We start from the raw sequence: 54,306 nt of genomic DNA, 5'->3' as shown, positions 1-54,306 counted from the left end.
CAGTAAGACGTCGTCTGGTTGCTAAAGCCCTGGACCTGCCCACGCAAGAATCTCCGTATCGGCACCCGAGAACAGCCGCGTAGCTTAATACCGCTGTCACGTGCGACGACTTAGCCCGCGATCCAGCAAGATCTGACGCATAGAAGTTCATCCATTTTCGCGGCGGCGAAGACAACAAGTCATCTTGATGGCCAACGAAATACGGAAGTGCCCAAGCCTAGCTATTGCTGGGCTTGGGCAGTAGAAGAGGCGTGGTTTTTGCGCTCGGGATTAGGAGATGAAATTGAACATTCTTAAAGTAGCCGCCATTACGACCTTGCTGATTTCTACCTCTGTTGGAGCGGTCGGTAAACAGGCTCCGACCCCTACCTTTGATCTAACACAAGCTTGCCCTATCTATCTGAGCGGATCGTTGAGCACAGAAGCAGAGGACAAACTTAGGCAAATGGGCGTTGACCTCCCCGTCGCATGCAAAGGACTCAGCTCAGACCGCAGTAAAGATTGGGTGTTGATCCTCACCCCGACGAATCAGTCCGCCACGTATGTGCCTGGCTTTAATTCAGAAGTGGCTTGCACTCAAGCCGTAAATATCTGGCAAGGCCGAGATCGCAATGCGGGTGATCAACCAGGGCATGCCGTTTGCGTTGCGCGATAGGAAATTCGTATCAGGAACGCAAAAGCCTCGCAATGAAATATGGGGCAAACATGATTGTTCATCACAGCCTTGATGATTGGGCTATAAGGCGTGACTGACCTGTTTTACCTGTACGAAATCAAAAACAACGGCTCGTTCTACGAAGCCGAATAATCATGGAAATCCATAAATGAGTACGTACCACTTTTACGCAGAAATTTATTGGAACGGACGTAAGGCTGATGGGATCTTCAAATTCGGAAGTGGCGTAATAGAGACGTCCCGTGAATCCCAAGAAGCGGGTTGGTATGACGAGGTTAGAAAGCGCATCGCAAGCTCTCTTGGTGCTTCCTCTTCAAGCCCCAAGGATGTAATCGTGATGTCACTTACGAGAGTTTAGTAAATCCGCCAAGTCTGCCGAGCAAGATGCCGCCGTCCGTGACCTTCTGGAATTACGCACTGATGGACGAATTCGTACTTTTCGTGCAGATCGAAGACCAGTAGACCAGTAGAAAATGTCGCTCATCTGCACCAAAGCCCCGGCCAGAGTCCGGGGCAGAGGCGGCATTTTTCAAGGTAGTTGTCGCGTCAACCGTCTAACTATGCCGCCATTTTCTCGTTCTGTTGCTCTCGATCCGGGTTCAACAACACGGTGCCGATCGGTTCCCAGTTACGCGTCCGGCCTGACCACCGCTCCGGTTTGTTTTCCTTGGCTCGTTCGTACAACTCATGTCGCCGGGCCAAGACCTGATGGTCCAGCCCTCGATGCCGCTCAGCCGGTGTGACGAACCGGATGCGGCTATGTCGGTGCTCGTTGTTGTACCACCGCATAAAATTCCTCACCCAAGCCCGAGCAGCATCCAGACTGGCAAAACCATCCAGCGGCCATTGCGGGCAGTATTTCAGCGTTCTAAACAGCGACTCCGAGTAGGGATTGTCGTTGCTCACACGCGGTCGGCCCCGCGAAGGCGTGATGCCCAGGTCGTACATCTTGCTCAGCAGCGTCACCGATTTCATCGGCGCTCCGTTGTCCGAGTGCAGCACCAGCGGTTCGTGTAAACACTGCTCACCGATCACGCTGCGTTGCAGCAGCGCGGCGGCTTTTTCACCGCTTTCCGCGTCGTAGACCTCCCAGCCCACGGCCTTGCGGCTGTAAATATCCTCGATCAGATAGAGGTAGTAATACTTTCCGCGTATCGGCGAGGGCAGATACGTGATGTCCCACGACCACACCTGATTGGGCGCTTTGGCCGCATGCGTTGTCGGTGCTGCGTGCCTTCTGGGCCGCTGGCTGCGGCCTCGATGTTGTTGTTGGCCTGCCGCACGTAGAACGCGATAAAACGTCGCCTCCGACGCCACATAACGCCCTTGATCGGCCAGCCGCGGCACGATCTGGCTCGGCGGCAAGTGGGCGTACTCCGGGCTGTTACACAGCGTCACAATGGTCTGACGCTCGACTTCGCTCAGTGCATTTCGCGGTGTTGGCCGTGTGACAATCGTTCGGGCATCGGCCTGGATAACCTCTGTTTCAGTCCAACGTTGCAAAGTCCGCAGCGATAGACCGATTTCCTGGCACGCCCTGATTTTTCTGGCTCCTGCCGCCACCGCGCTACCCAGCCAGGCAACGATTAACTGGCGCTCTGGCAAAGATGTTAGTTGTCCTCGTTGTCGTTCGTCCCCCAGTAGTCGTTGAGCTTTTTTCGCAGCACCAACAACGCGGCTGTTTCAGCGAGCGCCTTGTCTTTGCGGCGCAGTTCGCGCTCAAGTTCCTGGATGCGTTTCTTGTCCTTGCGAGATTGCTCGCGATCTTCTTTTTGCTGAGCCTTTGTCGATTTCTGGCCGGTGATAAAAGCTTGTCGCCAAGCCGTGATTTGTTCGGGGTAAAGACCTTTGCGGCGGCAATACTCGCCGAGGTCGATCTCGGACAAACCGGCGGCTTCAAGCACGACAGCAAACTTGGTTTCGGCTGACCAGTTCTCGGTCAACGGCTTGTTTTCGGACACTGCATTTCCTTCAGAACTGAGCTGCTTGCGCCAGTTGGACAAAGACATTTCGCTGACCCCTTCGCGCCGGGAAACCTCGGCCATCGACAGGTTCAGCGGGGGAAGCAGCATTTTAAGTAATGCGGCTCTGCGTTCAGGTGAATAGTACGGCACGACCAGTCTCTTTCCGCCCCCGATATGCTTTTTTAGGAAAAATCGGAGAGGCGACAACTATCCTGACACCGGGGGGAGGCCGTAGAAAGATGCCTTTTTGGCGTCTACCAAATATAAGGACTGATACATGCCGCTACCGAAACCCAAAAACATGACCCTTCGCCAACGTGAAGTAGCCGCCAAGGTTCAGTGCTACGACTGGAACTCCGAGCACCAGGAAGGTGTAAACGTGACCTACGAAGAGCGCCTTGGCTCGGGTGAGACCATCCAGACCAAAACCTGCGGCAAGGCATTCGTCATGTGCTGCGAGCCGGTCATCATGGTGGAGGATGTTTCGGGTGCTGTTTCACTGGATCACTGCTCCGTCGTAGCTGAACACGCGGCTGCGTGAATAGACGGGAGCACATGTGCCGAGTAGCAGCATGCTGTTCTCGATACTGCTAAAGGATTCAACCAATGAAATTAGTTTATGCAGCAGCGCTTTCGATCATCGCAGGTGCTGCCCAGGCGGCTGAAAGCGTGCCAAGCCTAAATGTGCCAACCGGCGCGGTGATTGACTGCTTGCCAGTCCCAAGCATTGAAACCCTCAACAAGGGGATCGTGTACGCGAGTGGTAAGCCTGTGTCGCCAGCGAGAGTGACCTGCACTGTCAGCAAAGGGCAATCGATCCCCCAACAGTCGCAATTCGTAGGTCGCCAAGTAGCTGGTCCTGATGCCAACTCGTACACATTCGTTTGGGAGTTGATGTTACTACCAGGCGGTTACTCGGTACGTTCGGATAACGTAGGCAGTGCCATGTTCTCAACTGCACAAGGCGACACGGGCCACCTTCGAGTCACCTTTGACAAGAGCCTCTCCGCTACTTTGCCGTGATCGCGATTGCGGCCTGCCTGACTAAAGAGGAGAAGCAGCATGGGTCACATAGAGAGCTATTATTTTGTCGACCCTCGTGAGGGCGAATACGGCGTCGAGTACCACCGTCCGACTCGCGAGGAAGCTGAGGAACTGGCGGTATTTGTTGGTTGGGCGGGTGAAGTCCTGATTCAAATAAGAGCTTACCCACCTAAACCAACCGCTGCTGTCCTCGCCCATAACATTTGCTGTTCCGAGCAGGTAATCCCGTTTTAATGGAAAAGATCGCGTCACAGCACCAATATGAACACGAACAATTCGCATAATTGATCGAAGATAGTTGTTTCAGGTGCACCCAAGCCCCGGCCTAAGAAACCGGGGCCGGTTACGTAGAACGGATGTCGACTCAGCGTCTACCACCACATCGCAGGATTGAAATCGTGAATAACAAACCCAACCCCCAGCCCGCCCTGGAACGTCTGACCACCCCGCTAACCTTGACTCTGTCTGGTAGCGATCTAGAGCACCTCAACAACTACCGAGAAGCGGTCTTTGCACTCACGCTAAAGAACTGGCCTGAGAGCGCCAAGCGAGGTGATGCGCCGAAAAAATACGAGAAACATTACGAGATGCAGCGAGACTCAGCGGCGGCTTCCTTGGCGCGCATCTTCAGCGACGCAGCGGTCGCGGCGTCTCATTGCGCTGTCCAGGAGCCGTAGTAAAGGTCATTGACCAATCAGCATTTGAACATGCCCTTCAGAAAATCAAAGTTAAGAGAACCTAATAATGAATGACGATAAGAGTGAAGTCTGGGTTAGGGAAGAGCAGATTACGGACCATTTCAGTGACTTTGGTACACCAACAACAGCTCGTGGGAAGACTGAATTCTTCGAAGAACTCACCAAGCAGCTTGCCGTAAGACAATCTGGATTGAGCTGGAAGGACGCTTGGACGCTTCGTCTTAGAGACTTGGGTAAAAAGAACCGTCTTCCACGTGGCTTCAATGCCAAAACACTAATGTCCAACTCCTCGTCCGACCAAGACTTGCCCTATGGATTTAGCACGCTATGCGATCAAACGGATGAACAAGCTGACCACGCTTACAACATGGGTGTTGCAGCAGGGCTCATTAAAGTTCGTAATCCAACCGGGCCGCTCGACGAGCGGATTTTTGACCTCATTGGTAACCCTCCCGCAAAGAACTGAGCTATTCAAGGACAGTCACTTGGGCATCTGGATTGAGTACCGCTCACTGACCCTGAATTGGTCGGGATGGTAGCGGGCAATTTGGTACAACTCCCGAGCTGCTAGGAGAACTAGCACCAGGTACACCAAGAACCTTTAGTTACGGAAGCTCAAGAAATGAACAAAAGTCAGGTCAGCGCCATACGACAGCTTGAGGCAGCGCTGAAGCTTTGTAAGCAATCCGGGCTGGCCTTGGTTGGAATTGACAGCGATCTCTTCGCTACGGTCTCAGACAGCGCGTTTAAAAGTGAGTGTAGGGCTCAGTCGAGTTGCGAGGCGATGCTAAGCAGATCCAATAGAGATCATGCAGGTACTGTGATGCTCGACACGAGCAAGGTTTACCTCGATAGCGGTGCGACTTAGGAGATTCGCCCCAATCAGCTTGGCATGCCGCTAAAACTCAAAAATCTATTAACTCGGAAAAAAGATGGCCAACAGACGCTGTGCGGAAAGTCCTATCAATGCGGAATTCTCGTTGTGCGGCATTGCCTTTGATGCATACCACGAAGATGCAGATGCAGCATACGACGTAGCCAGTCCCACCGATTCAATCACTTGCCCTCGATGCTGCCAAATAATCAGCACGGTCAAAGCCATGCGAAACCGGCTCCGTCCCCGAAAGGGTGATGATGGCTACAGCGTTGAATGTTGAAGGAGCCGCCCAATGACCAACACTCCAACCATCACCTCCAAACAACTTGCTTGGTTCAAGGCTTTTCGAGCCAGTACCGGCACTGACCCGTTGGGGCAGGATCATTGGGAAGACGGCTCCATGTCATTCGCGAATGCCGCACAATATAGCCTCAAGTGTTTTGTGACCGAAGCTGAAGAAATGGCCCAAGGATTGGAGCGCACCCTCCAGCCGCTGATAGCGAGCGAGTAGCTCGCGTGTGTACAGAGCAATTGGAATAGCAGATTCCACCCTCAGCCCGAAATGTATCGGGCATGAGCTGTACCAGGTTCGCCTCTTGTTTCTGATCAGGAAACGTCTTTATTTTGAGCCCTGAGATTCAGCATGATAAAAGCTGAGTAACCAACTCCCTCCTTACTCAAACAAGAGAAACCACCGTGCCACGCGATTTACTGTCCCGCGTAGAAGAAGTGCGCTCTTCGCGCCTGCTTGGAATCAGCCGAAAAAAAAATCTTCAGTTCGAAATGGCACCGCCTACAAAAGTTATGGGCTACTACTGGATCTACACTGACTACTCCATCGAGGAGCTTCAAACCTGCACGTCCTCATCGTTGAAAGGGTCAATCAACCTCTCACTCATGGCTAGACTGCATAGTGATCTGCCAAATATTTGCAGTCTTAAAAAAGACGGATTCAGCCTAGTTTACAATGGCATTGCGGGTTCAACGGGTGTACGCGAACGTCTCGGGCAACACTTTGGCGATGGCAAAGGCACGGGCGCATTGCACATCAAAGGTTCCAGCCTCAACGACGTCGCTCGTTGGCGCTATTCCTATGCAACCATTAGCCGCAAGGAAGCGACCAGACGCCACAAGGAGCCGACTGCACCTGATGTTGAGAGCGACTACGCTCACGCCAAACACGTAGAGCGCATCTGGAGACTCACACACGGCTGGCCACTGCTTTGTACCCAGTAACGATCAACGCACCAAGTGGCGACGCGTTGCGTCGGAGCGGGCAAAGCTGTTGGCCTATGAGAGGTCGCTGATGCGGGTCTCTGCCAGGCGCCCTCTAACCCCAGAGTTCTTGGGGCCTGTGCAGTGGTTCAAAGCCGGGGCGAAAAAAAACCCGATGCGTGAGCACCGGGTTTAAAAGCAAAAATTAGAAGTTAGAAATCGCAAAGGACGATTGATAACGTCTGCAGTGTATTAGAATCAATGCTGCTAAGCATAGTCCTAATTACATAAATTTATAGGTGTAGGAAACGATGGCTCGGTTCTCATCTTGGCTACGAGTGTTTGGGAGGTCCGTGCGCCACATGGCGTTTTTCCAAGTGAAACCCAAGCCTTTAAGCGTCCCTTCTTGCAAGACATAGGCAACGCTCAAATCGCGCTCCCACTCGGATCTGTCACCGCTTGTGGTGTCGATGTCATTACCCTTGAGGTAGACGGCATTCACGGTCAAGCCAGGCAGGCCCAGCGCCGCGAAGTCATAACCGTATCGCACTTGCCAAGTACGCTCGCCAGCACGGGCAAACTTCTGGATCTGCGAGTCGGTGATGGTGCTGTTTGACGATCCGTCACCTTGGTTCAACCATGGGAAGTCGCTATCGCCATTGGAGACTTGGTAGCCACCGCCAAAGGTGTGACCTGCCACGGAGTAGAGCGCCAGGTAGCTGTAAAGATCGTTGTCGACTTTACCCTTCGTGGTGTTTCCACCGTAGTAACCAGGACTGAAGTAAGCAGGGTCATGGCTGTTGGCGCCATTGTCGCGGCTGCGGTAGTAGCGCAGGTCACTTTTCAGCACACCAGGACCAATAGCCCAGTTGTGCACAAGGCCCAAGAAGTTTTGCGAGTAGAACTCTTTCAGCTCCCCGTAATAATACGACGCTGTGAGGTCTTTGTTGATTTTGTAGTCAGCGCCACCGTAATAGAACTTGTTGCTGAATTTACCGGTATCGTAGTTCGAACCACCGTTGGCGTTGGCAATCGACAAGCCTTCGTTGTTCGTAGAGTTACGACCCTTGGCGTGCTCAAGCTTACCGACAGTCAAGGTCAGGTCTTTGATCTCATTGGACTTGATCTCCCCGCCCTGAAATGTCTGAGGCAGCAGTCGACCGTCATTGGTTTTCACAACCGGGTTATTCGGTTGAAGAGTACCAATGCGCAGCACTGTTTCAGAGATTTTCATCTTGCCAGTCACGCCCAGGCTGGCGAACTGACCGACTGCCTCATTGCCGTCACTTGGGAATACCGAACCACCAGCAGCTTTGCCGTTCAGGTTGCCGTGCTTGGCAGAGCTGGAGTCGAGTCGAATACCGTATAGGCCAATCGCATCAACACCAAAACCTACGGTGCCTTGGGTGAAACCAGAAGCGAAGTTAAGAATGAAGCCTTGGCCCCACTCCTCAACTTTAGAAGGCTTGGCCGCGCCGTCGCGGTTGTCGTTATTGATGTAGAAGTTACGCGCAGTAAGCGTCGCAGTACTATCTTCGATGAAGCCGTGCTGCGCAGTGTCAGCGTGAGCACCGAGGGAGAGGCTTGCGAGACCGATGGCGGTTGCCAGCGAGATTTTGTTAGACATTACGGCTCCTTGAGTGCTTTTTTTTTATGAACAGCTTTTGGTGCATGGCACTAGGCCTGAATGCAGGACGGAGCATACATTGGATGAAAAATGTTACACAATGGATTTATCAATGTTTTAAATAAATTTATTTAAACAGTTTGCGCTGATACCATCCGGCATTGATTGAACTGTAGAAGGACCTGAATTTTGAGTAACACACTGATCTCAAACAAAGTTCCAACCCTCACTCCAGAGCAGCTGATTAGGCTCAAGCTCGATCTACAGAGCGGGATCAGCGGCAATACATGGGCCATCGTTGAGGCTGTCTGCGTGCGGGGGCTATCTAAGGCTGAAGCAGCTAGAGAGCTGGGGACGAGCCCACAGAACGTGTCGGGTGCTATTAATCGAATCACTGCACATTTGAATGGATTTCCACCTGACTGGACACTGGTTCAGGAGTGGATGCCAAAGGACATGGCAGCAAGCCTAAGAAAAGAGCTTAAGCGCTTGAAAGCTGAACTGGCGGAAGCAAATAAACAACTTAATAAATAAATTTGTTTATAGTGTTTACATTGCCGATTGGTATGGATACTATGGGGCCATCAGCGAGAAACAAGGCGCTGACCCAATCTCAAGGAGCTACACCATGAAAGCTTTGAAATCGCTGTTCGCTGCTGCCCTCTTGTCTGCCGTTGCTTTGTCCGCTACTGGCTGCGCGGCTTTGCAAGATCTGAACGCTCACGGTCAAGAGCTGCGCGCCAAAGATCCCGCTGCCTACTCCAAGTTGTCCGGCGACGAGGAGTACTTCTCTCAGAATCCTCAGTATTCGGTACACGGGTCGTAACAACCCGCTGTACCCTCCCCGCCCAGCATCACAAAGCCATTAGGCGCACTCTTTATTTGCAAGGAGCTACACCATGAAAGTTCTGAAATCTCTGTTTGCCGCTGCTCTCGTTTCTGCCGCTGCTCTGTCCGTTACAGGCTGTGCTGGTCTGCAAGACCTGAACGCCCACGGCCAAGAGCTGCGCGCCAAAGATCCTGCTGCTTACTCCAAGTTGTCCGGCGACGACGGCTACTTCTCGCAAAACCCGCAGTTCAACGTTCATGGGTCTTAAGGCGATTTAAGGGGGCTTTATGTTTAAGGTACGCCGAGAGCTTGCCTCACCCCTTCTCCTTCTTGCAGTGCTAGCCGTTACAGGCTGCGCTGCAATGTCCAGCGGACTGACGCACATCCAAGATCTCAGGGAGTGCCAGCCGAGCCCACAAGGGCCTGCTCTGCTTACAGAACATGGGGGTTGGGATCATCGCTCCGTTGATGAGGTGCGATGCACCAATGAAGAATTGAAGGCTGTGAAAATTGCTAGAGAATTACGAGAAGCAAATTCGCTTGTGCAGTAGGTCTGCCAGGCACCATAAAAAGCCCCGCCGAAGCGGGGCTTTTTGTTAGTTCTGTTTTAGGCAAAGTTCATCATTTGCAGATGGTAAATATCTGTAAACCGAAGTAGGTGAAACGCCTAATCGCATGGCCACTTCTTTCCTACTAAGGCCGCTATCTAAAAGACTTTGCGCCTGCACACACATCTCGTCGGTCATGATGCGCTTTCTGCCTCCAATACGGCCCGCCGTGCGAGCCACAGCCAGTCCGGCCAAGGTACGCTCGACGTTCCGTTCAAGCTCGTAAACAGCCGTAGCTGCTTTGATGTTGAACAGAAACCTGCCATTAGGCGTGCTCGTATCAATCTGTTCGATCAGGAACTGAAGGTTCACCCGTTTATGATTCAGTAAGTAAGACAGGTCTATCAAACCTTTCATCGTGCGCCCCAGCCTATCTAAGCTCCAGGCAATCAGGGTGTCTCCTTGTGACAAAGCTCGAATGGCCTTTTTGAGGCCGGGATTTTTATGGGACTTACCGCTGGCCTTATCCGTATATATTTTCTGGCATCCTGCCTTCTCTAATGCAGCAATCTGAAGATCCAGATTCTGCTCTGTTGTCGAAACTCTGGCATACCCAATAAACATGTAAAGCACCTTGCAACCATACAGATAAAGCGGTTTAGTCTACCCTAAACGACCGTTTCTGATGATGCCTCTACTGAGGTGACTTTCGCAAACCTAAAACCTACTATCATAAGTTTTACGTCATCCTGCAACCTAGGTAAATTCGGCACTTTCAAGAATACAGTATGCTTGGATAACTCAGGAAATAGAAACGGGAAGGAGAATACAGTCTACTGGTCAGCTATTAATGCTGCTAGGTACACTCTTTATGGCACCGATAACTATGTGTTCTATTCTGGGCCTAACACTGAAGCAAACCTGGTTGGAAAAATAAATCACTATATATCAGCATTTACTTTAAGGGCTTATTCTAATAACTCCCCTGACTCCCCATTTATCGATATAAAATACGTTCCTAAAATCATGGATACTACACCTTCTGAACCTTCTGGATAAAAGTACATCCAGGCTCAAGCCTAGCTAGGATGCTAGCTAGGCTTCCCCATTAACAAATCAGCCTGTTTGGCAATAGCACGCGCCATCCAATACCCTGATATTTAGTTTGGCCTCACTATATTGGCCACCATTATAAGATCGAAGGGTCCATGTGAATGTGCCTTCAATTCTTGCACCACCTGGAAACCAGTCACTTTGATTGAAATACATCCATTGGTTTAATACATAGCTGGTTCCTGAACCCTGATACCATACTTTGCCATTGGGTGCTATTAGTTCATACCTGTCTGCGCCGGAAGCGGTCCAACTAAATATATTGTTCCCTACATAACGTAGACTTTCACCATCAACAAGTAGAACGCTCGCTCCACCCAGATAACGATTATCACTGTACTCTGAGAATGAATTTATGATGGGTTTCGAGTTTGCGAAAGTCACCTCAGTAGAGGCGTTACCAGAAACGGTCGTTTTTGAACACCCCCTAATCAGTCTTTTCTCGCCCGATAAGCGCCTCAAGGGCATTCTGAAGCGCTATTCTTGCTTGAGATCCGCGATGTAGTTCCCCGCGCTGCTCGTCTACACGGGAGTGCAGCTCTGCTATGCGTTCCTGATGTAGCTTTTCTCTGCCTTCCAGCTCGGCACAGCGCAGCTTGGTTCTGTTCAACTCATCTGTTACCGCATCGGTAACTACTTGGCAGTGATGAAGCTTAGCGGTTAGCGCTTCTTCACTTAGCTGAGCCGCTGCAAGGAGCTTGAGCGCGGCCACAAGTTGCTCACTGAGTGCGGCGCCATCTTTGCGTGCAAAAAGGCCCTGAACTTCCTCTTGGCCCTCTTCAGGCGCTCTGGAACTCACCTTATCTGTGACAGCGCCAGCACGGCTAGTTACAGAGGCTTCGTGCCACACTTTCAGCAAGCGGGCTGGATTGCCCGAACCAATTCGTGTGCGTAGAGAAGATCCAGTAACTCTTTTGCCGTTTTCCTCCAGATGACTACCTGCCTGGATGATTTGCTCAATAGTGACTTCGGGTGGACGCATAAATCTTCTTCGCCATAAACGGTTAGGGTCAGTCAGGTTTATTTTTCCGTGCGGGGTTTACGTCTAAAGTCCCAAGGAGCTTCAGGGTAAGGGTCAGCCCACAGACCGGTTCTCTGAACGCGTGCTTCCTTCTCAATGCTCGGTAATTTTGGGTCCTGATTGTAGCGGCTGTACACCCATGCGAGCCCAGCCCGAACCTGTTCAACATTGGCTTCTCTGCCATTAACCAACACCCTGCCTATGCTTCTACCGTATTGATCGCGTCCCGTCAGTACGATTTCAACTGATTTCCCCGCTACGAGTTTCAGCAAATTCTGCTTCGACTTTTGCCCGAAAGGTTGTCCTTTTTCTGGGGCATCAATATTTGCAAGCCTGACGCGCTGGCGTTGACTTGCACCCGAAAGAACATCAATGGTGTCGCCATCTAATACGCGCACCACCTGCCCTTCATACCGAGTGTCAGCCCAACAGGCGCTGGCGCCCATCATCAAGCTCATGAGCAAGCCAAAGGTCAAGCGACTAACCATGTCCAAATTTCCTGTGGTCGTACCGTAATTTTTCACGCCCCGCAGGCCAGGGGCAGCCTCAAGGTGCGAGCGTTTTGCGCCATGACAAGGTGCAATATAATCATACGTTGTTATTCTAATGCAGATGGTTTGTTTCAGGCCTAGGAAATGCTGCCCACAGGACGGTGGGTGCCCCAAGGCCTGCGTTTCACCTTTGACAGATGACTGGCCTTAAATTTAATGGATCTACAACATGAAAATACGTCACAGACTCGGAAGAGGTGCCCAAATTGGGGCGCTGCTTCTTTGCTTTAGCGGGGGGGTTCTTGCTGCCCAGCTCAAGGAAAATAGTGCTGACATCCTGCAGGCTATAAATGTGCCAGGGATGTCAATTGACATTAACCCCGGCAACCCCGGTTGCGATGTGGCCAAGCATGAAAAATGGGAGCCCACCGAAAATGGCTGCTCCAACACCGAGTGGGCAAAGAAAACCGCCCGTGTTGTCAGTGTGATTGCGACACCACCTGAAATCGCGGCAAACAATGTCGCCACAAGCACCTTGGTGGCCACGGTCAAGGATACGGATGGGAACCTAGTGGGCGGCGGTATACCCACTACCTGGTCGACAACAAGAGGAACCCTATCCTCAACCAGTTCGGTTACCAATGCCACAGGCCAATCGGTGGTGACTCTGCGCGGCACTGTCGCTGGCTTGGCGAGTGTTACCGCCTCTGCCGTTGCGGGATCATCGAGCGGGAACGTGAGCCTTCTAGCTGATGCCTCGACTTCGCGGGTGGTCAGTCTGACGTCCAATCCTTCAACGGTTGCTGCCGACGGGACCAAGGCCAGCCTCTTTGCAACTGTCAGAGATGCTTACAACAACATCCTGCCAGCAGGTCAGGCTGTGTACTGGTCCGCTACGTTAAACACACTCAGCGGTGGGATGTCGTACACGGACGCTGCAGGGGTGGCAACCGCAACGATTGCGGGCGCTACGACTGGGGTTTCGACGATTTTCGCAAAAACGACCGTTTCTGAAGCCGCCCAAACTGCGGTGACATTTGAGAACCAAAAACCAAAAATAATTAGCCTCAAGGTAACATGCTTCATACCAGGCAAATATGGTGGTTACAAACAAAACACAATATGTGATTACGGTGGCCACATGTATAGTCCTGCTGCTCTAAATACTATTAGTTGGCAGGCGGAAAACGCAGACCGCTATGAGTTGTGGAACGGCGTTAAATTTTTGTACAACGGGACTAACACTCAATGGATTCCACCTGATGGTACTTATGGTTATTTTTATCCTTTCGTCCTTAAAGCGTTCAAAGGAACCACTATGACAACCATTTCAGTTAATCCTGATGCGTTCGACGCAGACCCTTGCGGGGGATATAACTGTAATGGCGGTTAATTAGCTATAAAGAAAAGCCCGTAACCGGGCTTTTCTCAATTAAGACTTAGGAGTTTCTAGCGTAAAACTAATTCTGCTGCCTCAGAATCGCTTCTTTTTCAATTTCCAACCATCCTGATCCGCGTTGTTTTTCCATTATAATAGCCACACCGCTAAGAGCAGCAAGCTCAACCTTTGCAAGATTGTGCCCCATATCCCCTGCCAAACTAAAAAGCGCATACGCCTTAGCTTCATCATTTGTGCCATGCCTGACAAGCATAAGTGCACTAGCCTGTTGATAATACGATTCACTGTTCGTTGGCTCAGGCACACCAAGGTTTGGCCCGAGAGATTTTAATAATCTTTGTGCGGCAACATCGTTATTTCCACTCGCGAATTCTAAAGGTGTAACAGCTTCAGCCGTCCTCCCTTGCTGTATAAAAAGTTTACCTAAGGCTAGCGCTGCTGGGGTATCACCAGATTTAAATGCCTGTTCCAGGTAAAGCTCGCCTTTGGCAGGATCATTCAATTTGTAGTCACTGTACAAGTTTGCATAAAGCGAACCGAGTTCGCGTTGAGTCCGAATGCTCTGCTCAGCGAACATTTCCATTACAGCCACGCCACCCATAAGATTCTGCTCGTAGCCACCCTGCCCCTTTATCATTTGCCAGCCAACAACGCGGGATGCTTCCGGATCATCCAAGCTTACGGCTGCAAGGAGATGCTCCTGCGCCAGCTGTAAATTGCGAGGACGGTCCACGCCTTCGGTGAATACCTTGGCAAGCTCATAGTGCGCCTGTCCGCTACCGTACGAGGCAGCAGTCTCCAGATACTCAAGTCGCGCAATACGATCTGTCGAATTCATGGCGAGTGCCAGGTTTTGCCGCGCCTGCTCCGCCAGCGGATCTGGGCCAGTTGGGAGGATTGGTAGCCAGTCACTGTCGTTGGTCTCGATAGGCGCCAACTCTTGGGCTGAAGGATCAGTTGGGTTTGGTTGAGAGGTATAAACCGTCTCTTCAGATGCCTGCCCCTCTACTTGCTGTAGGAAAAGAGGAAGTTGCCGAGGGGGTTGAGGTTGGTTAACGCACCCTGAGAGAGCTACGTTGGCCAGAATGATTGCAAGAGCTGCAAGGCGGGGACTCATGAAGGCACCAGGGTATGACTATCACCCACCGGTCTGTCGCAGCGGGCTCAAACCGTTAATGGAAAGCGAGCGCATGCATAGGCAGCGCTATCAGTGAATTCCACTATATAGAATGTTCTTAAACATTGCCAAAGCATCAGGGACGGATACCAATTGCTGATCAAAGCGATCAGCATGGCTGATTAATCGCGATATTTGGTATCAGTTCCGAATCTGAAACAAGCGTCAAATCTGCAGCTTTAAGGCCAGCAATGTTGTATTCACGACCCAAATGGTTGTAGGTGCTCACCAGAATCGTGTGGACCTTGGAGTAAAGATCAACGCTGGTTTCGGCGATAGACAATTCCGGATTCAGCTTCTTGTGCTGATAGGTAGCAACACGCAGATAGGCTCGAAGCTTGTTAGTTTTGGTATCAATCTGGGTAACCCCTGAAATGTACACAGCAAGCCCCAGGGCATCGCACCGAAGCTCAACAGCATTACGGGTGAACTGGCGCACACTGCGCATTTCGTCGATCACAGCCCCGCAGGCATGGGTTACGGTGCCATCTTGAGCGCGATAGGTCAGCTCGTTATACGCACCGTAAGAGATACCTTTGGGTTTAATTTCGCCCTCATCCACCCAGTACCCACCAATGTCCTCTCTAAGGATTTTGGTGAAGCTGGTTTGGATGGCGTTGATTGCACTTTGCGCTCCAGGTGTCCGGCGTTGACCATTCTTGGCTGCAGGTGCTGGCATCCCTACGACGTTGTTTTTTGAACTGCTCATGGCGTCGGCCTCCAGGCCAAGTTATTTGGTAGCCGCACATGGCGCTAAGCAATGTGCGATCATAATGTGATGGCACTATAGGATTGCGCTAGCGAATAAATCAAGTACCTGGCATATTTTGAGTCATGGAAAACCACATGGTTTAATAATACTCTACGTGACACACGTGATCAGGGCAGCCAACAATGCAGGGTTATTTCGTTAAAAACATAGGTACCAATCGAGGTAAACCCCGAATCTGGCTTGAAAATCTGGATGTCTCTTCGGCTGGCATGAAGGTAGGTGACCGCTTTGACGTCAAGTTGAAGGGTGGGGTGGTTACCCTTCAGGCAAATCCTGACGGCTCACGCGTTGTTAGCAGGAGCAAGAGAACAACACGCTCAGGCGAAGAGATACCTTTAATTGACATTAATAGTAAAGAGTTGCTGGCGCTCTTCTCTGGTATGGACGCCGTCCGACTGGTCCAGCGCCAGGGTCAGATTTTTCTGATGCCCTTAGCCAGCGAGGTTAGAAAAAAGGAACGCCTCAACCGTCTTAATCACAAGCTACAGCACAACATTCCGTTGCAGATTGGCAGCCTTTCACATGGCGGCGGCCTTCTCTCTAAAGCTGTCCATGAGGGCTTTCATCAGGCGGGTATCCGCACCGAAAAAGGAATCGTTAACGAGATCCGTCATAATTTGATCGAGCACGCTTCGGAAGCGCCTGAATGGACGAGCAGCACCATACCGATTGCTGCGCCTATGCAAGAGCTAGCATTTGATGACGCATCAATGCGAATCCTGCCAAAACAGGATGGTCTGGAAATGGGGTTGCCCTGCAGCGGGGCCAGTGTAAGTGGTCGGGCGAAGCGCGGGACCGCCAAAGCTGAAGACCACCCGGATGTAGGGCACCTCGTAGTCGCCGCCCTGATGATTCTGGCCAAGACCAATCCAGCATTCATTCTGTTCGAGAACGTTGTCCCGTACAGCAGCACTGCGAGCGCTTCTATTTTGCGCAATCAACTGCGTGACTTGGGTTACGAGACGCACGAAACAGTCTTGAAGGGTGAAGACTTTAACGCCATGGAGCCTCGCAAGCGCTGGTGCATGGTAGCAGTGACTAAAGGAATGCACTTCGACTGGGAAATGTTACAGAAGCCCGAAAAAAAGGACCTGACCTTCTCTGAAATTATGGATGACATCGCGCTCGACGACCCCATGTGGAGCGTAATGCAGGGCCTTAAAGATAAAGAAATCCGCGATAAAGAAAACGGAAAAAGCTTCAAGATGCAGGTTTTTAACGAAGAATCGCCGAAGTTAGCGACACTTACGAAGGGATATACAAAAAACAGATCGACAGATCCTAAGGTTCAGCATCCCACTGATCCTGACCTCCTGCGCATGCTCACCGTCGCCGAAGCAGCAAGAGCAATGCAGTGGCCTCCCAATGTAGTCGACGGGCTTGCCAAAACTGTGGCGTTCGAGATGTTGGGCCAAGGAGTACAGCGAGACCCTTTTGTCGCGGCAGCAAAGTTACTTGGTGAGTCCGTGCTGGACTATCACCACAACGGCAGGTTCGGGGCTCGTGAGCTTGTTCAGCTAGTCACTGACACCATGCTGGATTCTGCATCTACGGTTGTCAGCGAAATTCGGGCGCCTCAAGTGGGGGTCATTTATGAAGGGCCCGTCACTGTAAACGACGTCGGAATGATCATTCAGGATATTGGCGGCGGGATTGGAATCTTGCACAAGGCCAGTGCTATGGACGAGATCAAGCTGGGGGAATCACTTCAAGTTCGATACCCCGGAAAGTCGGCTCTACCTGAAGTTGTTCACCTTGATACCCCTGCTCCACGCTTTACCCCTGAGCTGGTAGCGGCTCAACAAGATGCTGCACGCGAGTACGCTGAAAAGCGCGAAGACAACACAAACCAACTGTCTATGTTCGGTCAACAAGAACCCGAGCCTGAGCCTGAACAACTGCGGCCAAGCTTTGGCATGCGCATGTGAACCACTTAAAGGATTTTTGAATGCACGCATCAACTACATCGTCCGATACCAACAGCGCCAAAGCAGTCGCTCTGTGCCCACGGCTTGAAGCCATTAATGCATTCGTCAAAACGTCGAGCGCAAATCCGGCACTCATCGACGCCACTCTCAAAATGGGAATGGCTTATGCAATCTTCCTCACCGAGGTCGTCGAGGGCACCACCTCGCTGGCGCAAGACCAGGTGACCCAAATGCTAGAGCGCACAGAGCAGCACTGCGCCCTTTATGAGTCTGAATTTCCTGAAGTGGTGAGCGCATGAAGAACCAAGAGCTATCGTTTCTACAGAAGGTTGGCGACAACTTTACCAAGTTCGCCAAGGACCTTGTAAACACACCAGGTAATGCTGCGGCGTTGGCCGCAAGTCCTTTGCTTGCTGCTGGCGCGGCGTGCGGGATCATGACCATTGCAGCGGCCATCACTGGTGATCCGGACGCGACTGCTGCTCTCTACTTCGGAATTAAAAACCCGGATAGCTCGATGCTACTCACAGCAATGAAGGGCGACCTCCCGTTCGAGATGGCCAACAAAACCTACCAACTTTTTGCAGGAAGTTTGGGGGTAGGTCTCGCGGCGGCGGGTCTGGCCAAGGTTGTTCAAAAATTCAATAGCCTCTCTGACGAAGCGGATTATCTGAAGCGCGAGAATGCGATGCTGAAGTCGAATTTCGCCAACGAACATGCGGTGCAAAGCGGGATCGCTCAACCCTCTGAACCACTGAGCAGCAAGTTCAGCAGAGGCATTGCTAATGTGAGCGCCAAGACCGAACCTCGCCAAGAGCACGAGCAGGCTACTCGGATCAACCATGGTCCTACTTTGCGCTAATCACCTGCAGGGCTTTTTTCAGGTCATGATTGTGCCCAGCTCCAATCACTTTGACGTTTTGCCAATGAGAGTTTTACAGCTTGTATAAGCCAGAAGATTTAAACATCGTCCTCGCACCGTTGATGCTCATCCCCTTTGCATTGATTGCTTGGTTTGTGGCGGGCATTTTCAAGAGGCCTGAGTGGTTTGCATGGGCATCAATCGCCCAGGTTTCTATCACCATCGCCTGCATAGCTTTTTACTTTTTTGGCACAGTGCAGAACAGCTACAGCAGTGGAATCACAGCGGGCCTGATTTCCGGACTATTGATTTTCTACGCCGGTATCGCGCTCTTTAAACGCGCACGTAAAGCGTAAACAAACTCATCGATCATGGAGTAACACGTGAATAAATCAGAACTGATTCAAGCGCTCGTGGAGAAATCCGGTGTTAACAAGGTAACTGCCAGCGCAATGCTTGATGCCTTTCAAGAGATCGTAACCGACGAATTGAAAGCTAAGGGCAGTATCGCGCTGCTTGGATTTGGCACCTTCCAGGTAAAGGAGAAACCGGCAAGAGTTGGCCGTAATCCAAGTACAGGTGAAGCACTCAACATTGCGGCAAAAACTGTCCCTGTTTTCAAGCCGGGATCTGTGCTGAGTAAAGCTGTTCAGTAACCAGTACCGCCCGAGAATAAAATACCCGCCTAGTGCGGGTTTTTTTCTGGGGCAGAACTCGCAGAGCCAAAATCAGAGAAGATAAAGCAGCCTGCGGCTGGGGAGCGGGAGTAGCTGGCGGTTTACTGGTCGACTCCAAGTGCGGGCTGAAATTGCTTACGAGTGCGACAATCGCTCAAAGCAGCTCAAGTCAATGACTGGCGGCCAATACGATGCCCTGGCAAATCCCATGTACGGCCCTCCCCGAGAGCCCCGCAAACCGTGCAGGATGGCGCGTTCCTGTTGACGGTATACACCAGGCAGAAGCGGTATGTGTAACCGGCGCTACGCGGGCGACAGTGAGCCATGCGATGAAGTGCTATGACGATGCCGACGTGCTCATACGCGGCGTTTGTTTTGTTCCAAAAAAGGAGGCCTAAGAGCTTGCTTGTATACCTCTAGAGATATACAATATCTTCATTGAAGCGACTCACTGAGGATGGCGAAAATGATCATGCACCCTGATATAGGCGTTCTGAATAGCGGTAAATGTTACGTCTTTCTTGAAGGCTATGGTTTGAATCGCGAGCCTATGTTTGGCTCCTATGAGGAATGCCTAAACGCCATCGAAACGCGTGGCGGTGTTGACGCTCCCATCCCTACTGATGGTAATCACACCATGGCGGACTACAAGGCCGCACTAACTGCCATGAAGCCTATGGTGGTGGCCGTTGTTGTCGAAGTTCCACAGGCAACATCCCAAAAAGGGCGTGCAATTCGAGAATTCGTTTTGACCTTCACCGCCAAGGAACCGGCGTACTGCAATGGCCGTATGTGGGATGTCTGCACAGAGAATGTTTTCGCTTACGATCACGATGATGCCAAGCGCCAGGGTCGAGCCATGATCCGCGAGAGTGAGGGGCCTTACGGCAGAAAGGTTTCAATCACTGCTCGCCTTGCGGGCTAACCAGGAGGCCCCGATTCGTCGGGGCTACAAGGACATGGAACCGCGCACCGGCATGCACCATGCACATGAGCCGTATCCCGCTCGTTGGATTGGCGGAATAAAAGAATTAAAACCAGCTTACGGAGAACAAAAAATGGATATTCAGAACGCGCTTTGGAAGCTCAATGCATTGGCCGATTGCTCAGTGCTGGATCAAGGGTCACGCGAAGCCGCCAAGCTCGCAGCGGAAGTGCTGAACACCGTTCGTAACCTAATTGATATGGGCTCGGGCGAAGATCTTGCTGCCATTTCGACAGAGGTTCGCAACCTCGCGGATCAGGCGGCATCGGCGGAAGACAAGGCCATGCAGATAAACACGCTGGAACATGACAATGCACGTCGTGCGCAGTTGTTGGCCGAACTCCTAACGCATGTCGAAAAGCAGGACATCGAGTTGAACCCGGCAGGTGTCGACTTCGACGAACCGGCCCTTTACGGACTGGCCCGCGAATGGGCAAATCCCGTAGATCACGCAACTGCTACAGCGGCCTAGGAAAATCACATGCAATCAATTAGCGAAAAAGAAAAAAGCTTGAGAGACAATGTGGCTATGCCCCTAGCCAGTGATTGGCAGTTGATCAGCGAAAACCCATCGGTGCTTATCGAACTGAACACTGTTCTGATTCATGCGCTGCACTTCGCCAAATCCAAGGCAGACATAACTTTTGGCGAAATTGCAGAGCAGATTTTTCCAGCGTTGGCAGTTATCGATAACAAGTACCCAGGAAACGGAGTAACCGACTCAGAGGGCTACCTGACTGTCGCTCGATTCTTCGCGATCAACTATTCGCCTGCGATCTACGATTATCTGCGGTATTACGGAGCTGAGACATGACTCCAGTTTTATAGGAAATTCCGTTGTACTTTCAAGCCCGCCGCCGTGCGGGCTCAGCCCGTAAGGAAGGCGTGGTTTTCGCGCCCCATTGTCGTGAAGGATAGGGGATGGATAGCTTCGAGTATTTTAAGACGATGAAGCCACTCGCTCCAGGTTCTGAGCCTGAGATTCGGAGTGTTCCAGTGTCCTTGATAACCGTCCCTGCTGGAGCCGTGAACCGGGTAATGATTGAGCAGTTAGTCGCACAGTTCAGGGCGAATGGCCCGTCCAATGAGTTTCTCCCAGAGGTAGAGTGGGACGGGGCAAATTTTTTGCTGAGACGAGGCAAGTCACGCATCCTCGCAGCGCGCCTCGCTGGCTTGGATAGCATCCCCTGCATGGTCAAGGTGCCGCCACTCAAGTAGCAAAAATTAGTAACCCTTATTGTCTTTCTCCACAGTTGTGAAGGGAGCGAAAGGCCCGAGGTGTCGATGCTCGGCATCTTATATTCCGCCAAATGGCTATACCGGTTACAGCCCGGAAAGATTAAGGAAAATGATGAATAACACTCAAGCAATGACTGTGACTCTGGACGTCAACGCTGTTGCAGCACTGACCCGTTACCGTCAGGCACTGTCGGCATTCCAAGCGGTTGGTCATGGTGCTGACGAAGGTGCAGATCTGTTCCTGGCAGCGGAACGCGCCGCCGAGGAACTGGGCAAGCAAATTGCGGCCCTTGCGCCTGACACCACTGACAACCTCTGACCTCACGGAAATTCCCAGTACTCTCAAACCCGCCGCCGTGCGGGCTAAGCCCGTATGGGAGGCGTGGTTCTCGCGCCCCACTGTCGTGAAGGATAGGGTTTTGGGTATTCCCGTTATTGACATATTCGCAACCTATAGCTTTGCAAAAGCCCATCCCTACTGGACGGCTTTTGAAATTGTAGTGTTGGTTGCGCTGGTGTGGTTCGTGGTGTGGTTTTCGCGCAAGTTTCCAATCCACATGGGCAAGCTTCGCTTGGGAATGTTTGCAGTCTACCTCGCTGTAGCTCTGCCAATGCTTTGGGTGACATTCAAAACGGAGCCATCCCAAATGTCTCTACTCATGGATGCCGCTCACCAGGCCGAGCTAAAGCATGCCCTGGATCAGGCTTTGCCGAAGACTCCGGCCAACTAGGAAATTCGTTCAACTGCACCCCAAGCCCCGCCGTTAAACGCGGGGCCGTGGCCGTAGAAGGACGCTCATTTTCGCGTCTGAGAATCGAGGGAGTGAACATGCAATCCACTGTAGACCAGAGCCCACCGCTGAATTGGAAACCCTGCTCCCCGGAATTGCTGCAATCCGGGGTGAATTGCGTTACCGCACCTCGTTGGTCTGCTGGTCCGGTTGGACAGCATTACCATCCTCCAATTGGAGTTACTACATTGGTCGCGTACAAGGTCGGTGACTACGACATTGTGGCCGCGTTTGACCCCCAAAGCGCGATTGCTGTCCTGTGTGAGCAGACTGGCCAAGACCACAGCGAATTCGAGCTGTCGGAGGTCGAGCTGGTCAGCGACAAGCACCTCGACTCGCTTGAGGTTTTCGACCAGAGCGAGGGTAAAACCGAACGACTGGATACGTCTTTGCGGCAGGACATTGCCAAACTGACCGTGCCTACCTACCTGTACGGCTGGGAATAAGGGACAAAGACCGCGACACTACATCTGGTGTCGCCGACCAGCTGATAGAACACAACATATGGTGTTTACGCCATAAGAGGTGAAGAAGGAGACATAGCCGAAATGTTCATCGACTTCACCCAGGAAGCGGACTAGCAGGAAAAGAGCATGGCCAAGGTTGTCTATGAAGTTGCATATCGTGATCACAAGTACCTTTGGGCCTTAGGGCCTGCGCACGACATGACCGGAGGCTACGAGGATCAGGGTGATCTAGCCCTAATGTTGAAGACACCGACGAAAGCAATGGCCACCAAATGCTTGATCGGCCAAATCAAATACTGGTTCCAAATGGGCACCGAGAATGGCGGCAGGCAGCAGGTCGTTGAGCTACTTGAAACAGACCCTATGGTTCGGGCCATTTTCGAGCGACATGTAGGCATGCTCGATGACACTGATGACGAATGATAGGAAAGCAATGACCTACAAAGGCTTTCGTATCGAAAATACCCCTGCTTACATCTGGCGTATCTACTGTTGGGGTTCGCACGCTGGGCACAATCATGTGGCGTGCTGGTATGTGTTCGATACGGAAGGTAAGCGTGTCACTGGTGGCTTTACGTCGGGTAATAATACGCGCAGCGGTACGGTTGACCTCGCTCGGCGCAAGGATGCAAAGGCGTGGGTAGACGGCTATTGCGCTTACCGCGACGAGCCAGAAAACCGGCAGGTTTGTGGTAATGGCGAGGCCGTGTATGCACCAACTTACGGCCATCACTCCTGCGACACGGAACTTAAGGCGTCTTTTGATGCTGGCTACTGGGTAGCCCAAAGGTGAGCCCAGCGAGCTGCAAAAAGCGCCTATAACAAACCAGCTCCGCTCGTTGGGGCATCAAGGATAAATGGCCAGCAACGCCCAAGCCCAGTCATCGCACTGGGCTAAGGACGTATAGGGACGCCAATTCTGCGTCTGAGAAAAACGAGGGATTTATGAAGTGTATTTTCGCCGCTGCGATGGTCTTGCTCGCTACATCCGCTCAAGCGACTGAAGTTGCCAAGGTGGCTCCGCTGGTCATTGACACCATTGCTCCAAAGATGACCTCGGATAACGCTACGTGGCGAGTGAAGGTAACTGCGGGCTACATCGTGAAGCCGGGAGTAAGCGCCGACGTCGAAATAATGAATTTCGATATTCCTTCGGGGGAATGCCGATCTGGCGTGACGAAAATCGTTGCGATGAAAGGTTTCGACGCGAAGGTCACCCAGAAGTTGTGCGCGGGCGATGTCTTAGGTCAGAGCGTTATCCTCGGTTGGATGGTTGCCGACAAAGTAGACCAGGAACCGATGTCGAATATCGACTTGGTAAGCCTCAATTACGGGGAGCGGATGTACTTTAGATTCGATGGCTCCGAGCTAACCGCTGAAGCTTCGATTTACCGCATTGAAGCCAAGAAGCTCTGAAAAGTAGGACGTGTTGGTATGCAATTTTTAATGAACGCTGTTGTTTGCGCATCAATGGCCATCGGCGCCCCATGCCACACCGCCACCCCAAAAGCGGGTACCCAGTACCCTACACGCGAAGCCTGTGAAGATATGGCCTACCTCTACAACAACCAGGTGTTTCAGTTGAAGGCTGAAAAGCTCGATGCCGATGGCCAGCCTAAGAAGGTTTGGACTTACTACTGCCGAGCAGTTACGGATCAACCGTTATAGGAAACTTAGATGCTACGTCAGTTTGCTTTGGCGCTCAGGCGGTTTTTTTTGTGGATCTTAATGTCATGCGTAGCGTGCTGCGGGACGTGGGTAGGGATCTACTACTTGCTCCAAGCTGGTTCTGGATTAGCCATTTTTGGAGCAGTGGTCATTGGGCTTTTCAACCTTTTCGGGCTGATACACACGTTCAATGATTACGTGCTGGATAGATAGGAAAGGACCGAGATACTGCATCTGGTATCACGGATCAGCTGGCCGAACAACATTAGCGATGGAGCGAAATATGAGCAGCGAAAAACAAGGCAATCGAATAGCAACATCTTTGGCGGCAGCAATTATGTTGGTGATGCCTATAACAATTGGCTACTACCTTATGCTTGCCGGTTTTGGCGGGTTGGATTTGTCGCCAATCTTCATAATTTTTGGCGGTTGCTTCATCGCTATGGGAGGCAGTGCACTGCTCGCATGGGGTGCCTATAAGCTGTTTTACCAATCCGCTCCGAGTAAAGATGGCCAGCGCGGTTAGGAGAAGGCCGTGAGCAACCAACGTAAGAAGCGTAAGGTGCAGATGGCGTCGGAGCGTTTGGCAGTCGCCAACAGATGGTATTGGCGCTGGCTACCCAACCGTAGTTGGCAGGCGATCATGTTCGTGGGCCTTGGTACGGCAGCCATGATATTTTTTGTCAGTTGCGTGCGAGGTTTACCGTCTGACTTGAACATGCGGGCAGCGGTAGTGGCTTCTGTTTGGTTACTCTTTACAGCATTGGTTTACGCCAGAGACAGAGCATTGGCCCAGTTCTCCAGCCGCAGCGCTAGATCCAAGTGAGCATGTTCGCCAGAGGTTAAAAATGCATTGCAGGGTGTCTGAAAGCCTCCTAATGAACTGGCCGAGACAGATGTTGCCATGCACATTCTGCCAGGCGGACTATCCGGCTCGGCCTGACTTATGGGACTGGATCGATGTCGGCCCGTCATCACCGTGCATACCTGACATGTGTGGCAGTTGCGAGGCAGATCCGCGTCAATGGCGCGACTATGACGACCAGGACAATTAAAAGCACTCAGTTAGCAAGGAACCGTAAGCAGTGACTGCCAAGCTCAGTAAGCAGATTCAAAGGGTTCTGATAAAGCTGGGCAAGGCCGGGGCGGATAAAACACCACGCCCTGCCAATGAATAAAATCCGCTGCACCTAACTTCCCGCCCTTGCGGGATATGCCAGTAGCAGACTGGCGATTTTCGTGTCCGCATAAAGGAATGGAAAGATGATTTTCAGAGCGTTTGTTGATACCCCAAGGTCTGGCTGGCATAACTCAGCGTCCCAATGTGTTGTCTTCGTTGAAGGGTCCAATAAACAGCAAGCCGCCGAAAACTTGCGTCTGTTGCTCGCCTGTCTGTGGCAAGTAGAGGCAGACAGCATTGACTGGGAGAATCTGCAATCTGAGGACGACCTGATTTCTAATCCTCTCGCTGCGGAAGTAGACGCCGATCACAGATTGTTTGTGTCGGGTTGGCACAAAAAGCCACTTTTCGAAAACGGTGAACGAACCGTTGGGAGCCCTGTATTTCTGCTGTCGACGCAGTTGGATCGTGTGATGAAGGCGTACCTCACATTGCCTCGCGAGCATGGCTAGGGAAGACCGTATGACTCCGCAAAGTTATGTTCGAGCAACAATTCGCCATGTCGAGAACTTCGAGCCCTGCGATGACCCCGCTGACTTCTACAACGGACCGGAATTCGACAGCTTCACTGTGACAGTGGATCACGGTCCAACCGATGCCTTTTTGTCATGGTTTCACCACACAAACGAGTACGGGCTTTGCCGTATTGGCGGCACAACCGATTTTATAGACTTCGGTTCTTCCGCTTCGCTGGTCCAAGACAAGTTGATCGAACTTACCTTCGATCAATTTTTCCCTCTCTGGCTGGAGCACGCGGCAAACCTTGCGAAAGCCGACATAGCAGAGATTGCAAATACCGCCCTCGCGGGAATCTAGCAGCAAAGGGAAATCCCGCCGTACACCACCCCCTTTGATTGAGGCTACGAGCAGCACAGCGTCATCACTGATGGTGCGGGCAATCGAGTTAGTCACCTGCACTGAAGATCTCGGCGCAGGCCTGACAAAGCACCAGGTCATATCCCTGCTCAGACGGTGATCAGCTCACTATAGAGATTGATCCTGAGTGATCACCTGCTTACCAGTTGCATCATCACTGTCGCCAACAATGCTGTAACCAGCGATGGGCCATAGGGGCACGGCGCTGACTTGCCTCGTAGGAAGTAATACACGCCGCCTACCAGGACACCAAGGGGGGCTCCGATCATGAAAAAGTTAAGCAACTGTTCGAGACCAACCCACGCCCCTGCCACTGCACACAGCTTGGCATCCCCCTGCCCTACTGGAAGCCACCTGAGGGATGCGTAGCCAGCTGCTGCGCCCAAGATATGCCATTGGAGCTGATCAGGCGCTGTGAGGGCGTAGAAGAGGATTCCAGCCCACAGCAAGGGCATGGTGATGAGATCTGGGATGTACATCGTCTCGAAGTCAATTACAGCGATGATGATGAGCGCGAAGAACAAGACCAAATAAACCACAGTCTCAAATGAAAGCCCGAGGCTAACAAACAGCAGAGCACCAACGAATGCACAGAGGACCTCGATGATGAGAAACCTGAGGCTCTTGAGGTCGCGCAACTGATTCTTAAACTCTACCGAAGGACTGGGCTCATAGGGCAACTCCAAAAACTCGTGTGCATCGATCCGCCATTGGCGCTGCAGTGACAGTGGGAGCCACTTACTGACCGAGGCAACAATGGCCCCCGCCAGAACACCAACGACCATACCAATGCCCACAAGGCCAAAAACCGTCATAAAAGATTGACCACTCAGAGGTGACACTATCGGAAAGGGGGCAGCGCGCAACTGGGCAGCATATGCCTAAGGTTGCTGGGCTAGAGCAGCATTAACCTTCTCTGCATAGATTTTCTGGTTCTTAGGCGTTGGGGAGTTGTACGCCCCCACTGCCCGCCAGGTTAGGCCATGCGTTTTGATCGAGTGGGCCAAGATCCAGGCACCGACGTAAGCAGAAGTACAGGCGTCAAGTAGGTCGCTCTTCTTGATTCCGTATTTTGAAAGCGTGGGTAACCACCAATCATTGATTTGCATGAGCCCGGTATCACTTGAGCCATTCTTGTTCGTGGCTTCAGCTCGGGGGTTCATGCCTGACTCAACCTTGGCAATGGCTCTTAGCAAGTTGAGATCAACACGGTGATGAGCAGCGGCCTTGGCTATGCAGGAATCAACCTCGCCTTGGCTGGCGGCAAAAACCGAGCCGCTCGACAGCGTCATTAGAAGTAAAACCAGTCGTATCATTACCCTAATCCAATCCACTTGGTTGCTGAACGGAACCTGATTACAGGTAGCGACACCCTTGCAGAACCAAGGCTCTAGCATTTGCGGAGGCAGGGGTAATAACTACTCGCGAAGAAACGATGGAGACCCCTTGGGCGACACGGATGGAGCTGCCCGGACTGGATGTCGTTGTCCCGTTGAATGAACCGCTCACAGAAACTTGGCCTGCACTGCTGACATTACCTGTACCCGTGATACCACCCGTGAGCACGCCAGTGACCGCGATGTCGGCGCCCGTCATTGTCACATCTGTATTTTGGAGCGAGGCAAAAGCGAAAGGCTGCATGTTAGGTGCGCAGACTGGAGGGGTAACAGCTTCGCCATTAGCGAGTGATTTGGACGAAAGAAGCGTGTGACTGTTGAGTTCGTACCAACGCCCCCCGGAGCAAGACACTAATGATCCGCGAGTACTTGTGCCATATGCGCCTTCAGTTGCACATATTTGACCAACCACCGAGTTCGTAGGCAGCAACAAACCCTCGCCAGCAGAAACCTGCTTGCTGACTGTTAAACCGTCCTTCAGAACGATATGCCGTGTATCGCCCTGACGAACGAACTGGCTGAACAACGAGTCGTTGAGCGTTGCGAGAACAGCTACGTGGCCAGGACTATTTGCAGGCAATCCCAAGCTCGCAGTGGTCACATTGAAAAGGGGCCCGCGCATCGTTGCAGCAAGCATGGAATTTGTGGCGCCATACCCATCGGTAGCACCGAAGGCTGCTCCTACCATGTTGATGTCGAAATCTGACCCTGCAGGTGGGGCCGGACAGGTCGCATTGTTGACTACGCCGGTTGGCTTGAATGAGTTCATTGGCCAGCACGTGTAGACATAGGCCGCCAGTGAGCATGAGTCACCAGGACACACCCCAGTACGCTTGATGGTCACGTGAACTGATCGCCCAACTGGTGGCGTATCAGGAAATGAGTCGGCGAGAAGGGTCGCAGTTTTGAGATCCTTCACCGAAATGGTGGTGGAACCACCTGAAAAAACTGCCCACGCTGGTGGTGTCGGGTAGACACCAGGAGGGGCTGCGGTCGTATCGACCTGAGTAAATGCGGCGTCATATGTCGAGAGAGCTTTAATCACGGCTGTTCGAACGGAGATGAGGTACCTCCCCGTCGACTCAGCTGCTGCATCATTGACGAACGAGACATACTTCTGAGCGCCCAAGCTGGCAATGAAAGTCATAATTAAAATCCCGATCATGACTTGGATCAGCACGAATCCGCGTTGACCTTTATTCATCTGCGGGCGCTTCAGCATTGAGTATGTCAAGTCCGTCATTCCCTGCTCTTAGGCGCGGTTGATCGTAAAGAGGAAGGTGTTCTCATCGCCGTCTACGCAGCTCATAGCCGCAGTACCCGCGATGTATGCCAGGGTCAGGACGTTGTTAGCACCTGTCGTTTTGACTGCCTTGCCGTTGATGGAAATGGAATCAACGGTGCGTTGCAGGGAAGCAGCCAGACCAGGGCAAGCTGCATCACTGACTTTTGCGAAGGTCAAAGAGAACGTCGCGCCAGTTGTAGCCAACAGCACGGTACCGGCGTCACCACCACCGAGACCGTGACGTACTACTGTTTCACCGCTGCCTTGGCCAGCAACATCACCCACCTGCAGACTGGTACCCTTTACAGCACGGGCAAAAGTGATTTGGCTCAGGCCGGTGTAAGGAGTTGTACCGTTGTCGGCAGTACTTACTTTGGTGCGGGAAATAAAGGTCTGAACTGCTTCAGCAACCGAGGGAATGGCGCCCTCTACCAACATAGCCTTGATCTTAGGGAAGCCCCATACAGACAAGATGGTGACGATCATGATGCCGATGCCGATTGACAGCAGGTAGTTACCTTTTTGTTTTTTTGCTTTGTTAAAAGTTTTCATGCTCAGTACAACTCCATTTTTAGTGATTAGCTTTTTTCAGTTTTTAAATCAAGACAGGAACATCTGCAGAGCCCGTCTTAAATCGTCAATGACAGTCATGTGCCACATCATTAGATAGCCCGATACCAGAATCGCTGAAATCATAAGACTCCATGCAAGAATCGCGGCCTGCTTTGTAATCCTTTTCAGGACTCGATCTTTCAATCGTTCTTTTACAACCTGAAGCGCTTCACTAAGACCACGCGACTCAACAAGATCTGCAATGTACCACTGCATCTTTTGATCCATGATTCCAGTAGTGAAGATCTCTGGCCCAACTCTGCCGCGTGAAACATACGAGAGAATTTGATCCAGGTGATATTTCTTCCAACGTGAAGCTCCTTTCAATTGCATTTCAATTGCGAGCTTCAGGTTGAGAGCTGTTTTGTCGCCTTCGCGTACCAACGCGGCAAGCGTTGACAAAAAACGGATGTTTTGAAAATCCCTGTAAAGAGCCCAGAAAACTCCATACTTATCTAAGTAAAGCCTAGGCTTACCTGTCACGAAAGAGAGTGACCACATAATTACGGCAACTACTGCCACTGTGACCATCACTATCATTGATGTCGAGCTTTTCACAAACTCTGCAAATCCGACCAAGTCCTTTGCATTTTTTGGATAAAATTCGTATGGAAGCATGGAAAAAGCTTCAGTGATTTTTGGCACTGTATAAATGGGCATCGCAATGACTGTAATCATTGTCATGCCCAAGCACACAAGAGAGGCAAGCATAGTCACGAAAATGATCATTCGTGCTTTCGAGAGCAGCTCACTATTTTCTGCCAGATCTCGAAGTGCGTTCTCCAAGGCCCGCTCACCACCACTGCGCAGCAAAGTATCAAGTACAGCTACGTCTTCATCGGGCAATGTACCTGCGAAAGTTTTCTGAAGACTTCCGCCTCCATCAGTATATTGCTTCGACCAGTGCTGGGAAAGCTTACCGCGAGCACTTTTCCCGTAACGGACTACATCACTGTCAAAAATGTTGACCAGTGACTTTCTACCCAAGGTTCCAGCAATTGTATCAGCTAGGTAAAGGTAATAATCGCTTCGATTGCCCGCGAAAATAAACGCCGCAATTTTTGCGTCAATAGTCATCCCAGAGTTTGTATGGGAACCAATCCAGCTTGATAGCGTTGACTTCCAACGATCAATCTTAGCGGTTAAATTCATTACTGGGCACTACCCTTTTTCTTAATGCGCTCAAACGTATCGAACGACATAGTTTTTTGCTCAATATCACGAGGGTCCAGTTGGCCCTGCAATGCTTTATATAGAGCACAGTCCATCAACGACTTATTGGTCATATCAGGATCACTGATAGGGGTTTTTGGTAATTGCTCACAATACTCTTGTAGGCCTAGCGTATCGCTTTCACGGATGTATCGCAGGATTGCTCGATCTACTTGAGGCTCAAGCATTGCGGCCACTGCTGTACGCCCTTGATAGCCGTTGAGCTGGGGCAAATCAGTGCGAGCACATTTATTACAGCCATCATCGGACTTAATTTTCAGTTTTGTCGTGTCAATGCAAAACAAACGCTCAAGCCGTTCGATGTATTCATGCCAGTACTTCGCGTCATGATAAATACCGCGACGATCATAGCCGCCAGCCTTGGCAAGACTCGACAGAGGTTGGGCGCAACCTTCACACAAAACAGGAAGCAGCGCTTGGTAAACGAGGAGATTCAAAATACCAGGTGATGCAAGAAAATCGACCGGTATCCCAATTGCCTTTGATGCAAGACGCTCAGGGATTTGAACATTCGATTTTGCGTGTAACGTGCAATAAAGGTTAGTACCCGAACCTGTAATATCTACCAGGGCATCACCAGTTTGCGTATCACGGATCTCTCCAAGCAAAATATCATTGCCCGCAGAACGCTTGAATGTTTTCAGCTTAGACGTAAAGGCGTGATCATCATTTCCGTCTAGTGATCGGACAACGGTGCACTGCAGTGCAGGTGGGATCAGATACTCAACCGGATCTTCCAGGGTCAAGATTTTTCTTGACGGTGGGATCATCGAAAGCAATTCAGCTAGGGTTGTCGACTTACCAGAGTTAACCACCCCTGCTATTACAATTGCCCCACCCTCTGCTGTTTGTGCACGCAGAAACATCTCAATCTGAGTGGGCAGAAAGCCTTGCGATTCAAGTGATCTACGCTCGGTCAGTTGATCCATCTTGAGCAACCGCAGTGTAACTGAAACCCCTCGATCAGTTGCCAAGGCTGCCCAGCGGCACATGATGTTTTGGCTACCGATTTTCAGGTTCAATCGGCATTGCCCTTCAGTAGTATTCGCGAAGACTGCTGCGCCACCTCCAGCACCACTCTGCCATGCAACGTTAAGCAATTCTTCCAAGCGTTCTGTTTGCATTTTCCATTGCTGTGGCGCTGTGTACTGTCCATCTATAGTGAAGTGCACTTGCGAGTATGGTTGACCTTGAGAGACGTTCATATGAACGTCAGAGGCACCATTGTTTATCCCGTAACGAACAATATCAACAAAAGCAGAAAAATGACCCGACTTATCGTTTTCAGCTGAAACCTCAATGAAGTTGTTAGCCTCACCTTGACTCAAAGACAACAGCAAGTATGGAGACACAGTGACTATCTGAAGTGTCTCTTTATTTGCTCCAGCTGTAATGCACTTTTCCTGCACTGCATTGAGCATGTCACTATTTTTATAATCTGATAGTGTCAAAACTGCCCAATGCCCTTCAGTAGTTTGGACTGGGCAAACTTTACTGGCAAAGTGATCACCAACTATATCAGCGCGGCGCTTTGAAATAGTCGAACCCAACTGAACAGTCAGCTCAGAAAGAGAGTTATAGACAACGCTCTTGTCATCATTGACGCCAGGAGCTGAAACAAATTTCAGCTCTGGTGAAGCCTGCTTGCCAATCATGCTGACGAAAGACGTGCTAGACATAATCGCTCCTACAAGCCTGATTTGTTCAAACAAACGCTGCGAAGCGTCTTTGTAGCATCAGTGATTTTAACGCAGGGCGCTTCAATACCGACTAACCGATATGGATAGTCAGAGTTCATACCCAATGGCGCGGCATGGCCTCGTTTGAACCGCACTTTGGCACCATTGATCATTACGTCTGCCAAAAGGTTATTTCCCAAACCAAAGATTCCTACCACATCCATCTGGACTGGAACTACAACAGGTACAGGCTCTGCTTCACTTTCACTTTTTTGCTGTTGCTGAATGTCTGATTGATTTAACGAGGTAGCAGAAGGCCCCCCAAGACGAGCGTTGATCTCATCCAGCATTTTTTGCTCGGCCACAACTGCGCGATTCGCATCAATCAATAACATGCCGTTGACAGTATTTTCCATAACGGCATTGAATCGTTGAATTTCTTGGCCGTCGTTGGCACTCACGGAAAAGGAAGCCGAAACTCCAAATACCAAAGTGAAGAGTTTCCATTTACTAACGGACATAGAATTCACCTGTTAATTCGGCAGTAAACATACTGCTTCTCAACGTAGGAGCCGAGCCCAGGCCCTCTACGACAAAACGCATATTTTTTAAAGCGGTCTCATTGATTAGCGGAAGAACCACAAAAGATCTCAACGGCCCGACCACCTTGAAGGTTTGTGTTTTTGGCAACTCAATCCCACCGGAATTGTCTTCCGGGTATGGCACTGGAACCATATTCGAACCTTGTTCAGTCTTCACGAACACCTGAGGCTGTGTGATATTCACTAAGCTTGGAGGTGATAGTTCAACATTGCTAAAAGCTGGCAATGTTCTCTGTAACCGGCTTATGTATTGGACACTGAAATCTGACACATCTTTTAGATGAGCCCTGTCAAACTCAATCCGGCTTACAGGAACCTTCCACTCTCCCACTGCATTCGTCAGACCGTCCCATTTGGCAACCCAACTATTAGGCTTACCCATTTGGAAACCCATGTTGCTTGTATTTACCGAAGCCTCATACCGGGCATTACAACTCCACCCGCTAATCACTGCAGCGCAATTGACTTCGGCAAGCTTCCACCCATTTATTGTCATAGGTGTTTGACCAAGCTCATTGAAGATTTTTTTTAATCCGGCTTCTCCATCGATCTGGATAGAGGCTGCCCATTGATCAAGAACAATTTTCCATTCAGCATGTGCATCGAAGGTTTGCTCGTTCTCTAATGCACGAGCTTGGTTTCGCTTGTACTTCTTATATTGGTCGAAAGAAGTATCAGCGATGAGCAGACAAACCAAAATTGCCAACCCGACTTTTAAACCAGTCGGGACTTTCTGAAGTCCAGAACGCACTGGAGCTAAAAGTGACTTTGAGTTCAGGTATTGTTGGGTTTCAAAATCGCCAGAAATTACAACGGCTTGTTTGTGACGGCCCTTAATTTCAGTCACCAGCGCGACTGAATCTTCAAGCGATAGTAAAACATCTGTGTCGCTGAGGATTACGCCATCATGTGCAGCAACAACCCAAACACGACCGTCTTCCATGTCAAGGGTGGTGACAATGATTCCGCTTTGATGAGCCTGTGCGAAAACCGCTGCCGCCGAGTAGAACTTACGCCCTTTCTCTTTAACCCTTTCACTGTCTAGCTTCGTCGTACCAACAGCAGCAGAATGCTTACCAGCTGCTACAAAGTGAGTAGCTTTTGTAGAAACAGCGAGTTTTTCAGACTGTCCAGCTAGATTCGAACCGATCAACGGTTTCCAGGTGATACCTCCAAAAACAATTGACGTTTGTTTGTCGACATCAAGAATAAATTGGGCAGTCATCTTTTACTTCTCTCTTACCAATGCGGTAAGAACAAAGACTGTTACACGATCAGTTTGATTCGCGATGTCTGATCCCCCGAATAGAAGCGGAGCATTTCGATCAGTTCTGCGCTCGTCGTAATTTGCAAGGTTTGCCGTCGATGCGCTGATGACGTATGGCTGCCCACTGCGGAGTATTGCTGAACGAACCAGGACGTCACTCACGGAGCTTGGCGATTGAACATAGCTACCATCCGGCAGTACTTGCTTTTCAAATACTGGGGTTGGCGTGTTGTCATATTTGATGGCCATGTTGATGTCGCCATCAGAGTACGCGTAGGGAATCACAGTGATGATTCGACCAGATACCTCTTCAGCTTGGGTGACGGTTACCGTTGGCTGCGTTGCATCTGAACTGCTGGCCGTTTGCTCAAGCTTGTCGATGTACTTCTGACGCTGTGGGCGACCGGAGGTGGCTGGGAGCCCGTTGATTGCGCCAAAGGTATTCATCTTCTGGTCAACGATCTTGCCGAGCTTGCTCAGGGCCTGCATGCTGACTGAGGACCCTTTCCACTGGCCTGACCCAACAGATGCGCCGAGAGATAAAGCCGCACCCTCTTGCTCCAGCAAAGAGTTCAGACCGTTGATGTCTACTCCATTGCCAGCACCAGCACTTCCAAAGAGAACATTCCAGTTCAGCGAACCTTGGGCGCTTGTTTTGCGCTCGACAGTGATCTCCTCGAAAACCAAGTCAATACGTCGCGAGCGCATCTTGTTTTCTTGATTGATGAACTTCTCGATCTGGTCCAGCGAAGACTTGATGTCGGTGACAATCATCAGCCCACCAGAACCAGCAGCAACCTTGCCGGACCGCGTCATGAACTGAGTCACACGAGCGATCATGCCTTCAATAGGGCCTTCTTTTTGCCCAGCTACATCGATACTGGCTCTGGACTTGCTGTTGAGCCCACTGCTTCCTGCGTTATCTACGCCACCACTGAGATCGATGGACATTTCTGAGCTTGCGGCCATCTCGGCCCCGCGGATTTCAAACATCCGGGTTTCGGTGCGGTAAAAGACAATCGCCGACAAGTCGGAGTCGTATTTCCAATACACACCCAAACGCATTGCGATTGCGTCGAGAGTCGTGGCCAAAGGCACGCTGCCAACCTGAGCAACCTGTTTGGTTTGATTGGCCTTAACGTGTGAGGTTTGATACTGGGGGGTAATCGGAGCTTGGTATGCGCCCGCACCAGGTAGTGGTGAGTCGAGAGCAATAATGCTGGTACTGGCAGTCATGGGTGCGCTCATACCTATGGGCCCACCTTGTGCGTTTTGCTTGCCGTCTAACCGAGGCCCAAAGTCCTCCAGCGGCAGTAATGCATCCGGCATTACCTTGACCAGAATCCCCGTTGCATCGGTGATGCGCGAAGCAATGGTGATCAGGTCAGCATCTTCTCGGTACATCATTGTGGCGTTAACAGTGCCACGTAATGGTGCCGGCAATGTCACAGCACGTGACAACGGAATAGCTTTACCTGTGATGTACGGGCGATTTACATCCTGCGCTGCCCGTTTTGCATCCAGGGTTACCGAACTCATGTTGCGGGCAACGTGATCCTTTGTTGAGTTGCCAACATCGGCCTCAAGCCCATCAATACGATCTTTGTCTTTGTAGGTCGAGCAACCAGATGCCAATGCAACAGACAGAGCCAGCACAGCGGGTATGAAATTGAATTTTTTCACAGGGGCATCCATTCAGCGGGCACTCATCTGGTCGCAGACTTGGTTAATCGGCACAACTCGTACAACGCGGTTTAGGTAGAAGCACGGCTGTAGCGGCGTATCCCCTAACTCAGTCGTTGCGATCAACTGGCGTACAGCCGTTTTAAAGTCACCTGAAAAGGTGGCACCAGCGGTCAGTGGTATATCTACAGGCACAGCCCAATGTTCAGGTTCAAATGTCCAGTTGGCTGTGTTGGTCCATGACTTAAGCGCGTCACGAATCGTTTTGTCCTTAGAGGACACAATCCAAGTCGCTATGGGCGGTGCGGCTGGTTTTGATGGTGCTGCAGCAGTGGCAGCAAAAGCTTTTGCACCACCTACTTGGACGAGCTTCGGTGTGCTCGCAGGAGCCATGACGGCTACACCCCCCAACACTTTTTCATTAGCGGGTGTTGTAGTGGATGAGCCGACGGCAAAGGAATTTGGCTTTGACTGACCGGTTGCAGTGCTAGCGATAGACGGAGCCGCTTTAACAGGCTCAGGTACAACGCGCATCAGACTGGCCGTCATGGCCATGCTTTTGCGGCCTTTAGTGATCATGATCGTGCGGTCATACCAGTCGATATGAAAATGTAGCTCGTAGCGATCCCCTACCTGCTTCAACACTTCTGGCCAGGTCCTTCCACCAGAAAAGCTAATCTGCTCGGGCAAGACTTTTCTGTCCAAATCCTTTGACTTATAAACTTGCCAGCCGCTTGGCAGAATCATGCTCATAGCGCTATCAAAGGGAATGCCGTCACCGAAACCGGGAACCATCCCAGGCTCGCCCGAACCACGCTGTGAAACAGGGGTGTATGCCAGATCTACAAGCAATTCGGCGTCTTTGTAACGGGCCTGCTTAGGCTCAGTACCGCCACTCGGTGCTACGAATGTCGCTTTGCCTTGCGCGTCATAAGGCTGGAATTTGCCCATCTGCCCGCGCTCGGTGCCAACAATGCTTGAGTCTTCAATAAAGAAAGCCCCGGAAGCTGTCGAAGAAAATGCGGCTGCCGCCATTAGTGCTATGGCGATATGACTGAGCTTCACAGTTGCGCTCCTTGTTCAACTTCAAATTCTTTGCGGGCTTTCATTACTGCTCCAACCTCTTGTTGAAATACGTCATTAGTGAGCACCCCGTTTGCGCCTCTTTGGCGAAACAGGCTGTGCTGCTCGATTGCATTGGGCGCTCACCCACTACGTGTTCATGTTGTTGTCACTCACCAGCCCATGGCGGCATCAGCTGACAGACTGGTGAGGTCGTTCAGGTTGGGTTGGCACACGAAAGTGAATAGGAGTGACAACAAGCCGCTACTGCCATAACGCCTGACCAAGTTGATTTCGGGTCAGACTCTCACGCCAGAAAGCCAGATATAATAATACTCTACAGAGTAAGTCAATGTGTCAAAAATTTCAGGCACCACCTCTTGCAAGCGTTCTGCAGGGCAATGGCACGGAAGGTGTGCCCCACGAAACGACAAGCTCTCACGTGCTCCGCTGGCGCACCGTACGCGTTTTAACAGGGGCTCATACGGGCTTTCGGACCAGTATCTACGAGGGTTGATCCATAAATGTGGCCTTGAAGCCCTAGACCGGCATGCTTTTCACCAGCATGGCTCGGAGCCAAAAGTTATTTGGAAATCGAAGAAAGCTACAAACGAAGCATCAACAACGGGTGCATTTTGTGTAACAGAATCGAATCAATCATCTTAGATATTTTCAGCGTCGTGTAAGATTACTATACGTAGTCAGTAGATCACCGAGTCCAGTCGGCCATGGGCTGCATCACAAGGTCAGTACCAAATGAGTATTTCTTCGCTTTCCCCATCTCAAAAATGCCTTGAGGCCCGCAGCCTCCTTTTTCGGGCAGAGTTTTTTCGCAAGCACTCTTCCTTGTTTAAGGACATCACACCGCTCGATTTAGATCGTTTGCAGTACGAGGCAGAGAACCTTGCTGGGGAGGCAGGTTTCGATGCTGCTCTTGTTGGATCAACAAGCCGGGTCCCGGATTGCATAGAGTCACTGCAGGTCCTCAGAAGCGCGTTCATTGCTGAGTTCACGCAAGTCAGAGACCACCTGACTTTTGAGGCTTTAAACGACAATTCTGATGCTGCTGCCAGGCTGAGCCCTTCAGCTCTGGCCAAAAAATGATGCGACTGATCGATCCCCTTGGCAGGGGATGAGCGGGAAAACCAAACAAGACTCACTGCCTAAGCCTCTTACCGCAGAACTGGCATCTACACTGGCCACCCTCCTCCGCTCATTACATACACCTTTGATCCAAGCTATTGCGGCCATGCAACCTGCTTTTCCGCCTAGTAAATGCATTGCAAATATAATGAACCATTACTACTATCATGAGGCGATAGCCCACCAGGGCAACACTTTGATTTATTACCCGCACACTGATGCGTCCAGCTTCCTAGAGGGCGCCACTACTGATTCATTTTGGGGAAGCTCATGCCTGTGATCAGGAGTGCGTGTTTGACCGTAGCCAGTAAATGGCTGCCACCAGCACCAATCGAGGTTCAAGGCCTGCTTCAGGCCATAGGCAAAAGGCTCGGGGTTGAACTCTCCGCTCAAGATGTCGCGGGGCTGCTCGGGCTTGGTCCTAATGGGGAAGACATGGTCGCCGACTGGAATGATGGACGAGCAAACATTCCCTATTCGTGCTGGGCCGTCCTGTGCGAGATGGCGGGGCTAGGTCTCATCTGGCGGGTGGGCGACAAGCCAACCATCTTCAATTTCAACTAAGGGATGTACAGCATGGACTGCACTTCAATAACCAGCACTGCCCCCAAGACCACCTGCAAGATCCTCGACTCTTCTGGACGTAACGCTGACCAGGTGCGTTTGGCTGCCAACCATCAAGAGCTTCGCTTATACATCGACACGAATTTCCAACCCGCTGACGCGATCAAACCGAGCACTATCTTCACGCCGGATTTCTACATCCGGGATTTAAGTAAGAACCTTGACGAGCGGATCAATCAGTTGGGCGTGCTAATTGGCTCAATTCAGAAAAGCCATGCAGCCTCATACGCTCTCTATGAGAAGTGCCGTACTGGCGCCCTGGACAGCATTAACGACCTCGATTTGATGTACTTCGGCGGCGCCGACCCTATTAAGGCAGTCCGCGCAGTGCTGGATATAAAGCGAAACCACATCGCTCACGAAAAAGCCGCGTTGATGCAACTCCCTGCCATTCTTGATGGACACATTCGCGAACGAGCGGCCGCTGGCCACCAGCTGATGATGTTCTGATGACACAGTAACGACCCAACCCTTCGAAGCCCTCAATGGGCGCACAGTCGCTCAGACCTCTTGGAGGCGCGGTGCTGGCCCGAGTGGGATGCCACACCGCTGGCGCAAAACTAAATATTACTCAAGCGAGTAATATTTATCCCTTAAATGGGATAATTTCATTGTGATATATACCTTAAAAGGATAATCTGCCCCTACCGAATTCAAAACTGGGGACAGGGAATGACCACGCGCAATTTCTCAGCTAAAAGCACCCGCATCTGCGGTCACACAGACATGACCAGCTTCACTTACGGCTCTACTGCGTCTCGCACATCTGAGCGTTTGTACTTCGCAAACACTCTGTGCATGGCATGCACGAAGACGCTCACTGAGCTTGCCGCGCCGGAAGCAAAGGGTTTCTTTGAGCTGGACCTGCCCAAGTTGGTTGGCGTGGGTAAAAGCCCCTCCTACGCAAACATATTCCGCATCAAGGCGCTGCGCAGCATAGGTCCAGTTATGGACAAGCTGAACAAGTCGGATGAGCCCTACGCGAAAGTGGCACTTGCGGTCTACGTAATGCTTTTCAAGATCACTGAGGCCTCATTCTGGATTGCAGGAAAGGATTCTGCGTATGAGCGTTCGTGGCTAACATTTGAGGTTGCTGCGCTCATGCGAAGAGGGCTGACGGCATCAGTTCGAACAGAAAGGTCCGCACTTGAATACTGGCTTTCCCGCGATCTGTCAGTGATCGACATTGCACGCCAATCGCTTGATGCGTTGGTGTTCCAGACCGAGCTATCAAGACCAAATCCCGCCCTGAGCTTGAAGTGTGGTGACGACAACAGCCTGCACAGCTAGATCGTATTTATCTCACTCAACGCTAGCTCTGTTCGCCAGACCGCACACCAGCTCAAGGAAAATGAACCATGATTCTCAAGAATGAACGCAGCAAGGATGAAGAGGATGTAGGTGTTCTGCTTCACGCCATTTTCAGTTACGCAAAAGCCAATTCTGAGCAGTTGGATCGCAGTCTTGATGAAGCGGGTTACGGCAAGCTGCTGGCGCTGGCAAATCAAGCGGCGAACGAGGTCGCATTGCTTCACTCCGATGAGGGTGACTTGTGGGATGGCGTCGTTTGGTACGAGCGAATGGCTGCTGTTGGCGATGAGAGTCTTGCTGCAGGGCTGTTTGCGAACGACGACCCGGATGTAACAGCCCTCGTGGTGAAGTGGCTTCTTTCGTTCTGCTGGATTGAATTTTCTCATGATGGACAGCGGTGGTCGTTCGATGCTGATCAGCTGGCTCGATGGGATGTGGATGATGAGACATTCCACTTCCATACGTTCCATGGGATTTCAGAACCCACCATGGAGTCGGTGCTCAATGTCATCAATCGTATGCAGGTAGGACGCTAGCCGAACAAGACCTCTCTGCGTAACCGAATCGGGGCGAAAGCCTACTTAATGAAGTGCGCATCTACAGGTACACTGCTAGCCCAGCCGTAATACGCTGGGCTTTCCCTATGTAAAGAGAAGAGACACGACTATGCCATCTAGCCAAGAAGCTCGCCCATCACCCGCAGACGATGACTGGAAAGCAGAGTTCGCTCCTGACTACGATGATAGGACGGCGAAAGGTGGAGATTGGGAGTTTAAGGACGAAGACGAAATTGTCCTTATTCAAATCCAGGAGCTTCATGACGACGCCTACGCGGAAACTTTCCGCGAAGAGCGTGAGCGCAAGGAAGCAAAAAACTCCGACTGAGGAAGTCCCGCCCAGTTGAACTGATAGTTCGTGGAAATACAGGAACACCCAAGAAGCCCGCCAAATGCGGGCTTTTTTTTTGTCGCAGCAATTTAATATTTGGCTGGGGAAGCTGTACCACTAGAAATTGATATTTGTACTACGCAACTGTACCACGCGTGTGTATCATCCCACACAAAGCCTGAGGGTGTTGAAGCGCTCGGCAAATGGAATTTTCCAATATTTTAGGGGCGCCTCAATGGTACTCAAGAAGACGCAAGACAAGTCGAAATTCGATTTCACGCACAAGCCAGTACCCGTCATCGTCGCGGCTAACTACAAAGGTGGCGTAGGTAAAACGACTACCAGCCGTGTGCTGGTTCAGGGCCTTGCAAGCTTTCCTGAGTACAACCAGGGCAAACCAATCCTCTACATCGACCTCGATCCTCAAGGGAACACAGGACGGCGCTGGAACCTTCTCGAAACAGTCACAGGGTCGCCTTTTACCACTCCTCGGCCTCATCCAGAATTGGTGAAACTCAAAGAGGAAGTTGTTCGCACATCGATTTGCGACCTGTGGTTAGACCTTCTTCATTTGGGCGACCCATTAGAGCCGCTGCCATACCCAAGTAACACAGGTGAGCTTCTAGAGGCGATGGGGGTAATTCCGAAGGATGTATGTCAGCCAGTGGGCAGTGATCTAATTCACATTGTGCCAAACGACGAGAACCAACTGGTTTACATGCAAAGCTTTCGTCCGAATACGCCAGCGGCTCTATCGGCTGCTGATACGCTTCGACGCTGGTTGCGATCTCCTGAGCTGGCAGAAAAATATAGCTTTGTGATCATCGATACTCCCCCAACACGGACGTCGATCATTGATATAGCAATTCACGCTGCAACTCACATTTACATCCCGTTTGTACCTGAACCACAGAGCACTGATGGTGTGTTCTCTATGATCAGCTACTTCCAGACCATGATCAGTGAGCGCCGAGAATCCGGGGATATTCCTCTCGAATTTCTTGGAATCCTGCCGAATCTATATGAAAAGCGCATTCTAATTCACAGACAGCAAATGGACCGAATCAAGTCTTCTGCGACGCTGGCGCCATACCTGCTCAATACGCCGCTCTCCGATAAGGTCACTTACCCGGAAACCGACAACTGGAAGAACGCGCCGGACCACGTTTTCGCCAACCCAAACAGCGTTAGCAGCTTTGAATCAACACGCTTTGTAAAGCTGGTTGCTAAAAAGGTCATGGAGACTCGCAACCAATGGGAGTGCTTTCCATGAGTAGTGCGCGCAAATCCATCGTGAAGGGTTCGGATGTTAGCAGTGGTGCTGATTTCGGTTTGCTGAAAGGCGATCAAGTTATTGGTGATGCATCCGCGCTACGTCCTGTTTCAAAACTCCTTGCTACTCAGATCCATCCGACACCATTAAATCCGCGCTACAAAGAGCTGTGTGACGCCTATGTCATTCAGCCCAAACGCGCCGATGGTAAAAAAAGGCAGTTTGGTTCGACCCATATCAACAAACTCGCTAAGCGCGGCATCGTCGAGTGGATCAACAAGGTCAAAGATGGTTGGCTCCAGACAGAAGCAGGCCAGGCTTGGCTATCTGAAGAGGTGCGGTCCGGGCACGAGTTCAACTTTGAAGACCCGACAGAAGAGCAGAAAGTTAGCCTGTGGCGTGCCCATTTCCGTCGTTGGCTTGACCGTGTCACGCGCATGCTTTTGCGAAACCCACCTGATGCTGCAACTGCAAAGCGCTGGGCTGCGATCACGGGCAATTCGACTGCAACTTTTGTGCGTGAGCCTCTCGATCCTGAAGCCCGTAAACGTGCACTGGCACTCATCACGGTATGGACGGAGCTATTTGCCTTAGCATCGAACGTCGAGAAAGACGGTTTGATTCAACCTGTAAAGGTCAGGCCTGCTCAGAATGGATTTCAGATCGTTGGTGGCGAACGCCGGTACTGGGCTTGCTGCTTGGCGAGCGTTGACCGCATCGATGTCACAGGGTCTGAGATCAGCGATCTGACAGCTATGAGTCAGACGATCCATGAAAACCTCGACCGCTCCAACATCTCACTTCAATCGCAGGTTCGTTCCATGCGAACCTACATTGGCGCTCTAGTTGGGGAACCATGCGGCCCGGACAACACCAAGATTAAGCTCTCTCTGTTCGAAGATGAGTTTTCTGGTCGATCACGTAGCTGGTCTCATCGCTGGCGGGTTATCTGCCTGCTTCCCGAAGGCTGCGAAGTGCTGAACGCGGTTTACTCAGGAGCGTACTCCAAAATCAATGAAATCGACGGGCATGCACGGGCTTTTCTCAAGTACCTGAAAGTAAACCCAGGCGCCCAGGTGCTCGATGCCGATTCGGAAGGATCTGACTTGCCGCCGACGGTAGGCAACGGCACCAAACCACCTGCACCTAAACCAGCCTCCCCCGCCAAGCAAAATCAACCCATCACGCGAGCAAAGGTGCGCCTTCCAGGCACAGAAGCGGGGAAACGCATTCTGGTCGCTTTGAAGACCACTGAAGGTCTAGATGAAGCGAGCCAAGCTGCAATTGAAACCGCATTGAAAGCATGGCCTGCAGCACCTGAGAATAAGCGTAAGAAATACCTTGAGGACGTGATCGAGCTGATGGCTAAGGGTCTCGACCACTTGGACGAAGAGGATGGAAACTGAAATGGTCCGTAATCCTGCTCCAAGCGCTAGACGGGCATCAATCCCAACCACCTCGTACCCTCTATGGCTACCTAACGACCAGGTCGAGATCATCATGGCTGCGCAGCATGCTTCGGGGAAGCTGTGGCCCGATTGGATCGCCGCTGCGCTGGCTCACTTCAAGCGAGAGCCAGCCGAGGAGATTGAAGCGCTTTTGGGTACATGGGTGCGCGGGCGCAAGGAAAAGACCAGAACCAATGTTAGAATCACGAAAGAGTCGCTTGATATTATAGATGCCATATGCGCGGATTCGAGCAATGGTACAAAACAGGCGTGCTTACAACATGCGTTGTTTATCCATGCTCTACGAACTCATAGCACTGTTAAATGAGTTTGGCAGTGCTCGTAACTATGCTATTGTTTAAATCGTAAGTTAAACCGTTAGACTCCCCCCAAGTAGTAATTCCTCTGCTTAAGAGGGTAAAATTTGAAGCCGACACGCCCTCCCGTGTCGCCCTTCACCCCGCCGTACAGGCGGCGTTGGTCGACCTCCTTTGCATAAAGGAGTGACTCTGACATACCTACTCTGCCGAATAGGCAGTTGCTGCATCTGTTCGCTGTACAAGCGCATTTCAATCGCATGCTGGCCTCCAGCATGCGATCTTTTGTTTTTAAATTTCAAACGTAACTTACTGATTTAAAACAATAGTTTGTAAATTTAATTTCATTTATGAAATCGAAAGGTGATCTGCTGAATAAGCAGTTTTTATCACTTTAGGATGATCTCTGTGGGATTCCGTTTATCACCCGCTGATGCTGTAGCCCGAGCCCTCATCACACAAGATGAGGCCGATAAAATAACCCGTGGCATGGTTGGGCGTCGAAGTCCTGAAAGCATCGCTCTGCTGACGCGTAATGCTTCGCCTCCCATCAAGAAGCAAACCAAACCTCCTGCAGCTGCACAGCTTGCGGCCTGCTTAAAGAAGGACAACGAAATACCGCAGCGGCGACTGTATGAGGCGTTGTGTGCGGCACTGCCAGGCATACCTGAGTGGGAACGCGAGGGATTGATACCAGGTCGTCTTTTTCAGCTGACGTGTACCTTCCGCAGTCGTACATAGTGGTCGAACTAGACGGATTTGGATTCCATCGCAGCAAAGAAGCCTTTCAATCGGATCGGAGGAGATCCAATCTGTTTACGCTGCACGGCTATAGGATGATCCACGCCTATACCAAGCAGGTCATGGACGATGGATTACTTGCAGAACTCGTTTCGTTGATCGTCCAGGCGCACAACACGCCACTGGTAACAGCCCGATTGCCGATTGAAGAGCAAATAAAAACGCCAGCTCAATGAGCTGGCGTTTTACCACTTATACAGTGGACGGTGCTAATGCTACGCCCTTCTCGACTTCAGAACGGCGATTTAGCAGGAGCGCTTGTTCAGCGAAAGTAAACGACCGCATATGCTGCGGGAATCTGAGGTGTGATCCTTCACCTACTCAGAGACAGATGTACTTCTATGGAAGGCGCAACACCCGCGAGGACGTAACAACTCACCTGAAAACAAGGACGGCATGATAGCAGCAGGCCTCTAAGTGGCAAACTGCTATCTACCCTCGTTTGCCTCAAAAGCGCGGAATAGGCACTCCAAGGCCGTAAGCGGATGGCTCGCAATCAACAAAATCCAAGTGATTTGGTCGAGCGCGGCAAATATCCATAGGAAAACGCAGCTCTGTACTGAGCGACATGAGCATGAGGGTGTGCGCCTCAACGAATTTTGGCTCATATTCTTTTGGCTGCTCTCCGCGAGCAAGTGCCCGCCGTTTGAGCCGTTGTACATGTGAATTTGAGCGCATGCGGCACGGGGCTCGGTCCCGCTTGAATATCCAGGTTACTTTTGCATGCTCAGGAACATCGAGAACTGGTCCAAGCAGCATTGGCTTTTTGCCGTATTTCCCTCTCAAAATCTTGGCGACATGCGCCTCAACAATCTTCTTCACCTGCAGCAACTCATCCTCGGTACCAAACACCCGCATGGTCGTGCCGAAGTAATTGGCTGCTGATGCCCATTTAGGCCAATCAACTACAAGCTTTGCACCTTGGCTGTTTAGGGTGTGGACGGCCAAAACTACTTTCGCGTAGGAACTTCGAGAGGTCGCCCCATCGAGGCTTTGAATTTCAAAGTACTTCTTCAAATTCATGGATGAGGGCTCGTTTACTAGGTCTTTGAGAGATGGCACCCGGAGAATTCACAGGCGACCACTTTGTGAGATCAATTCTAACCCCACATTTACAATGTGCGGTAGCATTATACGTTGTTTTTTAAAGCGTATGAGCTGACCAGCTCGACTCAAAAACGATGGTAAAGCCCCTCCAACCGCACTGAAGAGACGCACATGACTTGGTTCAAGAAAGTAATCGCTTACCGCATCACTGGTGACATTGACCTCAGCACCGAGAGACTCCAAGCAGCCCTATCCGAAAAGCTGGCGCGAGCACCAGGGGACGACGAATTGTCCACCTACGGGTTTTCCAGTCCCCTGCCACGGGTAGAGGGAGTTCAGTCGAAGATTCTGGCTCACCCTGTTGGCACAGGGATTCTGATTTGCGCCGAGAAATGGCTGCGCAAAATTTCTTCGAAGTCGGTCAACGACGCCGTCGACAAGCAAGTCCGTGAGATCGAGACCAACCAGGAGCGCAAGGTATATGGCAAGGAACGCAGCCAACTGAAGGAACTGGTGATTGCGGGCATGCTTCCCCGTTTGATTCCCGAGTGCAAACACACAACTGCACTGATCATCCCAGAACAAAACCTGATCCTCGTGGACACCAGCGCTCCAAACGTCGCAGAAGACCTCCTAAGCACGCTGCGCCAAGTGCTGGGGAGTTTGCCAGTTCGACCTATGCGTACCCTCCAGAGCCCTGCAGAGGGCATGACAGCATGGCTTAAGGACGGCGAGGCACCTGAAGGATTCACAATTCTCGACAGCGCAGATCTCGCAGGCCTCAAAGATGGCAAAAAGGTTGGCAAGGTGCGACTTACCGATATGGACCTCACGTCTGAAGAAGTGCAGCTTCATCTCTCAACAGGTCGCAGAGCTTCGAAGCTGGCTCTCGCGTGGAATGGCAAGCTGACTTTCAAGCTGACCGATCGACTGATCATTGAAGGCGTCAAGTTTGATGATTTGCTTCAAGAAAACGCGGCACAAGCAGCTGGCGAAGGTGATGCACTGCAGTACTTCGATGCCAGCATGACCATCATGACGGACGCCTTAGGGAAGCTGACCACAGCGCTTACAGGTGCATTTGGTGGGGAAGACCTACCTCAAGCCCTTTAAATCATCGATCAAAGCATTGTGAGTAGTAACCAATGACGCCCCATCTCAACGCAAACGAAAAAATCGTTTGGCAGTGCACCCCTTCTCAATGGAATAACGCCGGAACATTCCTACTGTGCGGACTCTTTTTCTGGACGGTGATACCCCTGCTCGTGGCTTTCTGGTCTTGGCTTGTAGTGCGAAATACGCGCTTTGTCATAACCAGTGAGCGCCTGTTCAGTTACAGGGGGGTTCTGAACATGCACGTTGATGAGCTTGAGCTTTACCGCATCAAGGATTTGTCACAGTCCAAAAGCGTTCTCATGCGGATGGTAGGGCTCGGGTCTGTGACCGTAATTACCTCGGACAAAACGAATCCATCGTTGTGTATGCAAGCAATCGAGAGCCCCGACAAGGTCCAGGCCTTGCTCCGCGAGCATACCGAGCTGCGACGGATCAAACGTGGTGTCCGCGAGCTTGATTACTGATGCTCTGCCAATACCCCAAAACCTTTCAGTCCTTGCAATAGGTTAGAGACATGACAACGACCAATAAAATCACCACCCAGGTATACGGGTTGCCACTGGATGACGTCGCTCGCAGAAAATTTCTTGATGGCGTTAAGGCGCTGGCAGATGAATGCAATGCGATTTGGGTGAGTGGTTCCGTGCACGACGAAATGGATTATGCCGACCTACTAGCAGAAAAACTGACCGAGCACGTTGGTGATATGGCGGTTGAAGGGATTCGACAAGACTTTGAACGCCTCTCTCGGCAACCCAATAAGCCCAAGGCAACATCGCGGCTTGCTGCGCAATAAACTGCTAACGGCTGGGCCTGCTATATGCGGGCCTTAGCCCATTCGACAGAGAGATGTTTCAGGTGCACACGATGACTGCGTATCTGATTTTTTTGCTCAGCAAATTAGCAGATGAACTCTCTTGATTGTATACTCCTAGGGGTATACATTGCGCCTTCAGCTCATGCATAGGTTCCGTAAATGAAAAGCTCTCTTGAACGCCTGAAAACGCTACTCGCTTGGATCGATTCCGTACCACGAGATGCAGTTCTGCCCGCTATGCCGGGTTTTGATCGTGATGATGTAAATGCGTTGATCGAGCAGAACGAATTAGCGGATGCATCGGCTGTAGCTCAGGCCATCGAAATGGCCAGTGAATGGATTGAGTGTGTCCCACAAATTGTGAAACTCCAACTTCCTGAAGCGCCAGCACAAACTGAGGAAAAAGCGTGAGCTACTCCAAACTCCAGCAGCAATACATCGACAATGCCCGACGGGCCAATCACAGGGCACTTGAAGTTTCGCGACTTGGCTACGACGGACTCGCCGCTGACTCACGAGTCTTCCGTGATTTTTGGATTCGCCTTGCTCGCATCAAATAATCACACGCGCCATACCTCAAGCCCAGCCCTCGCTGGGCCGAGTACGTAGAGGACATCCACTTCCTTGTCTGCTAAATCGAAGGAGTGAAGCATGGCAACAACCAAACAAGACAAGCTGCCTCCCCTGCAACGCCTTTGTAAGGCTGACTTCATCTCGATCCGATCTCTTAGCCGTGGCCAATGGATTCAGGGCCAGCAAATTGAATGGCGGTTCAACCGTCAGTGGCGCTTTGTGAATTTTGACCAAGCCCCGGCGCTTTGCGCAGCTGATCGACTGATGGCTCTGGGGTTGGTTGAACAAAGCGTTTGCTGTACGGGGTGTAACAGGGAGGTCTTTCAGTTGACCGAATCGGGTCGAGTGTTTGCACGGCGCATTGATGGGCTTGAGGTTCCAGGTTGTGTTGTTAAGGCTCAACAAGTTGAGGCAACGGTGCCAAAACTGGGAGATTGGTTTTTCCGCCATCTTCCGAAGGTTTGGGGGCGCTGGTGGTCAGCCAGGTTGTTAGCCACATCAACTTGCGCCGTTTGGCTGCACTCTGAAAATCCCGAGTTCACAAACTGGCAGCGCCATAAACGTAATGCCCTGTGTCTGGCTCTCTTCCTTGTGCCAGTCAGGTTACCGATTGCAATCCATGCAGAGACAAAATCTGTGCACTTCAGGGGATGACAATGCACACCATCAAAGCTAGCGTGCTGTGTCGCAAGAATAGGTACGAAGTCACACTCGACAGAGACTCCAACCAGTTGCTGGGTGATCCGCTTATGTTTACGGGTCACACTGAGGCCGTAGCGCTCGATGCACTGCAGTCTTACGTAGCGGATCAAGGCTTGGCCACTGAGATTGTGGTAGTCAAGCGGCAAGGTTTAGAGCACTCAGCTCAGGAGGGTGCCTACTTGGCATATCGGTCAAAAGGCGGCGACATGCCCCTCAGTATTTATCTCGAAGGGTAGGCTCAATCCGGTACCGCCGCCCCTCACCCTCTTATCAGAAGCTTTGCATTCAGCGTTCAGCGTTCAAGGTTTTAAATTTCTGGTCAGCACTTCCTACTATTGGAGCTGGCCTTATCCCGTAACGATCTTTGAGGTTAAACATGCGACCCGTTCTCACAATAATTGCTGAATCCCTAGCGCAGTGGGATAAATCACACGTCAGTGAACCGGCACTCACTGCTGTTCGCGAACTGGCTGCTGAGGGACGCTTCGAAGAAATCACGGTTGTTCTCCAAGCCCTCGTTAAGGCATTTGGACCGTCACAGCTTCACTACACTATCCAGCGTCTGCCAGGTGTGGTTTTCGAATACGTCTCCCAAAACACTGAGGCTTCCGGTCAAGCTGCTGTGGAACATTGGAGCAAGTTCGGAGCTGCAGATCTCATCAGAGATGCGGCACTCCGTGAGGGTCAGCTTGCAGTCGCAGTGCAACAGATCATCAACGACCTCAATTCGAGTCAGGCGCTGGCGCTGGGTAGATAGTGAATGTCATGTGACATTGAAGAAGCTGGGATTTGATTGAGTCAGCTTGGCATTCGAAGTACACGGGAAAATGCTCATGGACAAAGTAGCTTTGGAATACCTCGCCCAACGCTTGGAAGCCGTTGCGATGGGACGCTTTTGCGAAGCTGCGACATTGGTGCGTCAGGTGATCGCATCCACCTCACAAGCACTTCAGCATCCCGATGCTGAGCACGCGCTATACCATGCTGTGTGGGGCCAAGTCTCAAAGGCGCTTGACCATGAGGATTACGCCCTCGTGAACGAACAAGCCGTATATGCCTTAGAGTCTGAGATGGCTGGCCGAACTCTAAATCACCGGCTGCAGCGTGGCTGGGTGTGTCGCTCGGAAACGGGCCCAACGGAATTCAGAAGCATCGAAGAGTTCATGTAGGTGATTGCACCAGGTTACTAAGCCCTGCCTTAAAACGTGGGGCAAAGCCCGTAGGAGGACGCGATTTTCGCCTCGTCCAAAATCGAGAATTGATCGTTATGAATATCGCTAAAGCCAAAGAGAATGCACTCACTGCAGTCCGCTCTGAAATCACTATGCTTACCGAACAAACTAAACACAGTGAACGGTCAGCCTTTCACAACCGTGCTTTGGGTTGCTTGTCGGGCATTGGATCTACAGGCCTGTTCACTACTGAAGAAATTTTGGCCCTTCATCAAGAAATCGGCGTTGCGCATACACAAGCCTCCCGTCAATGTCAGGCAGCCACTCTCTAGGCAGAATCTGGTATCCAGGTTGCGCACTTGGTTGCGGCACATCAAGGGACGACATCGCTGGTAAAAGATACAAAAAAACCCGTCAAGCGCGGGTTTTTTTGTGGGTACCATTTGCGGCAAGCCAAAGCATGCTTTGCAACGGCTAAAGGCTGGGCATCATCCGGCCCGGTTGCACCGGACGAAGGGGAAGAGCTGAGCTACTGAAGCCCCCCCCGCGTAGGCCACGCCTTTCAACTGGCCGTGCTGGCGCGTTTAGTAGGGGGCGTAAAGAACGGTGAGGTTGGGTCATCCAGTCTGCCAAGGTCTATTTTGTTGTGGCCGCGAATTAGCTCTGCAGCTTCGAGCGATAGCCCCCAGTGGGAAGGATCGCACGGGCTACCGCAGTAGTCCGAGAATGGATCAGGGCCTTGCTCGCAAAGATCGATCTCGGCATTGCTGAAATAGATAAGCACTTCAGGCGTCCCAAACGTTGCATTCTGGTCATAGTCACCAATTGGCAGAGCTTCCCACTTAAACGTTGGATGGAGCTGCTCCAGCGTGCTGATCAGATCTAGGGTCGCTTGTGGGGTTTCAGTGCTCATATTTTCTAATCCTTTTAAAGTTCGCTGGCGCCAGGAGAGGCGTCTCGGTTATGCCTTCCCCGCACCGCTCACCATGCCGGTTGGGGCTCCGCAATGGTGAAGTCCGGAAGGGACACATTACCCGCAAGAGTAATATTTAGCCACTTAAATATTACTCGCTCGGGTAATATAAAAGGAGGCGCACCCTTGCGTGTATATCTCTAGGGATATACAATAGTCTCACTTCATTGAGCTGGCAAGGACACTAGAAATGACCACAAATTCGCCCCAAGACGTTGCTTTGGATTCCCTTCAGCACTTGAGTAATGACATCGCGTTGCTGGCCTCAGGTGATTGGGTGCCAGATGATGATAGCTGTGAAGCGTGCCTCGATATGGTGGAAGAGGTTCGCGTGTATGTACGACGTACGCACGAAATCCTTAGTGCCGCGAGAGAGCTGATCTTAGATGTTGAGCAAGGTTCTTGCCCGAAAGCCGCATCGAAGCAGCTTAAAGAGCTGATGGTGAATTTGGGCGTGTGGGAAGACTTCAACCCTGAGGGCGAATAACCCTATACCTGATTCGCCCATCATCACGATGAGTGAAGCGGGCCCTAGAGGGAGCGGGTAAGTCTGCAAAGACAAGTAGTTCAGCGCCCTCCCGCAGTTCACGAATTAAGAGAGTAATGCCATGTACAAGATCCATCACGCTAACGGCACCATCGCTTCAGCAGGTACTCCCAAGGCAGCGGTACTGGAAGCGGCCAAATCGATCTGTATCAGCGAGGCCAGAGCGCAGGAGATGACCGAAGCGCTTGAAGCTGGCGCCAAAAACCAAATCGCAATTTATGGATTCGCAAGAACCGACATCACAAAAAACTGAGCCACGCGCCCCCTTCACTGGGGGCAAGCCAGTACAAAATATTGAGGACTTTGACATGTCATACAAATCGATTCTCGCGGACTACAGAAAGCTGCTAGCCGACCGCCCAGGTGAAGCGCTTGAAATTGGCGATGGATGTTTTGCAGTGTTGGTTGATGACCACCTGTATGGGGTTCACAAGAATTTAGACGGCACCGTGACTTTGGATAACGGGTTCGACTTTGACAGCAGCGCTTGGGACTCAGAGTGCGAGTGCTGGGATGGTGATGTAAGCGGCTCTCAAACCAGCAATGCAATTGCAAATCCACGCTATGTTGAAATTACAAAATCCTAAGTCACTCTTGGCCCCCCGCACCACGGCCCAGCTATCTGGGCCAGCAACTCAGCAACAACATCCGCCCCACCCTACTCCTCTACCCGCTTTGAAAACCAACGCAATCAAATCGGCTGCGCCGGTTAGGAGCGGGTAATGCCGCACAGCACACCTTTTGAGATAGCCCTCTCCAGCCTGCCTGCGGGGCTTGTTCAGAGCTTTCAATATTACTCCCACGGGTAATATTTTATTGCGCACGATGACTCACAACCGTAATATCGATTGGGAAGCTGTCGGGGGGAATAAAACCTGAAGCCTTCAGGCCTCGCCAAAGGGCCATTTTTAATAAAACAGAGGCAAGTGACCCCTTTACAGCGATAGCGCGCCTAAACGATACGCAAGGGCTTAGAGAGTCTTCAACTCAACGAGGAAGGATCGTAAGTAATGACAAGTGAATTTTCGGGCTTGGTTCAAGGCCGTGTCGACCAAGAGCATTTTGATTTGCTAGTGCGATTCGCTCGAATCCGTAGCGAGACACTGATTGCGGCTCTGCAAAGTCACTTTGTAGAAGGCATGTTTCAGTGTGATGTTATTGCACGCTACCAGGTCAATCAGAGTCAACTTTCACGGAAAGTAGGTGAGATCCACGAGGTAAGCGCGCAGCTACGCGCAGCCGCCAAATATTACTCGTAGGAGTAATATTTATCTTGCCTTAGTATTACTCAAATGAGTAATATAGCCCCATCGAAACCAGATCTTTTGGAGCACAGGGCAATGATGGAACTTCAACTTTTGGCACGGATTCTCGTTGCCTCTGGCATCCCAGCTACGGCATCAGCCGCCGATGTTCGCATTACCTCTCAGCTAACCCTCGCCGTTGAAAGCGATGGGGGCTACGTAGTCGCGGAGCAGACTGGCAAACCGAGCTTTGATTGCCAGTGGACTCCTGAACTTAGCGCTGTGGTTGATCAACTGCGCGACAAAATCGCGGAGTTTGCACCAGCTCATACTAAGGTTCGTCTGGAAGGTTCTACCTTTCAGCCCGACTTTCAGCAAATGGATCATGCAGAGATTGCTGCGTGGCGCTTAGAAGTAATCGGTTATGACTGGATCTGCGATGAACCAGATATTGAGTTAGAGGCTTTCCAAAACAATGCGCAGTCGTACTGGAATGGAGCCTTGGCCGATATGCGGGAAATGAAAGCTGACAGGCCTAAAGGCAACTTTGAAGGGTGGGGGTGGATCATTGAGTAAGCCAACACTAGCTCAACAAGATCTGATTTTTCAAAACACCCATAGCGATTACAAATGGGTGTACCAAGATGGGACACGCGCCATTCTCGTCTGTCGTGGCGCCACTAGTCTTGTAGCGCTGCATGACCTGACCCCTGATGAAGTAACGCAACGCTTAGCCTCGTACAAGCGCAAGTAATCGATAGGCCAAAACCTGCTACCACCCGCCGACCGGGGCTCATCAAAGCCCCGCCACCGATCATTCACACTAGGTCGAATAGCAATGAAGATGTGTGCTGAAAAGCCCTGCCCCACCTGCCCATGGCGCAGGTCGTCAACGGTCGGCGGCGCCGACATCGATGGGTTCAGCATTGAAGATATGCGCCGCCTTGCGAACACTGTCCCGCCTAAGGGCAGTGATGAAGTCGGTCTAAGAACGATCATGGCTTGCCACCACAGCAAGATTGGTGCCGAGTACGGGTGCGCTGGTTACATCGCACAACACGGCTGGTCGAATCTAAACGTCCGCTTGCTGGCGCGACTGGAGGACACAGACCTCTCAGTAGTCGTCGACAATTGCGCCAGCATCGATCTCTATCCCGATTTTCACGAGATGCTGGCCGACTATGAAGCTGCGCAGCCATCTGCAGTGAGATCGTCAGGTCGCAGCACACCACCAATAGCCGATGACGAGTAGCACCCCATGAACATCGGCGGCCGCGAAAACTGAGTGCAACACCTGACCTTTCCGGTACGGTGCTGCCCCTATGTCCTATTCCGAACTCAGCGTTGAAGAGCGCGCGATCATTCA

At 51.4% G+C, this 54,306-nt stretch carries 73 protein-coding genes (1 of these 73 only partly in view); 54 read left to right on the top strand and 19 right to left on the bottom strand.

The window, feature by feature from the left end; genetic code table 11:
• Positions 1-83: the 3' portion of a hypothetical protein gene (locus ACZRMS_RS11835; RefSeq protein ID WP_326427921.1), read on the top strand. It extends 139 nt beyond the left edge of the window; 83 of the gene's 222 nt are visible here — the last part of the coding sequence; its start codon lies off the left edge, out of view; the stop codon is at positions 81-83.
• A 1,151-nt stretch (positions 84-1,234) separates the two neighbouring features.
• Here ACZRMS_RS11835 and ACZRMS_RS11830 read toward each other — a convergent pair.
• A protein-coding gene (locus ACZRMS_RS11830) for an IS3 family transposase (protein WP_087149576.1) occupies positions 1,235-2,790 on the bottom strand; the annotation gives its coding sequence in 2 pieces (ribosomal slippage) (positions 1,235-2,328 and positions 2,328-2,790; 1,557 coding nt in all).
• Between the two features lie 127 nt (positions 2,791-2,917).
• Between ACZRMS_RS11830 and ACZRMS_RS11825 the strand changes: the two genes are divergently transcribed.
• From ACZRMS_RS11825 to ACZRMS_RS11795, 7 genes are all read left to right on the top strand, one after another.
• A complete protein-coding gene (locus ACZRMS_RS11825; RefSeq protein WP_463995486.1) occupies positions 2,918-3,181 on the top strand; it encodes a hypothetical protein in 264 nt (87 codons plus the stop codon).
• A gap of 65 nt (positions 3,182-3,246) precedes the next feature.
• A complete protein-coding gene (locus ACZRMS_RS11820) occupies positions 3,247-3,663 on the top strand; it encodes a hypothetical protein (protein ID WP_463995485.1) in 417 nt (138 codons plus the stop codon).
• Between the two features lie 39 nt (positions 3,664-3,702).
• A complete protein-coding gene (locus ACZRMS_RS11815; RefSeq protein ID WP_463995484.1) occupies positions 3,703-3,918 on the top strand; it encodes a hypothetical protein in 216 nt (71 codons plus the stop codon).
• A gap of 164 nt (positions 3,919-4,082) precedes the next feature.
• Positions 4,083-4,361, top strand: a complete 279-nt coding sequence (locus ACZRMS_RS11810) for a hypothetical protein (protein ID WP_463995483.1) — start codon at positions 4,083-4,085, stop codon at positions 4,359-4,361.
• 67 nt (positions 4,362-4,428) lie between these two features.
• Positions 4,429-4,848, top strand: a complete 420-nt coding sequence (locus ACZRMS_RS11805) for a hypothetical protein (RefSeq protein WP_463995482.1) — start codon at positions 4,429-4,431, stop codon at positions 4,846-4,848.
• Between the two features lie 703 nt (positions 4,849-5,551).
• Positions 5,552-5,770: a hypothetical protein gene (locus ACZRMS_RS11800; RefSeq protein ID WP_463995481.1), complete on the top strand. Its 219-nt coding sequence runs from the start codon at positions 5,552-5,554 to the stop codon at positions 5,768-5,770.
• Positions 5,771-5,955: 185 nt separating this feature from the next.
• The gene (locus ACZRMS_RS11795; RefSeq protein ID WP_463995480.1) at positions 5,956-6,495 is read left to right on the top strand and encodes a hypothetical protein; all 540 of its coding nucleotides are present in this window, start codon (positions 5,956-5,958) and stop codon (positions 6,493-6,495) included.
• Between the two features lie 262 nt (positions 6,496-6,757).
• On the opposite strand, the gene ACZRMS_RS11790 is transcribed toward ACZRMS_RS11795, so the two are convergent.
• The gene (locus tag ACZRMS_RS11790; RefSeq protein ID WP_463995479.1) at positions 6,758-8,101 is read right to left on the bottom strand and encodes an OprD family porin; all 1,344 of its coding nucleotides are present in this window, start codon (positions 8,099-8,101) and stop codon (positions 6,758-6,760) included.
• 189 nt (positions 8,102-8,290) lie between these two features.
• On the opposite strand from ACZRMS_RS11790, the gene ACZRMS_RS11785 reads away from it, so the two are divergent.
• The 3 genes from ACZRMS_RS11785 to ACZRMS_RS11775 all read left to right on the top strand — a co-directional run bounded on the left by ACZRMS_RS11785 (position 8,291) and on the right by ACZRMS_RS11775 (position 9,198).
• Positions 8,291-8,635, top strand: coding sequence for a TrfB-related DNA-binding protein (locus ACZRMS_RS11785; protein WP_463995478.1), 345 nt, complete (start codon positions 8,291-8,293; stop codon positions 8,633-8,635).
• Positions 8,636-8,729: 94 nt separating this feature from the next.
• Positions 8,730-8,927 (top strand): hypothetical protein, encoded by a 198-nt coding sequence (locus ACZRMS_RS11780; RefSeq protein ID WP_463995477.1) that lies wholly within the window; start codon positions 8,730-8,732, stop codon positions 8,925-8,927.
• Between the two features lie 73 nt (positions 8,928-9,000).
• On the top strand, positions 9,001-9,198 hold the full coding sequence (locus tag ACZRMS_RS11775; protein ID WP_169872948.1) for a hypothetical protein: 198 nt from the start codon (positions 9,001-9,003) through the stop codon (positions 9,196-9,198).
• A gap of 328 nt (positions 9,199-9,526) precedes the next feature.
• Here the strand turns inward: ACZRMS_RS11775 and ACZRMS_RS11770 are convergent, their stop codons facing one another.
• The 3 genes from ACZRMS_RS11770 to ACZRMS_RS11760 all read right to left on the bottom strand — a co-directional run bounded on the left by ACZRMS_RS11770 (position 9,527) and on the right by ACZRMS_RS11760 (position 12,100).
• Positions 9,527-10,102, bottom strand: coding sequence for a recombinase family protein (locus tag ACZRMS_RS11770; protein WP_463995476.1), 576 nt, complete (start codon positions 10,100-10,102; stop codon positions 9,527-9,529).
• A gap of 916 nt (positions 10,103-11,018) precedes the next feature.
• Positions 11,019-11,573, bottom strand: coding sequence for a DNA-binding protein (locus tag ACZRMS_RS11765; protein WP_463995475.1), 555 nt, complete (start codon positions 11,571-11,573; stop codon positions 11,019-11,021).
• Between the two features lie 38 nt (positions 11,574-11,611).
• On the bottom strand, positions 11,612-12,100 hold the full coding sequence (locus ACZRMS_RS11760) for a thermonuclease family protein (protein ID WP_463995474.1): 489 nt from the start codon (positions 12,098-12,100) through the stop codon (positions 11,612-11,614).
• A 232-nt stretch (positions 12,101-12,332) separates the two neighbouring features.
• On the opposite strand from ACZRMS_RS11760, the gene ACZRMS_RS11755 reads away from it, so the two are divergent.
• Positions 12,333-13,496 (top strand): Ig-like domain-containing protein, encoded by a 1,164-nt coding sequence (locus ACZRMS_RS11755; protein ID WP_463995473.1) that lies wholly within the window; start codon positions 12,333-12,335, stop codon positions 13,494-13,496.
• A gap of 67 nt (positions 13,497-13,563) precedes the next feature.
• On the opposite strand, the gene ACZRMS_RS11750 is transcribed toward ACZRMS_RS11755, so the two are convergent.
• Both ACZRMS_RS11750 and ACZRMS_RS11745 read right to left on the bottom strand, forming a co-directional pair.
• Positions 13,564-14,619, bottom strand: a complete 1,056-nt coding sequence (locus ACZRMS_RS11750) for a tetratricopeptide repeat protein (RefSeq protein ID WP_463995472.1) — start codon at positions 14,617-14,619, stop codon at positions 13,564-13,566.
• 169 nt (positions 14,620-14,788) lie between these two features.
• On the bottom strand, positions 14,789-15,388 hold the full coding sequence (locus tag ACZRMS_RS11745) for a hypothetical protein (protein ID WP_463995471.1): 600 nt from the start codon (positions 15,386-15,388) through the stop codon (positions 14,789-14,791).
• Between the two features lie 185 nt (positions 15,389-15,573).
• Here ACZRMS_RS11745 and ACZRMS_RS11740 point away from each other — a divergent pair, with 185 nt between their 5' ends.
• The 19 genes from ACZRMS_RS11740 to ACZRMS_RS11650 all read left to right on the top strand — a co-directional run bounded on the left by ACZRMS_RS11740 (position 15,574) and on the right by ACZRMS_RS11650 (position 26,064).
• Positions 15,574-17,379, top strand: a complete 1,806-nt coding sequence (locus ACZRMS_RS11740) for a DNA cytosine methyltransferase (RefSeq protein ID WP_463995470.1) — start codon at positions 15,574-15,576, stop codon at positions 17,377-17,379.
• A gap of 20 nt (positions 17,380-17,399) precedes the next feature.
• The gene (locus tag ACZRMS_RS11735; protein ID WP_463993390.1) at positions 17,400-17,678 is read left to right on the top strand and encodes a hypothetical protein; all 279 of its coding nucleotides are present in this window, start codon (positions 17,400-17,402) and stop codon (positions 17,676-17,678) included.
• A complete protein-coding gene (locus ACZRMS_RS11730) occupies positions 17,675-18,241 on the top strand; it encodes a hypothetical protein (RefSeq protein ID WP_326427769.1) in 567 nt (188 codons plus the stop codon). The genes ACZRMS_RS11735 and ACZRMS_RS11730 overlap by 4 nt, the downstream gene beginning before the upstream one ends.
• An 80-nt stretch (positions 18,242-18,321) precedes the next feature.
• On the top strand, positions 18,322-18,597 hold the full coding sequence (locus ACZRMS_RS11725) for a hypothetical protein (RefSeq protein WP_169872958.1): 276 nt from the start codon (positions 18,322-18,324) through the stop codon (positions 18,595-18,597).
• A gap of 27 nt (positions 18,598-18,624) precedes the next feature.
• Positions 18,625-18,897 carry an HU family DNA-binding protein gene (locus ACZRMS_RS11720; protein ID WP_463995469.1) on the top strand — a complete coding sequence of 91 codons (273 nt, stop codon included), beginning with the start codon at positions 18,625-18,627 and terminating at the stop codon, positions 18,895-18,897.
• A gap of 487 nt (positions 18,898-19,384) precedes the next feature.
• Positions 19,385-19,843: a hypothetical protein gene (locus ACZRMS_RS11715; RefSeq protein ID WP_463995468.1), complete on the top strand. Its 459-nt coding sequence runs from the start codon at positions 19,385-19,387 to the stop codon at positions 19,841-19,843.
• Between the two features lie 34 nt (positions 19,844-19,877).
• The gene (locus ACZRMS_RS11710) at positions 19,878-20,375 is read left to right on the top strand and encodes a hypothetical protein (protein WP_463995467.1); all 498 of its coding nucleotides are present in this window, start codon (positions 19,878-19,880) and stop codon (positions 20,373-20,375) included.
• Between the two features lie 9 nt (positions 20,376-20,384).
• On the top strand, positions 20,385-20,717 hold the full coding sequence (locus ACZRMS_RS11705) for a hypothetical protein (protein ID WP_326427774.1): 333 nt from the start codon (positions 20,385-20,387) through the stop codon (positions 20,715-20,717).
• 537 nt (positions 20,718-21,254) lie between these two features.
• Positions 21,255-21,461 (top strand): hypothetical protein, encoded by a 207-nt coding sequence (locus ACZRMS_RS11700; protein ID WP_326427775.1) that lies wholly within the window; start codon positions 21,255-21,257, stop codon positions 21,459-21,461.
• 100 nt (positions 21,462-21,561) lie between these two features.
• Positions 21,562-21,873, top strand: coding sequence for a hypothetical protein (locus ACZRMS_RS11695; protein WP_326427776.1), 312 nt, complete (start codon positions 21,562-21,564; stop codon positions 21,871-21,873).
• A gap of 248 nt (positions 21,874-22,121) precedes the next feature.
• Positions 22,122-22,379 (top strand): hypothetical protein, encoded by a 258-nt coding sequence (locus ACZRMS_RS11690; protein WP_463993397.1) that lies wholly within the window; start codon positions 22,122-22,124, stop codon positions 22,377-22,379.
• A 147-nt stretch (positions 22,380-22,526) separates the two neighbouring features.
• Entirely contained in the window at positions 22,527-22,823 is a 297-nt protein-coding gene (locus ACZRMS_RS11685) for a hypothetical protein (protein ID WP_463995466.1), read from the top strand.
• Positions 22,824-22,833: 10 nt separating this feature from the next.
• A complete protein-coding gene (locus ACZRMS_RS11680) occupies positions 22,834-23,193 on the top strand; it encodes a hypothetical protein (protein WP_463995465.1) in 360 nt (119 codons plus the stop codon).
• Positions 23,194-23,345: 152 nt separating this feature from the next.
• Positions 23,346-23,816, top strand: coding sequence for a hypothetical protein (locus tag ACZRMS_RS11675; protein ID WP_463995464.1), 471 nt, complete (start codon positions 23,346-23,348; stop codon positions 23,814-23,816).
• An 18-nt stretch (positions 23,817-23,834) separates the two neighbouring features.
• A complete protein-coding gene (locus ACZRMS_RS11670) occupies positions 23,835-24,068 on the top strand; it encodes a hypothetical protein (RefSeq protein WP_463995463.1) in 234 nt (77 codons plus the stop codon).
• A gap of 283 nt (positions 24,069-24,351) precedes the next feature.
• A complete protein-coding gene (locus ACZRMS_RS11665; RefSeq protein WP_169872968.1) occupies positions 24,352-24,594 on the top strand; it encodes a hypothetical protein in 243 nt (80 codons plus the stop codon).
• A 9-nt stretch (positions 24,595-24,603) separates the two neighbouring features.
• Entirely contained in the window at positions 24,604-24,894 is a 291-nt protein-coding gene (locus ACZRMS_RS11660; protein ID WP_169872969.1) for a hypothetical protein, read from the top strand.
• Positions 24,895-25,331: 437 nt separating this feature from the next.
• Entirely contained in the window at positions 25,332-25,700 is a 369-nt protein-coding gene (locus ACZRMS_RS11655) for a hypothetical protein (protein WP_169872970.1), read from the top strand.
• Positions 25,701-25,710: 10 nt separating this feature from the next.
• On the top strand, positions 25,711-26,064 hold the full coding sequence (locus ACZRMS_RS11650) for a hypothetical protein (RefSeq protein ID WP_169872971.1): 354 nt from the start codon (positions 25,711-25,713) through the stop codon (positions 26,062-26,064).
• A gap of 191 nt (positions 26,065-26,255) precedes the next feature.
• Here the strand turns inward: ACZRMS_RS11650 and ACZRMS_RS11645 are convergent, their stop codons facing one another.
• From ACZRMS_RS11645 to ACZRMS_RS11600, 10 genes are all read right to left on the bottom strand, one after another.
• Positions 26,256-26,939, bottom strand: coding sequence for a prepilin peptidase (locus tag ACZRMS_RS11645; RefSeq protein WP_169872972.1), 684 nt, complete (start codon positions 26,937-26,939; stop codon positions 26,256-26,258).
• A gap of 66 nt (positions 26,940-27,005) precedes the next feature.
• Positions 27,006-27,440, bottom strand: coding sequence for a lytic transglycosylase domain-containing protein (locus tag ACZRMS_RS11640; RefSeq protein ID WP_262384474.1), 435 nt, complete (start codon positions 27,438-27,440; stop codon positions 27,006-27,008).
• Between the two features lie 40 nt (positions 27,441-27,480).
• Positions 27,481-28,764, bottom strand: coding sequence for a pilus assembly FimT family protein (locus ACZRMS_RS11635; RefSeq protein ID WP_169872973.1), 1,284 nt, complete (start codon positions 28,762-28,764; stop codon positions 27,481-27,483).
• A 9-nt stretch (positions 28,765-28,773) separates the two neighbouring features.
• Positions 28,774-29,358 carry a type 4 pilus major pilin gene (locus ACZRMS_RS11630; RefSeq protein WP_169872974.1) on the bottom strand — a complete coding sequence of 195 codons (585 nt, stop codon included), beginning with the start codon at positions 29,356-29,358 and terminating at the stop codon, positions 28,774-28,776.
• A 48-nt stretch (positions 29,359-29,406) separates the two neighbouring features.
• Positions 29,407-30,570: a hypothetical protein gene (locus tag ACZRMS_RS11625; protein WP_463993415.1), complete on the bottom strand. Its 1,164-nt coding sequence runs from the start codon at positions 30,568-30,570 to the stop codon at positions 29,407-29,409.
• Entirely contained in the window at positions 30,570-32,330 is a 1,761-nt protein-coding gene (locus tag ACZRMS_RS11620; RefSeq protein WP_463993416.1) for an ATPase, T2SS/T4P/T4SS family, read from the bottom strand. The genes ACZRMS_RS11625 and ACZRMS_RS11620 overlap by 1 nt, the downstream gene beginning before the upstream one ends.
• A gap of 8 nt (positions 32,331-32,338) precedes the next feature.
• Positions 32,339-32,851: a hypothetical protein gene (locus tag ACZRMS_RS11615; protein ID WP_463993417.1), complete on the bottom strand. Its 513-nt coding sequence runs from the start codon at positions 32,849-32,851 to the stop codon at positions 32,339-32,341.
• Positions 32,841-34,157 (bottom strand): type 4b pilus protein PilO2, encoded by a 1,317-nt coding sequence (gene pilO2, locus ACZRMS_RS11610; protein ID WP_463995462.1) that lies wholly within the window; start codon positions 34,155-34,157, stop codon positions 32,841-32,843. The genes ACZRMS_RS11615 and pilO2 overlap by 11 nt, the downstream gene beginning before the upstream one ends.
• Before the next feature lie 3 nt (positions 34,158-34,160).
• Positions 34,161-35,882 carry a hypothetical protein gene (locus tag ACZRMS_RS11605; RefSeq protein ID WP_463995461.1) on the bottom strand — a complete coding sequence of 574 codons (1,722 nt, stop codon included), beginning with the start codon at positions 35,880-35,882 and terminating at the stop codon, positions 34,161-34,163.
• Between the two features lie 12 nt (positions 35,883-35,894).
• The gene (locus tag ACZRMS_RS11600) at positions 35,895-36,947 is read right to left on the bottom strand and encodes a toxin co-regulated pilus biosynthesis Q family protein (protein ID WP_463995460.1); all 1,053 of its coding nucleotides are present in this window, start codon (positions 36,945-36,947) and stop codon (positions 35,895-35,897) included.
• A 753-nt stretch (positions 36,948-37,700) separates the two neighbouring features.
• Between ACZRMS_RS11600 and ACZRMS_RS11595 the strand changes: the two genes are divergently transcribed.
• From ACZRMS_RS11595 to ACZRMS_RS11550, 10 genes are all read left to right on the top strand, one after another.
• On the top strand, positions 37,701-38,048 hold the full coding sequence (locus ACZRMS_RS11595) for a hypothetical protein (protein WP_169872980.1): 348 nt from the start codon (positions 37,701-37,703) through the stop codon (positions 38,046-38,048).
• A gap of 333 nt (positions 38,049-38,381) precedes the next feature.
• The gene (locus ACZRMS_RS11590; protein WP_463995459.1) at positions 38,382-38,651 is read left to right on the top strand and encodes a hypothetical protein; all 270 of its coding nucleotides are present in this window, start codon (positions 38,382-38,384) and stop codon (positions 38,649-38,651) included.
• Between the two features lie 12 nt (positions 38,652-38,663).
• The gene (locus ACZRMS_RS11585; RefSeq protein WP_463995458.1) at positions 38,664-39,161 is read left to right on the top strand and encodes a hypothetical protein; all 498 of its coding nucleotides are present in this window, start codon (positions 38,664-38,666) and stop codon (positions 39,159-39,161) included.
• 222 nt (positions 39,162-39,383) lie between these two features.
• Positions 39,384-40,001 (top strand): hypothetical protein, encoded by a 618-nt coding sequence (locus tag ACZRMS_RS11580; protein ID WP_463995457.1) that lies wholly within the window; start codon positions 39,384-39,386, stop codon positions 39,999-40,001.
• 68 nt (positions 40,002-40,069) lie between these two features.
• Positions 40,070-40,558: a hypothetical protein gene (locus ACZRMS_RS11575; RefSeq protein WP_463995456.1), complete on the top strand. Its 489-nt coding sequence runs from the start codon at positions 40,070-40,072 to the stop codon at positions 40,556-40,558.
• A gap of 130 nt (positions 40,559-40,688) precedes the next feature.
• Entirely contained in the window at positions 40,689-40,907 is a 219-nt protein-coding gene (locus ACZRMS_RS11570; RefSeq protein WP_463995455.1) for a hypothetical protein, read from the top strand.
• Positions 40,908-41,145: 238 nt separating this feature from the next.
• Positions 41,146-42,183 (top strand): ParA family protein, encoded by a 1,038-nt coding sequence (locus ACZRMS_RS11565; RefSeq protein ID WP_169872986.1) that lies wholly within the window; start codon positions 41,146-41,148, stop codon positions 42,181-42,183.
• Positions 42,180-43,589 (top strand): ParB/RepB/Spo0J family partition protein, encoded by a 1,410-nt coding sequence (locus tag ACZRMS_RS11560; protein WP_463995454.1) that lies wholly within the window; start codon positions 42,180-42,182, stop codon positions 43,587-43,589. The genes ACZRMS_RS11565 and ACZRMS_RS11560 overlap by 4 nt, the downstream gene beginning before the upstream one ends.
• A 94-nt stretch (positions 43,590-43,683) precedes the next feature.
• Positions 43,684-43,959, top strand: a complete 276-nt coding sequence (locus ACZRMS_RS11555; protein ID WP_463995453.1) for a hypothetical protein — start codon at positions 43,684-43,686, stop codon at positions 43,957-43,959.
• A 729-nt stretch (positions 43,960-44,688) separates the two neighbouring features.
• Entirely contained in the window at positions 44,689-44,925 is a 237-nt protein-coding gene (locus ACZRMS_RS11550; RefSeq protein WP_463995452.1) for a hypothetical protein, read from the top strand.
• Between the two features lie 271 nt (positions 44,926-45,196).
• Here ACZRMS_RS11550 and ACZRMS_RS11545 read toward each other — a convergent pair whose 3' ends face one another.
• Positions 45,197-45,772: a type I-F CRISPR-associated endoribonuclease Cas6/Csy4 gene (locus ACZRMS_RS11545; RefSeq protein ID WP_463995451.1), complete on the bottom strand. Its 576-nt coding sequence runs from the start codon at positions 45,770-45,772 to the stop codon at positions 45,197-45,199.
• A gap of 195 nt (positions 45,773-45,967) precedes the next feature.
• On the opposite strand from ACZRMS_RS11545, the gene ACZRMS_RS11540 reads away from it, so the two are divergent.
• From ACZRMS_RS11540 to ACZRMS_RS11510, 7 genes are all read left to right on the top strand, one after another.
• Entirely contained in the window at positions 45,968-46,909 is a 942-nt protein-coding gene (locus ACZRMS_RS11540) for a recombination-associated protein RdgC (protein ID WP_463995450.1), read from the top strand.
• Between the two features lie 32 nt (positions 46,910-46,941).
• Positions 46,942-47,376 carry a PH domain-containing protein gene (locus ACZRMS_RS11535; protein WP_463995449.1) on the top strand — a complete coding sequence of 145 codons (435 nt, stop codon included), beginning with the start codon at positions 46,942-46,944 and terminating at the stop codon, positions 47,374-47,376.
• A gap of 50 nt (positions 47,377-47,426) precedes the next feature.
• Complete coding sequence (locus ACZRMS_RS11530) at positions 47,427-47,708, top strand: hypothetical protein (RefSeq protein WP_326427785.1); 282 nt, start codon at positions 47,427-47,429, stop codon at positions 47,706-47,708.
• A 180-nt stretch (positions 47,709-47,888) separates the two neighbouring features.
• Complete coding sequence (locus ACZRMS_RS11525) at positions 47,889-48,140, top strand: hypothetical protein (RefSeq protein ID WP_169872891.1); 252 nt, start codon at positions 47,889-47,891, stop codon at positions 48,138-48,140.
• A 240-nt stretch (positions 48,141-48,380) separates the two neighbouring features.
• Complete coding sequence (locus ACZRMS_RS11520) at positions 48,381-48,956, top strand: hypothetical protein (RefSeq protein WP_169872993.1); 576 nt, start codon at positions 48,381-48,383, stop codon at positions 48,954-48,956.
• 424 nt (positions 48,957-49,380) lie between these two features.
• Positions 49,381-49,761 (top strand): hypothetical protein, encoded by a 381-nt coding sequence (locus ACZRMS_RS11515; protein WP_169872994.1) that lies wholly within the window; start codon positions 49,381-49,383, stop codon positions 49,759-49,761.
• A gap of 76 nt (positions 49,762-49,837) precedes the next feature.
• On the top strand, positions 49,838-50,173 hold the full coding sequence (locus tag ACZRMS_RS11510) for a hypothetical protein (RefSeq protein WP_463993427.1): 336 nt from the start codon (positions 49,838-49,840) through the stop codon (positions 50,171-50,173).
• A 565-nt stretch (positions 50,174-50,738) separates the two neighbouring features.
• Here the strand turns inward: ACZRMS_RS11510 and ACZRMS_RS11505 are convergent.
• A complete protein-coding gene (locus tag ACZRMS_RS11505; RefSeq protein WP_326427789.1) occupies positions 50,739-51,089 on the bottom strand; it encodes a hypothetical protein in 351 nt (116 codons plus the stop codon).
• 250 nt (positions 51,090-51,339) lie between these two features.
• Here ACZRMS_RS11505 and ACZRMS_RS11500 point away from each other — a divergent pair, with 250 nt between their 5' ends.
• The 6 genes from ACZRMS_RS11500 (at position 51,340) to ACZRMS_RS11475 (ending at position 54,192) form a co-directional block, all read left to right on the top strand.
• Complete coding sequence (locus ACZRMS_RS11500) at positions 51,340-51,636, top strand: hypothetical protein (RefSeq protein WP_463995448.1); 297 nt, start codon at positions 51,340-51,342, stop codon at positions 51,634-51,636.
• Between the two features lie 121 nt (positions 51,637-51,757).
• Positions 51,758-51,949: a hypothetical protein gene (locus ACZRMS_RS11495; RefSeq protein ID WP_326427806.1), complete on the top strand. Its 192-nt coding sequence runs from the start codon at positions 51,758-51,760 to the stop codon at positions 51,947-51,949.
• A gap of 55 nt (positions 51,950-52,004) precedes the next feature.
• On the top strand, positions 52,005-52,283 hold the full coding sequence (locus ACZRMS_RS11490) for a hypothetical protein (RefSeq protein WP_463995447.1): 279 nt from the start codon (positions 52,005-52,007) through the stop codon (positions 52,281-52,283).
• 423 nt (positions 52,284-52,706) lie between these two features.
• Positions 52,707-52,955 carry a PapB/FocB family fimbrial expression transcriptional regulator gene (locus ACZRMS_RS11485; protein WP_463993432.1) on the top strand — a complete coding sequence of 83 codons (249 nt, stop codon included), beginning with the start codon at positions 52,707-52,709 and terminating at the stop codon, positions 52,953-52,955.
• 81 nt (positions 52,956-53,036) lie between these two features.
• Positions 53,037-53,516, top strand: a complete 480-nt coding sequence (locus ACZRMS_RS11480; RefSeq protein WP_169873002.1) for a hypothetical protein — start codon at positions 53,037-53,039, stop codon at positions 53,514-53,516.
• 262 nt (positions 53,517-53,778) lie between these two features.
• Positions 53,779-54,192, top strand: coding sequence for a DUF6283 family protein (locus ACZRMS_RS11475; protein ID WP_463995446.1), 414 nt, complete (start codon positions 53,779-53,781; stop codon positions 54,190-54,192).
• The last annotated feature ends 114 nt before the right edge of the window (positions 54,193-54,306 follow it).

The organism is Pseudomonas sp. B424 (assembly GCF_055408345.1).
This window is presented reverse-complemented; position numbering and strand designations above follow the sequence as displayed.

Coding starts and splice junctions, on each gene's coding strand:
- ACZRMS_RS11825 (WP_463995486.1), top strand. CDS start 2,918: ATGCCGCTACCGAAACCCAAAAACATGACCCTTCGCCAACGTGAAGTA.
- ACZRMS_RS11820 (WP_463995485.1), top strand. CDS start 3,247: ATGAAATTAGTTTATGCAGCAGCGCTTTCGATCATCGCAGGTGCTGCC.
- ACZRMS_RS11815 (WP_463995484.1), top strand. CDS start 3,703: ATGGGTCACATAGAGAGCTATTATTTTGTCGACCCTCGTGAGGGCGAA.
- ACZRMS_RS11805 (WP_463995482.1), top strand. CDS start 4,429: ATGAATGACGATAAGAGTGAAGTCTGGGTTAGGGAAGAGCAGATTACG.
- ACZRMS_RS11800 (WP_463995481.1), top strand. CDS start 5,552: ATGACCAACACTCCAACCATCACCTCCAAACAACTTGCTTGGTTCAAG.
- ACZRMS_RS11790 (WP_463995479.1), bottom strand. CDS start 8,101: ATGTCTAACAAAATCTCGCTGGCAACCGCCATCGGTCTCGCAAGCCTC.
- ACZRMS_RS11780 (WP_463995477.1), top strand. CDS start 8,730: ATGAAAGCTTTGAAATCGCTGTTCGCTGCTGCCCTCTTGTCTGCCGTT.
- ACZRMS_RS11775 (WP_169872948.1), top strand. CDS start 9,001: ATGAAAGTTCTGAAATCTCTGTTTGCCGCTGCTCTCGTTTCTGCCGCT.
- ACZRMS_RS11770 (WP_463995476.1), bottom strand. CDS start 10,102: ATGTTTATTGGGTATGCCAGAGTTTCGACAACAGAGCAGAATCTGGAT.
- ACZRMS_RS11765 (WP_463995475.1), bottom strand. CDS start 11,573: ATGCGTCCACCCGAAGTCACTATTGAGCAAATCATCCAGGCAGGTAGT.
- ACZRMS_RS11760 (WP_463995474.1), bottom strand. CDS start 12,100: ATGGTTAGTCGCTTGACCTTTGGCTTGCTCATGAGCTTGATGATGGGC.
- ACZRMS_RS11755 (WP_463995473.1), top strand. CDS start 12,333: ATGAAAATACGTCACAGACTCGGAAGAGGTGCCCAAATTGGGGCGCTG.
- ACZRMS_RS11750 (WP_463995472.1), bottom strand. CDS start 14,619: ATGAGTCCCCGCCTTGCAGCTCTTGCAATCATTCTGGCCAACGTAGCT.
- ACZRMS_RS11745 (WP_463995471.1), bottom strand. CDS start 15,388: ATGAGCAGTTCAAAAAACAACGTCGTAGGGATGCCAGCACCTGCAGCC.
- ACZRMS_RS11740 (WP_463995470.1), top strand. CDS start 15,574: ATGCAGGGTTATTTCGTTAAAAACATAGGTACCAATCGAGGTAAACCC.
- ACZRMS_RS11735 (WP_463993390.1), top strand. CDS start 17,400: ATGCACGCATCAACTACATCGTCCGATACCAACAGCGCCAAAGCAGTC.
- ACZRMS_RS11730 (WP_326427769.1), top strand. CDS start 17,675: ATGAAGAACCAAGAGCTATCGTTTCTACAGAAGGTTGGCGACAACTTT.
- ACZRMS_RS11715 (WP_463995468.1), top strand. CDS start 19,385: ATGATCATGCACCCTGATATAGGCGTTCTGAATAGCGGTAAATGTTAC.
- ACZRMS_RS11710 (WP_463995467.1), top strand. CDS start 19,878: ATGGAACCGCGCACCGGCATGCACCATGCACATGAGCCGTATCCCGCT.
- ACZRMS_RS11705 (WP_326427774.1), top strand. CDS start 20,385: ATGCAATCAATTAGCGAAAAAGAAAAAAGCTTGAGAGACAATGTGGCT.
- ACZRMS_RS11700 (WP_326427775.1), top strand. CDS start 21,255: ATGAATAACACTCAAGCAATGACTGTGACTCTGGACGTCAACGCTGTT.
- ACZRMS_RS11685 (WP_463995466.1), top strand. CDS start 22,527: ATGGCCAAGGTTGTCTATGAAGTTGCATATCGTGATCACAAGTACCTT.
- ACZRMS_RS11680 (WP_463995465.1), top strand. CDS start 22,834: ATGACCTACAAAGGCTTTCGTATCGAAAATACCCCTGCTTACATCTGG.
- ACZRMS_RS11675 (WP_463995464.1), top strand. CDS start 23,346: ATGAAGTGTATTTTCGCCGCTGCGATGGTCTTGCTCGCTACATCCGCT.
- ACZRMS_RS11670 (WP_463995463.1), top strand. CDS start 23,835: ATGCAATTTTTAATGAACGCTGTTGTTTGCGCATCAATGGCCATCGGC.
- ACZRMS_RS11665 (WP_169872968.1), top strand. CDS start 24,352: ATGAGCAGCGAAAAACAAGGCAATCGAATAGCAACATCTTTGGCGGCA.
- ACZRMS_RS11655 (WP_169872970.1), top strand. CDS start 25,332: ATGATTTTCAGAGCGTTTGTTGATACCCCAAGGTCTGGCTGGCATAAC.
- ACZRMS_RS11650 (WP_169872971.1), top strand. CDS start 25,711: ATGACTCCGCAAAGTTATGTTCGAGCAACAATTCGCCATGTCGAGAAC.
- ACZRMS_RS11645 (WP_169872972.1), bottom strand. CDS start 26,939: ATGACGGTTTTTGGCCTTGTGGGCATTGGTATGGTCGTTGGTGTTCTG.
- ACZRMS_RS11640 (WP_262384474.1), bottom strand. CDS start 27,440: ATGATACGACTGGTTTTACTTCTAATGACGCTGTCGAGCGGCTCGGTT.
- ACZRMS_RS11635 (WP_169872973.1), bottom strand. CDS start 28,764: ATGACGGACTTGACATACTCAATGCTGAAGCGCCCGCAGATGAATAAA.
- ACZRMS_RS11630 (WP_169872974.1), bottom strand. CDS start 29,358: ATGAAAACTTTTAACAAAGCAAAAAAACAAAAAGGTAACTACCTGCTG.
- ACZRMS_RS11625 (WP_463993415.1), bottom strand. CDS start 30,570: ATGAATTTAACCGCTAAGATTGATCGTTGGAAGTCAACGCTATCAAGC.
- ACZRMS_RS11620 (WP_463993416.1), bottom strand. CDS start 32,330: ATGTCTAGCACGTCTTTCGTCAGCATGATTGGCAAGCAGGCTTCACCA.
- ACZRMS_RS11615 (WP_463993417.1), bottom strand. CDS start 32,851: ATGTCCGTTAGTAAATGGAAACTCTTCACTTTGGTATTTGGAGTTTCG.
- pilO2 (WP_463995462.1), bottom strand. CDS start 34,157: ATGACTGCCCAATTTATTCTTGATGTCGACAAACAAACGTCAATTGTT.
- ACZRMS_RS11595 (WP_169872980.1), top strand. CDS start 37,701: ATGAGTATTTCTTCGCTTTCCCCATCTCAAAAATGCCTTGAGGCCCGC.
- ACZRMS_RS11585 (WP_463995458.1), top strand. CDS start 38,664: ATGGACTGCACTTCAATAACCAGCACTGCCCCCAAGACCACCTGCAAG.
- ACZRMS_RS11580 (WP_463995457.1), top strand. CDS start 39,384: ATGACCACGCGCAATTTCTCAGCTAAAAGCACCCGCATCTGCGGTCAC.
- ACZRMS_RS11575 (WP_463995456.1), top strand. CDS start 40,070: ATGATTCTCAAGAATGAACGCAGCAAGGATGAAGAGGATGTAGGTGTT.
- ACZRMS_RS11570 (WP_463995455.1), top strand. CDS start 40,689: ATGCCATCTAGCCAAGAAGCTCGCCCATCACCCGCAGACGATGACTGG.
- ACZRMS_RS11565 (WP_169872986.1), top strand. CDS start 41,146: ATGGTACTCAAGAAGACGCAAGACAAGTCGAAATTCGATTTCACGCAC.
- ACZRMS_RS11560 (WP_463995454.1), top strand. CDS start 42,180: ATGAGTAGTGCGCGCAAATCCATCGTGAAGGGTTCGGATGTTAGCAGT.
- ACZRMS_RS11555 (WP_463995453.1), top strand. CDS start 43,684: ATGGCTGCGCAGCATGCTTCGGGGAAGCTGTGGCCCGATTGGATCGCC.
- ACZRMS_RS11545 (WP_463995451.1), bottom strand. CDS start 45,772: ATGAATTTGAAGAAGTACTTTGAAATTCAAAGCCTCGATGGGGCGACC.
- ACZRMS_RS11540 (WP_463995450.1), top strand. CDS start 45,968: ATGACTTGGTTCAAGAAAGTAATCGCTTACCGCATCACTGGTGACATT.
- ACZRMS_RS11535 (WP_463995449.1), top strand. CDS start 46,942: ATGACGCCCCATCTCAACGCAAACGAAAAAATCGTTTGGCAGTGCACC.
- ACZRMS_RS11530 (WP_326427785.1), top strand. CDS start 47,427: ATGACAACGACCAATAAAATCACCACCCAGGTATACGGGTTGCCACTG.
- ACZRMS_RS11525 (WP_169872891.1), top strand. CDS start 47,889: ATGAAAAGCTCTCTTGAACGCCTGAAAACGCTACTCGCTTGGATCGAT.
- ACZRMS_RS11520 (WP_169872993.1), top strand. CDS start 48,381: ATGGCAACAACCAAACAAGACAAGCTGCCTCCCCTGCAACGCCTTTGT.
- ACZRMS_RS11515 (WP_169872994.1), top strand. CDS start 49,381: ATGCGACCCGTTCTCACAATAATTGCTGAATCCCTAGCGCAGTGGGAT.
- ACZRMS_RS11510 (WP_463993427.1), top strand. CDS start 49,838: ATGGACAAAGTAGCTTTGGAATACCTCGCCCAACGCTTGGAAGCCGTT.
- ACZRMS_RS11505 (WP_326427789.1), bottom strand. CDS start 51,089: ATGAGCACTGAAACCCCACAAGCGACCCTAGATCTGATCAGCACGCTG.
- ACZRMS_RS11500 (WP_463995448.1), top strand. CDS start 51,340: ATGACCACAAATTCGCCCCAAGACGTTGCTTTGGATTCCCTTCAGCAC.
- ACZRMS_RS11495 (WP_326427806.1), top strand. CDS start 51,758: ATGTACAAGATCCATCACGCTAACGGCACCATCGCTTCAGCAGGTACT.
- ACZRMS_RS11490 (WP_463995447.1), top strand. CDS start 52,005: ATGTCATACAAATCGATTCTCGCGGACTACAGAAAGCTGCTAGCCGAC.
- ACZRMS_RS11485 (WP_463993432.1), top strand. CDS start 52,707: ATGACAAGTGAATTTTCGGGCTTGGTTCAAGGCCGTGTCGACCAAGAG.
- ACZRMS_RS11480 (WP_169873002.1), top strand. CDS start 53,037: ATGATGGAACTTCAACTTTTGGCACGGATTCTCGTTGCCTCTGGCATC.
- ACZRMS_RS11475 (WP_463995446.1), top strand. CDS start 53,779: ATGAAGATGTGTGCTGAAAAGCCCTGCCCCACCTGCCCATGGCGCAGG.